We start from the raw sequence: 57,315 nt of genomic DNA, 5'->3' as shown, positions 1-57,315 counted from the left end.
TTTGTGGAGACATTGCAAAATTTTTCTCAGACCAAGCTCTAGACATTATAAATATGTTTGATAATTGATTTAAAAGTATAGGGTTTGGTTTATTTGTTGTGATTTTAACAGCATATTCACCAACTGCTGTCACATCAGATATCGTGCTGATATATTCTTTAAAATCAGATGTTCTTTGTTTGGCTCTTAATATACTAAATACAACATCAGCTGAAGTCATTTTAGAACCATCTGAAAACTTTACATCTTCTCTTAAATTAAAGATCCAAGTATTAGGATCTTTTGCTGTCCATTTTCTTGCTAACGCTGGTTCAATTTTCATGTCTACTGCTCTTTGAACAAGAGCTTCATAAACTTGTCTAGATACCTGAGTAGTCGGACCTTCGTTTTGTGCGTGTGGATCTAGTGTAAGACTGTCTCCTTGCATTGACCATTTGATAGTTTTTGCCCATGCTGAAGAAAATCCAAATACTAGAACTAATGATAGTAATATTCTTACTAAATTTTTAGCCTTCATAATTAACCTCTTTTTTAAATTTATAAAAAAATTATAAGTGAAAAAAAAAGATTATTACAGATATAAAATTCAATTAATAATTAACTTTTATCGCTATCTACTAATTTTTTCTTACTTATCCAAGGCATCATGGCTCTTAGCTCTGCTCCAACTTTTTCTACAGAATGTTCAGCCAATTTTGCTCTAGTTGCTAAGAAGTTTTTTTGACCAGTTTTGCACTCATCCATCCACTCTTTAGTAAATTTACCTGATTGAATATCTGCCAAAACTTCTTTCATTCTTTTCTTTGTTTCTTCCTTATTGATAATTCTTGGACCAGATTGATACTCACCATATTCAGCAGTATTTGAAATTGAATAATTCATATTTGCAATTCCACCTTCATAGATTAAATCAACAATTAATTTAACTTCATGAACTGTTTCAAAATATGCCATCTCTGGTTCATACCCGGCTTCAACTAAAGTTTCATATCCATTTTTAATTAGTTCAACTAAACCCCCACATAAAACAGTTTGTTCACCAAATAAATCTGTTTCAACTTCGTCTTTGAAAGTAGTTTCAATAATACCTGATCTTCCCCCACCTACTGCTGAAGCGTAGGAAAGAGCTAGATCTCTTGCTTTACCAGATCCATCCTGATGAACTGCAAACAAACATGGAACTCCACCACCTTTTTCATATTCACTTCTTACTAAATGACCAGGTCCTTTTGGAGCAACCATAAATACATCTAAATCTTTTCTTGCTTTAATTAAGTCATAGTGAACATTTAAACCATGGGCAAAAGCAATACTTGTTCCTTCTCTTACTCTTTGTTCAATATGATTTTTATAAATTTCAGCTTGTAATTCGTCTGGAGTTAATATCATAACAACATCTGCCCAAGCAGCTGCATCAGATAAATTCATCACTTTTAAACCTTTTGACTCAGCTTTAGCAACACTTGATGACCCCTCTCTTAAAGCAACAACAATTTCTTTAACTCCGCTATCCTTTAGGTTAAGTGCATGAGCGTGACCTTGGCTTCCATAACCAAAAATCGCAATTTTTTTATTTTTAATTAAATCTACATCTGCATCTTTTTCATAAAACATTTTCATAATTTATCTCCTATTAATTAGTTAAAAATTTTTGCACCTCTTGTCATTGCAACAGCCCCTGTTCTTGAAGTGCTTATAAGTCCCAAGGGTTTTAATTTTTTGCTCATTTTATCAATCTCTCTTCTAAGTGCTGTTATTTGAATAACTGCTGATGATTTTGTTTCATCCAATACTACTGGGTTAAATTTTTTACAAGCATTTAAACATTTTTCAATTTTATTTTTTTTACCTACAATTTTAAATAGAGCCATCTCTTTAAAAATAACGTCTTTATCGTCTCTTTTAAATTCAGCAACTTTGTGTACAGGAACTAATTTGGTTAATTGCAGTCTAATCTGGTCAATAACCTGAGGTGTTCCAGTTGTTACAATTGTTATTCTAGATATGTTTTTGATAGCATCAATTTCCGCTACTGCCAAAGACTCAATATTATAACCCCTACCAGAAAACAGCCCAACCACTCTTGCAAGAACACCCGCTTCATTATCTACCCAAACAACAAATATATAAGTATCTGATTTTTGTTTTATAGATGGAGAGCTGTAAGCTGACTTTGATTTTGGCATTTTGATTAAACTAAGGCTTTGCCTTTTCCTTTTATTTTATTCTCTTCTTGATCGTTTGGTCCTAAGATCATTTGATTATGAGGTTTACCTGAAGGTATCATTGGGAAACAGTTTTCATTTGGATCCACATGACAATCAAAAATAACAGGACCATTATGGTCAACCATTTCTTGAATTTTTTCATCTAGCTCTAATGGGTTATCAGCCTTAATTCCTTTACAGCCATAAGCATCAGCCATTTTCATAAAATCTGGTAATGCTTCTGAATAACTTTCAGAATAATTCTTTTCATGAAGCAGCTCTTGCCACTGTCTTACCATTCCCATGTATTGGTTGTTCAAAATAAATATTTTTATTGGCAAATTGTATTGAACAGCCGTGGACATCTCTTGCATTGTCATTAAAACTGATGCCTCTCCTGCAATATCAATAACTAATTTTTCTGGATGAGCTACTTGAACTCCAACAGCTGCTGGTAATCCATAACCCATAGTTCCTAATCCACCTGAAGTCATCCATCTATTGGGTTTGTTAAATTTATAATGTTGAGCAGCCCACATTTGATGCTGACCTACTTCTGTTGTTACATAAGTATCTTTATTTTTTGTTAACTCATAAAGTCTTTGAACAGCATGTTGAGGTTTTATGCTATCTTCACTATTAATAAAGTTTAAAGAGTCTTTATTTCTCCATTTTTGAATTTGTTCCCACCATTTTGCAATATTAGGTTTGTTTGATTTACCATTACCATTTTTCTTTTTAACAATTGTTTTATTTACTTTATTAATTACTTTCGTTACATCGCCTACGATTGCAAGATCTACTTTAATAATTTTATTAATTGATGATGGATCAATATCAATATGAACTTTTTTGGAATAGGGCGAGAACTCATCAATTTTTCCAGTAATACGATCATCAAATCTTGCACCAATATTAATTAATAAATCACAGTCATGCATTGCATTGTTTGCTTCATATGTTCCATGCATTCCTAGCATTCCTAAAAACTGATTATCGTCTCCAGGATAAGCACCTAGGCCTTGCAAAGTTGAAGTAATTGGAAATCCTGTTAGTTCAACAAATTTTCTAAGAGCTTCACTTGCTTTTGGTCCTGAATTAATTACGCCTCCACCACTATAAATTATTGGCTTCTTTGCTTTACTAATTAAATTAATTAATTGGTCAATTTCATCAGTTGAAAACTTATTGTGAGATTTGCCATTTAAACTTTTTTCTTTTTTTGGTTTTTTATATTTTGCTTTTGCAAATTGAATATCTTTTGGAATATCAATTAATACAGGACCTGGTCTTCCAGTTGTTGCAACTTTAAATGCTTCATGCATAACGTCAGAAAGGTCGTTGATATCTTTTACTAACCAGTTATGCTTTGTGCATGGTCTTGTAATTCCTGTTGTGTCACATTCTTGAAACGCATCCGTACCAATAAGGTGTGTTGGAACTTGACCCGAAATACAAACCATTGGAACTGAGTCCATGTATGCATCAGTTAAAGCTGTAACGACGTTAGTGGCACCAGGGCCTGAAGTAACTAAAACAACACCAGGTTTTCCAGATGATCTTGCATAACCTTCAGCTGCATGACCTGCACCTTGCTCGTGTCTTACAAGAATATGTTTAATAGATGGATGATTTTTTAACTCATCATATATTGGCAGTACAGCACCACCAGGATAACCAAAGATATGATTTACCTTTTGGTCTTCAAGACACTTAAATACGATTTCAGCTCCAGTTAATAATTTTGGCATTTCGCAATCTAGCTGAAGTTGTACTGATTGGTCAAGGTTAAGTATGGAAAAATTAAATTTTTTTTAAAAAATTATTAATCTCAGACGGCTTAAGCTTAACCCAATCACTCATGTTTCCTCGAGCCCATGTGCTTTGTCTTTTAGCGTATTGTCTAGTTTTTATTGATATTTTTTCTTTGATTTCATCAATTTTTTTTTCTTTTGCTAAATATTCATGAATTTCATTTATTCCAATTGCTTTATATGCAGTCATTTGTTCATTAATTTTTAGTTTTAAAAATCTTTTAACCTCATTCACGGCACCCATTTTAATCATTTTTCCGGTTCTTTGATGAATTCTTTCAACCAACTCATCACGTGGATAATCAATATAAATTTTTAAAAAATCTTCTTCTAAATAGTTTGATTTAGTATTTTTAAACCATTCATGAATAGATTTCTTTGTAAACTTTTTAACTTCAAAAGCTCTTATTGATCTTTGGGTATCCGTTGAATTAATTTTATTTTTTGAAAGAGGATCCAGTTTTAATAATTGCTTGTAAAATTTATTTTGGCCAATTTTTTTATTTAGATTTCTAATTTTATTTCTAAACCTCACTGGAATGTTTGGAATTTTAACCAAACCATCAGTTAATGCTTTGAAGTAAAGCCCAGTTCCTCCTACAAGAATTGGAACTTTTTTTCTATTTTTAACTTCAATTATTTTTTTATTTGCAATTTTAAGCCAATCACCGGTTGAAAAACTTTTCTTTGCATCTTGGAAACCATATAAATGATGTTTTATTGACTGATAATTTTTTGGGCTAGGTCTTGCTGACAAAATTTTAAGTTGCTTATAAACTTGCATACTATCTGCATTAATAATTTCTCCATTAATTTTTTTTGCAAGTTTAATTGCAAAACTTGATTTTCCAGATGCTGTAGGTCCTGAAATTAAAATTATCTTGGATTTCAAATCCATTACTAATCTAATTTAACACCAATATATCTTCGTTGATTTTGATTGTTATAAATTGCAATTAAAATAGTTTTTTGATTTGAGTTTATTGCTTTCTGAGTGATATCTCTTAAATCATCTGCTGATTTAATTTTTTTCTTCTGAGCTTCAATAATAATGCTATTGATCTCGATTGAGTTTACTAAAGGACTGTTATTAGCCATATTGGTAATTACTAATCCTGTAGTTTGGTTTGGTAATTTACGGTTTTTTATATCCTCTTTAGTTAAAGGTCTTACTGATATTCTTAAACTCTCTACAATTTCATCTAAATTATTTTCATCTTGTTTTGGATTTTCACTTACTTTGAAGTCATCAGAGGTTTCTAATCTTCCCAACAAAACCTTTTTAGTTATTTCTTTTTTATTTCTCCAAATTTTTACATCTACATTTTTTCCAACTTCTGTTCTTGCAACAATTGCTGGCAACTCTTTCATTTGCTTAATCTCAACTCCATTAAACTCTAAAATAATATCTCCAGCCTGAATTCCTGCTTTTTCAGAGGGACTATTTTCCGCAACACTTGCAACTAAAGCACCTCTTGGTTTATCTAGTTCTTCAACTTCAGCAATTTCTTTTGTTACATCTTGAATTCTTACACCTAGCCAACCTCTTTTTGTTTCACCAAACTCAATTAATTGTTTAATTACTTGTTGAGCACTATTGGATGGAATTGAAAATCCTATACCAATAGAACCATTTCTTCCTAAGATGGCTGTATTAATTCCAATTACATTTCCTTCCATGTCAAATAAAGGTCCACCTGAATTTCCTGAATTTATTGATGCATCTGTTTGAATAAAATCTTCATATCTTGATAACCCAATAGATCTGTTCCTTGCTGAAATAATTCCAGCAGTTACTGTCCCACCAAGACCAAATGGATTTCCAATTGCTAAAACCCAATCACCAATTCTTGCTTTATCAGAGTCTCCAAAGCCAACTGGTTTAAATTTATCTTCTGTATCTAATTGTAACACTGCTATATCCATCAAAGGATCGGCACCAAGCACTTTTGCTTTATATTCTTGGTCTCCGTTTACTCTAACAATAATATCATCAGCATCCTGAATTACGTGATTATTTGTAACTACTACTCCCTTCTCATCAATAATAAATCCAGAACCCAAAGCTGCTGATTTTCTCTCCTGGGGAGTTCCAAATTCTTTAAACATGTCTTCAAATGGAGAACCTGGAGGGAATTGAAATGGAAAAGAGTTATTGTTTGTAACTACAGTAGTTGATGTAGAAATATTTACCACAGAAGGCATTAATTTTTCTGCAAGGTCTGCAAATGACGCTGGAACAGGCCTAGAGTTTGATTGTAATGAAAAACTTAAAGAAAATATAATTGTTAAAATAATAAATTTTAATTTTTTCATATTAACTTTTAATAAAATAAATAATCACAAAACCTATAACTGCAAAAATAAGTCCACCTGATCTTAATTGACTATCTTTAACAAGTTCAAGTTTTTTAAGGATACTTTTCATTTTTGCTGGAAATAAGGCAAATAAAATTCCCTCTATAAATAAAAAAAGACCAAAAGCTATGACTAGCTCATTCATCTAAAAATTATTGTTTAATATCGGGAGTTGTATTTCCAAAAAATTTAAAAAATTCACTATCTGGAGACAAGATCATTGAGGTTTCACCTGCAGTAAACGCTTTACTATAAGATTGCATTGATCTGTAGAAAGAAAAGAATTCAGGGTCTTGTCCGAAAGCATCTGCAAAGATTTTATTTCTTTCACCATCACCTTCTCCCTTCATAATTTCTGACTGTTTTTGAGCATCAGCTAATATTACAGTCACTTCTTTGTCAGCAGTTGACGTAATTGTTACAGCCATTTCAGCACCTTTTGCTCTAAATTCCTTTGCTTCTCTTTCTCTCTCAGTCTGCATTCTTCTATAAATTGCATCACTGTTTGCTGTAGGAAGATCAGCTCTTTTTATTCTCACATCGACAATATTAATTCCAAAATTTTGAGCTTCATTATTAACGCCGTCTTTAATCAAAGACATTTGTTTTGATCTATCTTGTGATAGCAAGGTTTGTAATTCTTCTTGACCTAAAACATTTCTAATTCTTGAGTTTATAATTGTAGATAATCTTGATCTTGCAACTCTTTCATCTCCAACTGAAATATAAAATTTTAAGGGATCAACTATTTGAAATCTTGCAAACGCATCAACAATCAATCTTTTTTGGTCAGATGCAATTACTTCCTCTGGTGGGGTATCTAAATTTAAAATCCTTTTATCTAAATAAACAACGTTTTGAATAAATGGAATCTTAAAGTTTAAGCCTGGTTTCATTATAATTCTTTTTGGATCACCAAATTGAAGAATTATCGCTTGATTAACTTCTTTGACTATAATTACTGATAGGAACGCTACAACACCAATCAAAACCAATATTCCAGCTACTATTTTCCCAGCTTTCATTTAATTTGTCTCTTTCTTTTTAAGCTCTGGCAATGGTAGATATGGCACAACACCTGAACCAGACTCTTTATCTATGATAATTTTATTTATATCTGCTAAAACCGTTTCCATTGTCTCTAAAAACATTCTTTCTTGTGTAACTTGTTTTGCTTTAGCATACTCATTGTAAATTGCTAAAAATCTACTGGCTTCACCTTCAGCTTTAGCAACAACCTCTTTTTTATAAGCTTCTGCCGCTTGTAAAATTTTCTGCGCTTCCCCTCTTGCTCTTGGGATCACATCGTTTGCATAAGCTTCAGCTTCGTTTTTAGATCTTTCCATATCCGCTCTTGCAGCCTGAACATCTCTAAATGCATCAATTACTTGATCAGGTGGATCAGCTTTTTGAGTTTGTACCTGAGTAATTTGTACTCCACTTTCATAATCATCTAAAATGCTTTGAATAATTTCTTGAGTTTCAATCTCAATACTTGATCTACCTTCTGTTAATATTGGTTGAATATCACTTTTAGCAATTACTTCTCTCATTGCTGTTTCTGCGGCTGCTTTAACAGTTCCTACAGGGTCCTGAATTTTAAACAAAAAATTACCAGCATCTTTGATAACCCAAAATACCGAAAAATCGATATTTACAATGTTTTCATCACCTGTAAGCATTAAACTTTCTTGAGGAACATCTGCAACTCCTCCACCTGTAGAAAAACCACTATCTCTTTCAGACCTAAATCCAATATCGATTCTATTTACTTTAGTTACTTTTGGAGTTTGAACAGTCTCAACTGGAAAAGGAATATGATAGTTCAATCCAGGTTGAGTAGTTTTAACAAATTTTCCAAATCTTAGAACAACCCCTTGTTCATCAGGTAATACTCTATAAAGCCCACTTGCAAGCCATACAAAGGCTAAGACTAATAAAATTAATCCAATAGACTTTCCACCTGAAGATTTTCCACCAGGTAAAAACTTTCTTATTTTATCTTGAAACTCTCTTATGATTTCATCTACGTTTGGTGGTGTTGGTCCTCTTCCTGAACCATTACCTCCGCTACCACCTCCTGGAGGTGTTCCCCATGGGCTTCCGCCTCTTCCTCTGAAATCATCTGACATATGTCAAAGTATATAGTGTCTTTATGGCAAAAAACAAGTAAGGATAGTTTTATGCCAGATAAAAAGACAGAACTAAGTGACGCAATGAAAAGGAAGGTGGAGCCTAGAGTTTTTACAAAAAATCCAATTCTAGGAACTAAGTTTACTATTGCAATCTCAAGTGCAAAAGGCGGTGTAGGTAAATCTACATTTGCAACGAATCTTGCCTTGGCTTTAAAAAAAGTTGGATGCAAAGTTGGATTGTTAGATGCTGATATTTATGGCCCTTCAGTTCCAAAAATGTTTGATATTAATGAAAAGCCAAAAAGTGACGGTCAAAAATTAGACCCCATAACAAAATATGACATCCAATGTATGTCAATTGGATTTTTAGCGGATCAGCAAACTCCGATGATTTGGCGTGGTCCAATGGTGACGAGTGCAATTAAAACTTTTACTCAGAAGGTTAATTGGAAAGATTTAGATTTTATAATTGTTGACATGCCTCCAGGAACTGGTGACACTCAATTAACTTTTTCACAAGAAATTAAAATGGATGGTGCAATCATAGTATCAACTCCACAAGAAGTTGCTCTATTGGATGTAAAAAGAGGAATTAAAATGTTTGATAAGCTTGGAGTTAAAATTTTAGGATTAGTTGATAACATGAGTTTTTTTGTTGGAGATGATGGAAAGAAGTACAAAATTTTTGGAGAAGGCGGAGTAAAAAAAACAGCAGAAGAATTTCAAAAAGATTTTTTAGGTGAAATACCAATAAATCCTGATGTTGGAAATTCTGGTGATCAAGGAAAACCAATAGTCGAGTCAAACCCAGACCATGAAATTTCAAAAATATATCTAGATTTTGCTGAGAAGATTAAATCAACTTATCTTTAAGATCAAAAGCATCCATTAATTCATTCCATTCTCTTTTAGATAGACCTGAGCTTTCAACATCTACATTTTCACCTTTAATAAGTTTTTGAATTATAACTTTTCCCTTAGCAGAAACCTCTGTTCCTCCTACTCTGTAATCCATAAATGCATCATAAGTTATCGGTACCCATTTTTTAACTGTATCTAACATTATGTCTGCATAAACTCTAATTTCATACTGAGCGTGGCTATCAGCTCTTAACCTTAAAAAGTTCATTAAATTTAATAAATCAGTTTTCCAATACCACTGGGTATAAGTATTTAATGTTAGGTTCATTCTTGCAAGTTCTCTTGCTAATCCTTTTTTATTCTCATCAATTGTTGAACCATCATATCTTTCATTAAGCATTGTTTCATAATTATCATAAGTTCTCTCTGCATCGCTTTTTAAAAGTTGTAATACTTCTTCTGCTTGTTTTCCTTCAAGGACATCTCCTCTTCCTTGTCTGTTGCTAGTCGATTGCGCTGCTAAATTTTCTTTAGTTGGTAAATAAAATTCTTTATCTAGAATTGAATATCTTGCAGAGTATTCATTTACGTTGGCAGTTCTATGTCTAATCCACTGCCTTGCAATAAATATTGGAAGTTTAATATGATATTTTATTTCACACATTTCAAATGGCGTGCTGTGCCAATGTCTCATCAAGTATTTTATTAAACCTTTATCTGTTGAAACTTGCTTTGTCCCTTTCCCGTAAGATACTCTCGCTGACTGAACTATAGAGGTGTCATCACCCATATAATCAACTACTCTGACAAATCCGTGATCTAATGCTGGCAGCGCTTCATAGAGTATTTTTTCAAGCTCTGGAGCGGTAACTCTTTTAGTTTGATTGCTTTGGGATTGCTGGTTTTTTATTTCTTCTGATTGTTCTTTTGTTAATTTCATGATTGTTATTGAATCTGTTGTAATTACTTTTATATTAATAATGTTGGATTTCCAACTACGACGATAAACGAATTTCGTAATAACCATTGCGGACGTGGGGGCAGTACCCACCACCTCCACCATTACAACTTACGGGGGTGAACTAGAATCGACGGGTGACTAAAGGCTATTCTTTCGTTCGGGATTGTTCCACCGTAACGGGCTAATTTATAATTGCTAACGAAAGTTACGCACTTGCTGCATAATTAACTTAGTTAATTAAGCACGGGGTCCGGGGCACCTGGCAACAGAACGCCCCTACTTCAAATTGATGATAAATTAATTTTTTTTGAGTATTTTTTTTTAGGTGAATTTTTTATTACTGCTTGTCCACAACGCATAATACCTCTCTTTTTATCAAATGTCATTTTTGGCTCACCATATAAAGTCCAACCATTTGACAAAGCTTCTGTAACACGGTGACAAAATTTTGATGTGTCATCATCTGTAATAAATCTATATCCCTTCATAAAATTCTCACTTATTTATCATTTAATTCGGCTTGTGCTGCAGCCAACCTTGCTACAGGAACTCTGTACGGAGAACAAGAAACGTAATTTAGTCCTGCTTTTGAGCAAAATAAAATACTGTTAGGGTCACCCCCATGTTCACCACAAATTCCAAGTTTTATATTTTTATTTTGACTTTTTCCCTTTTCTACAGCTATTTTTATTAAATCTCCAACTCCATCATCTATCGAAATAAATGGATCAATTGAAAAAATTTTATTATCTAAATAATCATTTAAAAATTTTCCACTATCATCTCTGCTTATTCCAAATGTAGTTTGAGTTAAATCATTAGTTCCAAAGCTAAAAAATTCAGCATGTTTTGCAATATCTTTAGCTTTTATAGCCGCTCTAGGAAGCTCAATCATCGTACCAACCATAAATTCAATTTTTAATTTGTGCTCTTTTTGAACTTCACTTGCAATTCTAATTACTAAATCTTTCATAATTTTTATTTCTGCTTCAGTAGACACTAGTGGGATCATAATTTCTGGAAAAGCAGATTTAATTTTTTCTTTTTTGAGCTCCGCTAAAGCTTCAAATATTGCTCTACATTGCATCTCATATATTTCAGGAAAAGAGATTCCAAGTCTACATCCCCTATGACCTAACATGGGATTTTGTTCATGCAATTCATCAATTCTAGATTCTACTTCTTTTACTGGAAGATTAACAATATTTGATACTTCATTAATCTCTTTAGCTGTTCGAGGCAAAAACTCATGAAGAGGTGGATCTAACAGTCTTACAGTAACTGGTAATCCACTCATAATTTTAAATATTTCAATAAAATCCTTTTTTTGATGAGGTAAAAGTTTTTTTAATGCAATTGATCTATCTTCTTTAGTTTTCGATAAAATCATTTCTCTTACTGATAAAATTCTTTCTTCATCAAAAAACATGTGCTCTGTTCTGCAAAGACCAATTCCCTCGGCTCCAAAATCTTTTGCTGTTTTAGTATCCTTAGGTGTTTCAGAATTTGTTCTTATATTTAATTTTCTAAAACTATCTGCCCAAGTCATTATTTTGGAAAAATCTCCAGATATCTCAGGTTTAACTGTTGCCACACTACCTGATATGATTCTACCAGTTGATCCATCTATAGTAATAACGTCCCCTTCTTTAATTTCCATTGAAGATGTTTTAAATGTCTTCGTCTCATAATTAATGTCAATTTCACTTGAACCAGATACGCATGGTCTTCCCATTCCCCTTGCAACTACTGCAGCATGACTCGTCATTCCTCCTCTAGCAGTCAAAATTCCTTTTGCAGCATGCATTCCTTGTATATCTTCAGGTGACGTTTCTACTCTTACTAAGATAGTATCTTGCATCATCGAAGTTAATCTTTCAGCTTCCTCTGAAGTAAATACCACTTTTCCACTTGCTGCTCCTGGCGAAGCAGGTAAACCATTTGCTATCACATTGATTGTGCTCTTTTCATCAAGTGTAGGATGCAAAAGTGTATCTAAAGAATTTGGATCAATTCTTAATACCGCTTCTTTTTTTGATATTAATTTTTCCTTAACCATATCAACTGCAATCTTTACCGCAGATTTTGCAGTTCTTTTTCCTGATCTAGTTTGAAGCATCCACAGTTTATTATTCTCAACCGTAAATTCTACATCTTGCATATCTTTGTAATGTTTTTCCAATTTTTTTAAAATTTTTTTTAATTCATTGAAAACTTTTGGCAAAGACTCTTCCATTGACAGTTCTTCAACTTTAGCATTTTTTCTTGCCTTCTTAGTTATGTATTGAGGTGTTCTTGTACCAGCAACAACATCCTCTCCTTGTGCATTAATTAAGTACTCACCATATATTTCATTTGATCCATCTGATGGATTTCTTGTAAATACAACTCCGGTAGCACAATCATCACCCATATTACCAAAAACCATTGATTGAACGTTGACTGCTGTTCCCCATTCTGCTGGTATTTGATTTAACTTTCTATAGACTTTTGCTCTATTACTTTCCCATGATAAAAATACAGCGCTAATTGCTCCAAATAGTTGTTGATACACATCTTGAGGAAATTCTTTTTTTGTTTTTTCTTTTACTGTTCTTTTAAAATCTTCGATTAAACCATCCCAATCATTTTCATCTAAGTCTGTATCTAACAAAACACCTTTTGTTAATTTATAATTTTCAATTAACTCTTCAAAATGATAGCTCTCTACACCCATCACAACGTTTCCATACATTTGTATAAATCGTCTGTAACTATCTTTGGCAAATCGCCCATTAGAAGTTTTCAAAGCTAACGCCTTTACTGTTTTATCGTTTAAACCTAAATTGAGAATTGTATCCATCATTCCTGGCATAGATACTCTAGCACCCGATCTGACAGATAATAACAAAGGATTTTTTAGGTCTCCAAATTTTTTAGAAACATCTTTTTCAATAATTTTTAATTCTTTTTTAATTTGAGAAATTAAATTGTTATTTAATTTTTTCTTATCTTTATAAAAAATCTCACAGACTTTAGTAGATATTGTAAAACCAGGAGGAACTGGCAACCCCATCCTCCCCATTTCAGAAAGGTTAGCACCTTTCCCGCCTAAAAAATTTTTTGGATTTTTAATACTTTTAGATTGTTTCGAATTAAAGTTTAATATGAGTTTCTTCATTAGCTAGACTCGATTAAAGAAAAATTAACGTAATTGTCGAATGTTTTACACATCATTTGAATTAGTTCTAGCCTATTTTTCTTAATTACCATATCATCTTCATTCACTATTACATTATCAAAAAAATCAAATACCTCTCTTTTAATGCTTGCTAAATTGTCCAATGTTTGAACAAAATTTTCATCATTATTAATACTAGAAAAATATTTCCTCAATTCATTAATTTTTTTAAATAAATTTTTTTCAAGCTCAGTTTTAAAAATACCAGGGTCGGTTGTATTAGATAATTCGATTTTATCTTTTTTAAGCTCACTCTCTAAAATATTAGATGCTCTTTTATAGCTTGAAATAATATCAATTCCGTTTTGTTTATTTATTATTTTATTTAAATTTTTTGCTTTATTAAAAATAATTACAGATTGATCTAAGTTAGAAGAACTTATTGAAGCTTGTATTATATCGTTTCGGATATTTTCCTCCTTCATATAATATTTCAATCTCTCTAATAGAAAATCTAGTAATTCTTTTTGCAAAGATTTATTCTCAAATTCAAATCCTTGATCATGATACAAACTTGAAGAATAATTTATTAAATCTCTAATTTTAAAATCTTTTTTATTTTCTATCATAATTCTAACAATCCCTAATGCTAATCTTCTTAAGGCAAAAGGATCCTTGGAACTTGTTGGTTTTTGGTTTACACCAAAAAATCCAACTAAAGTATCAATCTTGTCAGCTAAGGATAAAGCAATGCTGTAAGGTTTTTTTGGAATTTTTGTTCCAGATCCAATGGGTAAATATTGCTCGCTAACAGCAAATGATATTTCTTTATCAAAACCTTGCGCATTTGCAAAATAACCTCCCATAATTCCCTGAAGTTCTGGAAATTCACCAACCATTTCAGATAACAAGTCTACTTTGCTTATCGATGCTGATAATTCTACTTTTTCTTTGCTAATTAATAACTCATCAGAAATAATAGCACCAAGCTTTCTCATTCTTTGAGCTTTATCAAAATAATTTCCAAGACCTTTGAAATAATTCATTAATTTTAAATCAGAAATTTTTTTGACCATGTTTTGAGCCTTATCTTTCTGCCAGAAAAATTCTGCATCACTTAATCTTGCTTCAACTACTCTTTCATTTCCTAATTTAATTAATCCTTTTTTATCTTTATTGTTTGCTACTACCAAAAATTGATTTGTAATGTTTCCTTTTTTATCAAAAGTAGGAAAATACTTTTGATGGTGTTGCATGGTTAATATTAAAATCTCTTTAGGTATATTTAAAAATTTTTTATCAAATTCACAAAAAATTACGTTTGGTTGGTCAGTTAAATCGACTACTTCCTGAAGAAGCTTTGGATTACTGTCAATATTAATATTTCTTTTTTTTAAAATAATGTCGAATTTTTTTTCTATTAAGTCTTTTCTCTCAGTGTGATCGATAAGTATATCCATTTTTTTAAAAAAATTTTTATAAGATTTAAAGTCTGAAAATAGCTTTTTCTTTTCTTCAAATTCTTGATCTATAAATGTCGAATTAGATGAAATGAAATGATGAAATTTAAAATTTAGTTTTTTTTTATCAAAGATGGATAAGACAGATTTTAATGGCCTACCCCATAATAGTTCATAATTTGACCATTTCATTGACTTTTTCCATTGAATTTTATTCAGTATTTGAGGTATGGCTCCTTCTAATAATGTATGAGTATCTAATTTTTTTGATCTAGTTTTATAAAAATAGAATTCACCTTTATCTGTTTTTTTTATAAACAATTCTTTTTTTGAAACACCATTTGATCTCACAAATCCCTCCAACGCAGCATCTGGAGACTTTGTACTCGGACCTTTTATTTCCTCAGATTTTAAAACTATCTTCTTTTCAACTCCCTCAAACAAAATTAATAACCTATTGGGTGTTGAGTAAGACGAACTTTTTTTAAATTTAATTGATTTTTCTAAAAAAAATTCATTAAAACTTTTTAGTAAATTTTCTCTTAAGTTTTTTTGTAAATTTGAAGGTATTTCCTCACTAAACAATTCTAAGAAAAATTCAGACATTATTTTTGACTATCTAACCAAATACTAGCAGCTGATTTTGTAATATCTCTTATTCTTGCAATATATCCTGCTCTTTGAGCAACGCTAATTGCTCCACGTGCATCTAATATATTAAATACATGACTTGCTTTTAAACATTGATCATAAGCTGGTAGTGAAATTTTTTTTTCAACTAACGACTTTGCTTCCAACTCGTGCATATCAAACATTTTAAAAAGTGACTCTACATTTGCATGTTCAAAATTATATGCCGAAAATTCTCTTTCAGCTTGATGAAATACTTCTTTATATTTTACACCATCATCATTCCATAACAGATCGTAGACATTTTTTTGCTGCTGAATAAACATGCATATTCTTTCTAATCCATATGTAATTTCTACAGAAACAGGTTTGCACTCAAATCCTGCCATCTGTTGAAAATAAGTAAATTGAGTAATTTCCATACCATCACACCATACTTCCCAACCAAGACCAGCAGCACCCAATGTTGGACTTTCCCAGTCGTCTTCTACAAATCTAATGTCATGATCCGAATGATCAATTCCTATAGATGATAAACTATTGAGGTAAAGTTTTTTAATATTTTCAGGCGAAGGTTTTATAAGAACTTGAAATTGATAATAATGCTGAAGTCTATTTGGATTATCTCCATACCTTCCATCTGTGGGTCTTCTTGATGGCTGCACATATGCTGTCTTCCAAGGTTTAGCCCCTAATGACCTCAATGTCGTTGCTGGATGAAATGTGCCTGCTCCTACTTCCATGTCATAAGGTTGGAGAACTACACATCCTTTTTTACTCCAAAACTTTTGAAGATTTAAAATTGTATCTTGAAATGTAAGAATTTTCTCTTTTGATTTAGAAACCATATCTTTGCCAGATTGATCTTTCATCTAAAATATTTGCAAATTGGTCAATATGATTTGAAGATGAAAGTTTTTGACTTAACCACCCTTTTGTTTTTTCAAATTTTTTAATTACAACATCTTCACCATACTTTTCTTTTAAGATTTCATGCGCATCTCCTATGCCATCTATTAATCCTAATTTCTTAGCTCTTGAACCTGACCAAAATTCACCAGAAAATAATTCTACTTCTGTTTTATTTAATTTTGCTCCACGACTTTTTTCAACAACATTTATGAAATCTTGGTGTAAATCTAATTGAATATTTTTAAGTCTTTGAATATCTTCTTCCTTTTCTTCCATAAAAGGATCTAGTGTGCTCTTGTTCTTTCCAGCTGTATGAACCCTTCTCTCAACACCTATTTTCTTAATTAGTTCAGTAAAACCAAATGATGAATATATAACCCCTATAGACCCAATAATTGAACTTGAATTTGCATAAATTTCATCTCCAGCACATGAGATAAGATATCCCCCAGATGCAGCAACATCTTCTGCAAAAAAAATAACTTTCTTATTACTTTTTTTAGCTTGCTGACGAATAAAACTATAAATTAAATGTGACTGTACAGGTGAACCTCCTGGAGAATTGATTGATATTGCTACTGCAGCAGCTTTTTTTAGTGAAAAAGCTTTTTTAATAATTTCTTCCTGTCCTGCAAAATCAATACCTTGCTTAAATTTACCAGCATTACCAATGACGCCATTTAATTTAATATGTGAAACAATTTTTTTCTTTTTTAAAAAGGAGAACATATTTATCTCTTACAGAATATTTAGTTGATTATAAAGACTACTTATAATTGAAGAAATAGGTGCGTCAAATGATAAGTAATAAATATAGCTTATTTATATTAATTTAAAATTAATATGGGAACTGTAGTACAGCTTAAAAACCAGATAAATAATTCATATTTCCAATTGAAGGATTCTGTTGAAGAAAAACTAGCTTTGACTGAAGAAAGAATAAAATCCAAATTAACTAGTGATGTTCAATTAGTTCAAAAAATGACTAATTATCATATAGAGACTGGTGGCAAAAGACTAAGGGCTTTATTAACATTAGGAAGCGCTAAGTTATGTGGTTACTCAAAAGGTTCAAGAGACGTAAATTTAGCAGCTTGTGTAGAACTTATTCACAGTGCAACTTTGATGCATGATGATGTTATCGATGAAGGTGAGATTAGAAGAGGTAAAGAAACTTTAAATAAAATTTGGAGCAATCATTCCTCGGTTTTGATTGGAGATTATCTCTTAAGTAGATGTTTTGAGATGATGGTTGAAGATGGAAACTTAGAGGTATTAAAATTATTATCATCAACTTCATCTAAAATTGCCCAGGGAGAAGTATTACAACTACAACATAATAATGAAGTTGATATGCTTGAAGAAACATATCTAAAAATTATTTCTGCCAAAACTGCAGAACTATTTGCTGCTTCAACAAAAGTAGGTGCAATTTTAGCTGAAGTAGAAAATAAAGAAAAGGATGCGCTAGAATTTTATGGAAGGAATTTAGGGTTAACTTTTCAAATTGCAGATGACACATTAGATTATAATTCTGAATTAAAGTTGTTTGGAAAAAAAATAGGAAAAGATTTTTTTGAAGGAAAAGTGACTTTACCAGTAATCTTGCTTTACCAAAAATTAGAAAACAATGAAAAAAATAAGCTAAAAGAAGTATTTAATAAAAAAGAAAGAACAAAAGAAGATTTTAATAATATTATATCTTTGATTAATAAATATAAGATTATAAATGAGTGCTACCAAAAAGCTCAGCACTATATTAACTTAGCATCAAATTCTTTAAGTGTGTTCAGGGATACTAAAGAAAAAGAAATTCTTAAAAAACTTACATCTTTCAGTTTAGCGAGAAATTTTTAAGGACTTAATAAAGCTTTATTCCATAATCCATTCTGGCTTTTTGTATAGAGTAATCTTTCATGAATTCTATTTTCTCCATCTAGCCAAAACTCTATATTTTGTGGATTTAAATTCCACCCAGACCAGTGTTTTGGTCTAGGAACTTTTGTTTCATCAGAATATTTATTTTTATATACCTTAATTGAATTTATCAATTCATCTCTATTTTTTAATTCTTGGCTCTGATTTGATGCCCATGCACCAATTCTACTTTCATATGCTCTGGAAGAATAATATTCATCTGCAACATCATCAGAAACTAATGATACAGTTCCAGTAATTCTGACTTGTCTTAAAAGACTTTTCCAATGAAAACACATTGAAGCGTTAGGATTTTCCTTTAATTCATTACCTTTTCGACTATTTAAATTGGTGTAGAAAACAAATCCATCTTTATTAAAATCCTTAAGGAGCACCATTCTGACGGATGGAACATTATTTTTACTTGAAGTTGCTAACGCAACTGCATTTGGATCATTTGGTTCAGTCTGTTTAGCTTTTTCCATCCATATTTCAAATAACTTAATTGGGTCATCTAAATTTAAAAAGCAGCTGTTTATACCAAGTTGGTTTTTTTCATTCATAATTTAAACAAAATAATCTATATAATATAAATAATGTCATTTAACACTTTTGGAAAGCTATTTCGTTTCACAACTTGGGGTGAATCTCACGGACCTGCTATTGGCTGCGTAGTTGACGGTTGTCCTCCAAACATACATTTAGATGAAAAAGATATTCAATTAGAATTAGATAAAAGAAAACCTGGACAATCAAAATTTACCACACAAAGAAAGGAAGATGATAAAGTCCAAATACTTTCAGGTGTATTTGAAGGAAAAACTACTGGCACACCAATTTCTTTAATTATCTATAATAAAGACATGAGATCTAAAGATTATGGAAATATAAAAGATAAATTCAGACCAGGTCATGCGGACTTTACCTATTTCAAAAAATACGGAATTAGAGATTACAGAGGTGGAGGAAGATCTTCAGCTAGAGAGACGGCATCAAGAGTTGCGGCTGGTGCTATAGCTAAACTAGTACTCCAAAAAAAATTAGGAAAAAAATTTAAAGTTATAGGTGCTGTAACTCAATTAGGAATCTTAGGATGTGATACGTCACAGTGGAATGATAAAATTATTTCAAAAAATCCATTCTTTTGTCCAGATAAGTCTATGATTAAATTATGGGAAAAATATTTACTTGGTGTAAGAAAATCAGGGTCATCATGTGGTGCTGTAATAGAGGTTAGAGCAAGAGGTATTCCTGCAGGTGTTGGTGCGCCTATTTATTCAAAATTAGATTCTGATATCGCATCAGCGTTTATGAGTATTAATGCTGTTAAAGGAGTAAATATTGGTGCTGGAATGAATTCTGCACAACTAAGTGGCGAGCAAAATTCTGACGAAATATCATTAAAAAATAATAAATTAAAATTTAACTCTAATAATGCAGGCGGGATCTTAGGCGGAATTTCTTCTGGGCAAGAAATAATAGCATCATTTGCAGTTAAACCTACATCTTCAATTTTAACTACAAGAAAAACTATTAATAAATTCGGAAAAAATACCACAATATCAGTTAAAGGGAGACATGACCCTTGCGTAGGAATAAGAGCTGTTCCAGTTGGAGAAGCTATGATGAATTGTGTTTTATTAGACCACTACCTAATGAATCAGGCTCAGTGCGGATAAATAATTAGTTTTTTACTACTCTAATTGAATCCTTATTAAATAAAACTTCTAAAACTTTTTTTGTAATTTGTGGACTATTAAGTCCAGCAATATCATACATATTTTTTGGATTATCTTGCTCTATGAATTCATCTGGAAGAGTCATGGATCTAAATTTTAACCCTTTATCAAATATCCCTTTTTCAGCTAATAAATTTTTAACATGGGAACCAAATCCTCCTATAGAACCTTCCTCAATTGTAATCATTAATTCATGTTCTCTTGCAGATTTTAAAATTAAGTCTTCATCTAAAGGTTTTGCAAATCTGGCATCTATAATTGTTGTTGAAATACCCTTTGCTTTCAATTCTTCTGCAGCTACTTTACATTCTTCAAGTCTAGTTCCTAAGCTCAACAAACAAACTTGAGTTCCTTGCTGGATAATTTTTCCTTTACCTATCTTTATTTTTTCCTCTATTGAAGGAAGTTCAACTCCAATACCTGTTCCTCTTGGATATCTTATTGCACAGGGTTTATCATTAATATCAACCGAAGTATTAATCATTTTTATTAACTCAGCTTCATCACTAGCTGCCATCACGATAAAATTTGGTAAAGTTGACAAATAAGTAATATCAAAAGACCCTGCATGCGTTGATCCATCTGCGCCAACTAATCCAGCTCTATCAATTGCAAATCTTACAGGTAGACTCTGTATTGCTACATCATGCACTACTTGATCATAAGCTCTTTGAAGAAAGGTAGAATAGATAGCGGCATAGGGTTTATACCCTTCTGTTGCAAGACCTGCAGCAAAAGTAACTGCATGCTGTTCAGCTATACCAACGTCAAACATTCTTTTTGGAAATTCCTTACCAAAAATATCCATACCGGTTCCACCTGGCATTGCTGCGGTTATTCCAACAATCTTACTGTCTTTTTTTGCATGCTTAACAAGTGTATTTGCAAAAACTTTTGTATATGCAGGTAAATTAGAACCACTTTTTTGTTGCTCTCCAGTTTCAACATTAAATTTTGATACTCCATGATAGTGATCGCTAGCTTTCTCAGCATAAGAATATCCTTTTCCTTTTTGAGTTTTAATATGTATCATAATTGGACCCTCATGCTTTGAGTCTCTAGCATTTCTTAAAATAGGGACAAGTGTGGAAAGATCATGTCCATCTATTGGTCCTGCATAATAAAAACCAAGTGAGCTAAATAGTGTTCCACCGGTGACAGCAGAACGAAAAAAATCTTCTGCCTTACCAGCTTTAGCACTAAATCTTTTTGAAAAAGCTGAGGTGATTAATTTTAAAGTTTCTCTTAAGCTAAAATAGATTTTTCCAGTAAATAACTTTGCTAAATATGTTCTCATTGCTCCTACTGGTTTTGCTATAGACATGTCATTATCATTTAATATAACGATCATTTTAGTTTTTGATGCGCCAGCATTATTCATAGCTTCATATGCCATACCAGCACTAATTGCGCCATCTCCAATAACAGCTATTACATTTGAAGATTTATTTTCTAATTTATTTGCTTCAGCCATGCCAAGTGCAGATGATATAGATGTGGAACTATGAGCTGCACCAAATGGGTCATACTCACTCTCAGATCTTTTAGTAAAACCTGATAAACCGTTGCCTTGTCTTAAGGTTGTAATTTTTTGTTTTCTTCCTGTTAAAATTTTATGTGGGTATGCTTGGTGTCCTACATCCCAAATTAATCTATCATTAGGTGTGTCAAAAACATAGTGCAGAGCTACAGTCAGCTCAACAACCCCTAGACCTGCACCTAAATGTCCACCAGTTTTAGATACTGCACTGATCATCTCTTCTCTAACTTCATCAGCTACTTGTTGTAAATCATTTTCAGAAACTTTTCTTAAATCGGATGGAAAGTTAATATTATCTAAAAACTTGTAATTATTTTTCATTTATTTCTATTCAATATTAATTCTAATGTATCGTTTAAATTTTCTGATTTTGAACCATAAATTTTTAAATTTCTATTAATATCTGAAATAATCTTACCACAATATTTGATTGAAGCATCATAACCTAGCAAACTTATAAGCGTAGCTTTGCCTTTTTTTTGATCTTTTTTTGTTCTCTTCCCAGCAATTTTAGAATTACCTTTAAAATCTATTAAATCATCTGCTATTTGAAAAAGAAGACCAATATCAGAACCAAGACTCTCAAAAAATTTTATTTCCTTTAGACTTTTCTCCTTAATGATTGCTGGTACTGCACAACAAAAACTAAAAAGTTTTCCTGTTTTTTTAATTTCCATTTCTATAATTTGTTTTTTTGAAACTTTCTTTTTTTCAAAATCTAAATCTAAATATTGACCACCCGCTATACCCAAATGTCCTGAACACATAGAAAGTTTATCTACTAATTTAACTTTAATTTTGTCCCTCAACTTTATCTTGGAACTAGTTAAAATTTCAAAAGCCATTGTTAATAATGAATTTCCAGCGAGGACAGCTGTCGACTCACCAAATTTAATATGAGTTGATGGTTTACCTCTTCTCATATTATCATTATCCATGCATGGTAAATCATCATGAATAAGAGAATAAGCATGAATACATTCTACAGCAGCGCCTATAGCAATTAATGTGTGATAGTTAATTGAGAATAACGATCCAATATCAATTAATATTTTAGATCTAATTTTTTTTCCTCCAGGAAATAATCCATACTTCATTGCATAAATTAATTTGGAATTTTCTTGTTCCTGAATATATTTTTTCAAGAATAAATTGGTATCTTTTGCAATTTTATTAAGTTGATTTTTCACTTTCTCTTAATGATATCCTTAATTTTTTTATTTGTATTTTCACTAATAGATCTTAAATTTTTTTGAAATTTTTTTTCAATTAAATTATTTAATTTTAGTAACTCTTGATAGCTTTCTACAGAATTGTCTAGGTCATCTTTTTCTTCTAAAGACTTTATCATTTGATTTGCTTCATCTGTTAACTCTTCAAGCGTTCTATTATCATAATCGAGTGGTAAATTTTTATCTTTCATATATTAATCATTACTATTACATGAAAAATATTCAATCAAACATCAAAAAAGCGAAAAATTACTTAGATAAAAGTCATTGTGTAGCTGTTCCAACAGAAACTGTTTACGGACTCGCAGGCAACGCATACTCGGACACTGCTGTTAAAAAAATTTTTAACCTAAAAAGAAGACCTGCTAACAATCCACTAATTGTTCACTACTATAATTTAAAAAAAATTTCAGAAGACTGCGAGATAAATGATAATTTTATTAAACTTTATAAAAAATTTTCTCCAGGACCAATAACATATATATTGAAGCTCAAAAAAAATTCTAAAATATCTAAGTTTGTAACTAATAATAAAAAAACAGTTGCTATACGATTTCCAAAACATCCTCTATTTAGAAAATTACTCAAAAATTTAAAATATCCAGTTGCAGCACCAAGTGCTAATATTTCTTCAAGATTAAGTGCTGTAAAAGCAGAAGACGTCAAAGATGAATTTGGCAACAAAATAAAATTTATTTTGAATGGTGGTGTTTGTAAAATTGGTGTCGAGTCTACAATATTAAATATAACAAATAAACCTAGATTACTAAGATATGGAGGATTGAGTGTTTCAAAGATTAAAAAAACTTTGAATCAAAAAATAATAATTAATATAAATTCAAAAGATAAAATTTCTCCTGGTCTTTTTCCTTTACACTATTCTCCAGGATTACCTTTAAGAATGAATGCAAAAAAAAACAAAAAAAATGAAGCTTTTGTACTCTTAAAAAAAAGAGAAAATATATCTAAAGATATTTATTATTTAAGCAAAACAAGTAACTTAAATGAAGCTGCCAGAAACCTGTATAGTGTTTTAAGGAAAATAAAAAAAGATAAATATAAATCAATAGCTGTAGAAAAAATACCAAATGAAGGAATTGGAAAAACAATAAACGACAGACTCAAGAGAGCATCAAACTTCAAATGAAAAACTCAATAGAAGTCATAAATCTATCAAAATCATATAAGACTAAAAATGCAGTTAATAATATAAATTTTAAAATTAATGAAAATGAAATAGTAGGACTGTTAGGTCCAAATGGTTGCGGAAAAACAACAACAATCGGAATGATACTAGGATTATTAAAACCCACAAATGGCCAAGTATTAATTAACGGTAAAAATATTGAAAATAATAAGATTTCAATTCTACACAAAATGAATTTTATTTCTCCCTATATTGAATTGCCTAAAAAATTAACAGTAAACCAAAATTTAATTGTGTATGGGAAACTATATAATATTCAAAATTTGAATGAGAGAATTAATTTTCTCTCAGAAAAATTAAGATTGGGAGATCTTTTAGATAAAATTACAGGAGAGCTGTCATCAGGACAAAAAAATAGGGTCAGTCTTGCGAAAGCATTAATTAATGATCCTACTGTGCTATTGTTAGATGAGCCAACTGCTGCTCTAGACCCCGAAACAGCAGATTTTATTAGAACCTTTTTAGAAAAGTATAAAGAAGAAAAAAAAATATCTGTTTTGCTGGCTTCTCATAACATGGATGAAGTAAAAAGATTATGTAATTCTGTTATGATGATGAAAGATGGTACTATCGTAGACAGTGGTACTCCAGAAGATTTAATAAGAAAATATGGACAAAAAAACCTCGAAGAAGTTTTTTTAGAAATTGTTAGGAAAGATAAATGAATATTACAAGAATATATGGATTATTTTTAAGGCATTTTTATTTAATTACTAGATCGTTCCCAAGAATACTTGATTTAATATATTGGCCCTCCATACAGATAACTCTTTGGGGTTTCATTTCCAATTTTTTTGCAGCACACAGTTCATACTATAGTGGAGCTGTTGGAGTTATATTGTCTTGTGCAATTCTTTATGATTTTCTTTTTAGAACAAGCATTGGTTTTAATATGTTATTTTTAGAAGAAATTTGGAGTAGGAATTTTACTAATTTATTTATTGCTCCAATGAAAATTAGTGAAATAATTACTGCACTTGTAATCACCGCTTTAATAAGAGCTTTAATCGGATTAATTCCAGCGATACTTTTAACCTCACCATTATTTGGCATATCTATATTAAACTTGGGATTACCATTAGCTTTTCTTTTTTTAAGTTTGTACATTTTTGGAATTACTTTGGGGCTTTTTGTATCAGCTGGGTTGCTAAGATTTGGGCCATCTTTTGAGAATATTGCATGGTCTACAATGTTTTTATTGGCACCTTTTGGCTGTATCTATTATCCAGTTGAAATTTTACCTGAAATATTTCAATCAATAGCTTTCGCATTGCCATTAGTTTATATATTTGAAGAAACCAGAAATATCTTGGTCAATGGAATTGTTAGCTATGAAAATATTCGTATCGCACTTTCATTAAATGCATTTTATTTCACAGTTGCTATAGCAACTTTTTATTTTTCGTTTGATAAAGCTAGAGAAAAAGGGACATTAATTAATATTGGAGAGTAAATGGTGCGCCTGCAAGGAGTCGAACCCTGAACCTCCAGAGCCGAAATCTGGCGCTCTATCCAGTTGAGCTACAAGCGCATTTAGTATTAATATTATATTTTATGGAAAAAAGCATTAATTTTATAGTTGAAGAAGAAGAAAAGAATTTAAGAGTAGATGTATTAATTAACAAAAGAGACGAAATTATTAGTAGAACCAGAGTTAAAAATTTAATTTTAAAAGAAAAATTAAAACTAAATAATGAAATAATTAAAAGTCCATCTAAAAAAGTTTCGATTGGTGATGTTGTAAATCTTACGATTCCAGAACCAGAGATTGCATCTCTAAAGCCTTATGATTTTAAATTAAATATTGTTTATGAAGATTCTGATTTATTAGTCATCGATAAACCTTCAGGAATTATAATGCATCCTGGAGCAGGCAATTATGACAAAACAATTGTAAATGCATTGATGCATTACGATAAAGAATCTTTATCAACTATTGGGGATGAATTAAGACCAGGAATTGTCCATAGAATTGATAAAAATACTTCAGGTTTAGTTGTTGTGGCAAAAAATAATGAGACCCATGAAAATTTATCAAAACAATTCAGTAAGCACACAATTATTAGAGAATACCAACTTTTAATATGGGGAAAGCTAAGACCATCTTTTGGTAGGATAGAAACATTTATTACTCGTAGTTCAAAAAACAGACAACTTATGGAAGTGAGCAGTTCAAAGGGTAAGAAAGCTGTAACAAACTATAAAACAATTGAAATTTTCGAAAATAAAAAAATACCTACATTAAGTTTAGTCGAATGCAAATTAGAAACTGGCAGAACTCATCAAATCAGAGTGCACATGAACTATAAAGGAAATAGTTTAGTTGGTGATGACAAATATAAAAAAAAATATAAAAAATTAAAAAACGTAGATTTTGACATTCAAAATTCAATTACAAATTTAGACAGACAATTTCTACACGCAAAGACTTTAGGCTTTGTTCATCCTAGAACTCAGAAAGAGCTGATTTTTACCTCAATTTTGCCTCAAGAACTAAATAATATTTTAAAAATGCTTAGAAACACTGAAGAATAAATTATTGAAAATTAAGTATAATTAACTAAATAAACTCTGCTATGAACACAACTATGAGCAACAATCTTTCTACACTATCCAATGAGGGTGGTCTTTCTGCATATTTAGAACAGATTAAAAAATTCCCAATGTTGGCCGCAGAAGAAGAATATATGTTAGCCAAAAATTGGAAAACAACTGGAAATATTAAAGCTGCTGAAAAATTAGTAACTAGTCACTTAAGATTAGTTGCAAAAATTGCTATGGGATACAAAGGCTATGGTCTGCCAATTAATGAAATGATTTCAGAAGGAAATGTTGGTTTGATGCAGGCTGTTAAAAAATTTGAACCTGAAAAAGGTTTTAGATTAGCAACTTATGCTATGTGGTGGATTAAAGCATCCATCCAAGAATATATTTTAAGATCTTGGAGTCTTGTAAAAATTGGAACAACAACTGCTCAAAAAAAATTATTTTTTAATTTAAAAAAAATTAAAAACCAAATATCCCCTGAAACTGAAGGTGATTTAAGGGACGAACACGTAAACCATATTGCCAACAAACTTGATGTTAGTAAAGAAGAAGTTGTTTCAATGAACAGAAGACTTTCTGGAAAAGAGTTTTCATTGAATGCTCAAGTTGGAGAGGATGGTGATGAATGGCAAGACTGGTTAGTAGATAAAGAGCTTGATCATGATTTAAAATTTGCTCAACATGAGGAAATGGAGCAAAGAAAAGACTTATTAAAAGATTCTATTACAGTGCTTAATGATAGAGAAAGAGAGATATTGTATTCAAGAAGACTTAATGATGATCCAACTACCCTGGAAGATTTAAGTAAAAAATATAAAATTAGTAGAGAAAGAGTTAGACAAATAGAAAATAAAGCATTTGAAAAACTTCAAAAACAAATGCTACTTCTTGCTAAATCTAAAAATTTATTACCTGCAAATTAAGCTTCAAAAGGATTTTCAATTAAAATAGTATCATCTCTTTCAGGACTAGTAGAGACGCTTGATATTTTTGCACCTATAAAATCTTCTACTGCAAAAATATATTTTTTTGCATTATCAGGTAATGAGTCCATATTTTTAATTCCACTAGTAGATACTTTCCAGCCTGGAAAAGATTTGTAAATTGGTTTTATTTTAATTTGATCCTCTACAGCAGCAGGCAAATAATCTAATTTTTCTCCATCTAGTTCATAAGCAATGCACATTTTAATTTCATCTAATTCATCAAGAACGTCCAATTTTGTTAAAGCTATACCATCTATACCTGAAACTTTAATTGTTTGTCTTACTAGAACACCATCAAACCACCCACATCTCCTTTTTCTACTTGTAACAGTTCCAAATTCTTTTCCACGTGTGCCCAAAAGTTCACCTACTTCATCAGTTAGTTCTGTTGGAAAAGGCCCTTCCCCTACTCTTGTTGTATAAGCTTTTGTAATTCCTAAAACATAGTTTATTGAATTAGGACCACAGCCTGTTCCAGTAGCTGCGCTCGAAGCAACTGTATTAGATGAAGTTACAAAAGGATAAGTTCCATGATCTACATCAAGTAAAATACCTTGGGCACCTTCAAATAAAATTTTCTTTTTTTGCTTTTTAAATTGATCAATTTTAAGCCATACAGGCTGTGAAAATTTTAATATTTTAGGAGCAATTTTGAGTAAATCAGATTTAAGTTGATCTTTTTCAAAAATTTTTTTTCCAAGTCCTTTTCTGATTGCATTATGATGTATCAATACAGAATCTAATCTTTGATCTAAATTTTTTTCTGATCTTAAATCCATAACCCTTATTGATCTTCTTCCTACTTTATCCTCATAAGCAGGACCAATTCCTCTTCTAGTAGTTCCTATTTTACTTTTTCCTGCCGTATCTTCTCTAATTTCATCCATTTCTCTATGGAATGGCAAAATCAGATTTGCAGATTCTGATATTATGAAGTTATCTACATCTACTTCTACACCTTTAGATTTAATCTCTTCAATTTCTTCCAATAAGGCCCAAGGATCTACAACAACACCATTACCAATTATTGATATTTTACCTTTTCTAACAATGCCAGATGGAAGTAATCTTAGCTTATAAGTAACGCCATCAATAACAAGAGTGTGGCCCGCATTATGACCACCTTGAAATCTAATAACTACATCTGCCTGTTCAGATAACCAATCAACAATCTTACCTTTTCCTTCATCACCCCATTGAGATCCAACAACAACTATGTTTTTCATTAATTAAATTTTTTATTTACTTTTATAGAAGTGAGATGGTTAATTGGACCATGACCTCTTCCATAATTTGGGTTTGTTTTAATAGCTGAATTTACATACTTAATTCCAAGCTCACAAGATTTCTTTGCTGGTTTTCCACACGATACAAATGTAGTGACTGCACTTGATAAAGTACAACCTGTGCCATGAGTATTATTTGTTTTATAACGCGTACTATTAAAAATCTTAATATCTTTTTTATTAACAAAAACATCCTTAACTATTTTATTTTTTGAATGTCCACCTTTAATAAGAACATTTTTAGCTCCAAATTCCATAAGCTTATTTGCAGCGTAAATCATATCTTCAACAGATATGATTTTTGTTTCAGTCAAAATTTCAGCTTCAGGAATATTAGGGGTAACTAGTGAAACTTTTTTTATTAATTCCGATTTTAATAACTTAATTGCTTTATTATCTATTAATTTGGCACCACCTTTTGCAACCATGACAGGGTCTAAAATAATACTTTTAACTTTAATTAAATTTAATGCTTTAATTACCATCTTGATAACATTAGATGAGTGTAACATTCCTATTTTGATTGCATCAGGCTTAATATCTTTTGAAGTAAAAACTATTTGATTGAAAATTTCTTTTGGATTGATGCCTACTATTGATTTCACACCTGTAGTATTTTGAATTGTAACTGCAGTTATAGCTGTCATCGCATAAGAACCTAGAGCTGTAACAGTTTTAATATCAGCTTGTATACCAGCCCCACCAGATGAATCTGAACCCGCAATAATTAAAATTTTCGAATTTGGTTTCAATTTATTTTATTTTTTTGGATATCATGTTTACACATCTGGATAAAAGTATTTTATTATCACTTTCTGCCATCACTCTAATTTTAGCTTCTGTTCCCGATTTTCTAACTAAAACTCTTCCCTTACCATGAATTAATTTTTCTGCGAGTTTTATAACTTTTTTTATTTCAGGTTTATTAATAATATTTTTATCTTTAACAGTTATATTTTCTAATAATTGAGGAGTTTTCTTAAAACTCTGAAAAAATTCACTCGTTTTTTTACCTTTTTTCAGAGCAAAAAGAACTTCTAAAGCTACAAGCAACCCGTCTCCAGTTGTTGCAAATTTACCTAAAATAATATGTCCTGATTGTTCACCACCTAAATTAAATTTATATTTTTGCATTTTTTCTTTAACATATCTATCGCCTACATTAGCTCTTAAAAATTTTATTCTTTTAGATTTTAAATATTTTTCCAATCCATAATTCGACATTAGAGTTCCAACAACACCACCTTTTAGCATTTTTTTATTTTTCCATCTTGCAGCTAAAGCAGCTATTATTTGATCACCATCTACAATGTTACCTTTTTCATCGCACATTATAATTCTATCAGCATCTCCATCTAAAGAAATGCCAATATGAGCTTTATATTTTTTTACAGCTGTTCTAATTTTTCTTGGAAAAGTTGAGCCACAATCTTTATTAATGTTTAAACCATTTGGGTTTACACCTATTGCTATAACTTTAGCGCCTAATGATTTTAATAACTCAGGCCCTGCTTTATAACCAGCACCATTGGCACAATCTATAACAATTCTTAATCCTCTTAAATTGAACTCTTTTGTGAAATTTTTTTTTAATATTTTAATATATTGTTTAGTACCTGTTTCTAATCTTTTAACTCTTCCTAACTTTTCAGGACTGGAAAGGTTATTTGATATTTTTTTATCTATAAGAGCTTCTATTTTTTTTTCTATTTTATCTGATAATTTCATTCCATCAGGACCAAATAATTTTAATCCATTGTCATAATGAGGATTATGAGAAGCTGTGATCATAATACCCATATTAGCCTTCATTTCTTTTGTAAGCATAGCTAATCCATTGGTTGGTAAGGGACCCAATGTGTAAACATGCATGCCAGCAGAAGCCAAACCAGAAACAAGCGCAGGTTCAAGTGTATATCCTGACAATCTTGTATCTTTTGCTATTATTGCTGTTTGTTTTTTTTTCTTTTGGGATTTAAAATATGTACCACTAGCTAGTCCAAACTTAAAAAACATATCTCCATTAATATTTTTACTATTAATAGCTCCTCTTATTCCATCTGTTCCAAAATATTTTTTTGCCATTATTTATTTGTTATCTCTTTAAAAACTTTAATTGCTTGCATAACTTCATTAACATCATGAATTCTTAAAATCTGAACTCCTTGTGTCATCAAATATAATGATGACGATATTGTTCCTCCAATTCTAGTAAAGCTATCATTTTTTTTGGAAATATCTCTAATAAATCTTTTTCTAGAATTTCCTACAAGTATAGGAAATCCTAATGAATGAAAAATAGAAACACTTCTGATTAAATTCATATTATGTTTCAGTTTTTTTCCAAACCCGATTCCAGGGTCTAAAATTATATTGTTATGTTTAATACCTTTAGACCTTAGAAGTTTTATTTTCTCCTCAAAAAAATCATAAATATCTAGTAATTCATTATTATATTTTGGATTTTTTTGCATATTTTCTGGTGTTCCAAGCGTGTGCTGAATGACAAAAGGAACTTTATTTTTTTTTAATACGTTTATTGTTTCTGTATCAAAACTTAAGCCTGAAACATCATTAATTAGTTTTACACCTAATTTAATTCCATTTTTCATTATATCAGATTTTCTAGTATCCAAAGAAATCGGAATTTTTTTTACAATAGATTTTAAGATTTCATTAATTCTTTTCCATTCATCTTCTTTATTTACTGTCTTTGAACCTGGTCTTGTTGACTCTCCTCCAACATCGATTAAATCAGCGCCATCGTTATATAGTTTAAAAGCATGACTTATTCCTCTTTGTTTTGTATTAAATTTTCCTCCATCAGAAAAACTATCTGGGGTAAGATTTAAGACACCTAGTATATTTGGAACTTTTTTAAATTCTAAGTTAGAAAAATTTTTTTTTTTAGTTTTAATTTTTTTTAAATCTAAATTAACTTTTTTCTTTAAATTATTTGGTAAATATTTTATTTGATTAATTGAAATTTTTTTCTTTGATTTTCTAGTTATTATTTCAATATGATCAAACGATATTTCCTTAATTTGATGTAATGGTATGGCTTTTTTTTTACTTACTAAAATTTTTGATTGATTACCATAATAGAAATTACACGCTCTTGTGTAATATCCTTGCATTATAAATTAATGAACAATTTTTGGTTTTAGACCCATGGCTCCTAAAGCCGAGTCATGATCATCTTTTGAGTCTTGATTTTCTAAAATTTTATCTTTTGGATATAAGTTTTTGTTAATTATGTTCTCAATCTCTTCACCTGTTAAGGTTTCGTAAGTAATTAATGCTTTAGCAATTTTATGTAGATCGTCAATTTTGTCAGTCAAAATTTTCTTTGCTTGATTATATCCTTCGTCGACTAGTTTCCTAATTTCCTTATCAATTTTTTGAGCAACTTCTTCAGAAACTGATTGTGTTTGAGTAACAGATCTACCTAAGAAAACTTCCTCTTGATTTTCTCCATACTCAACTGGACCCATTTCCTCACTCATACCATATTTAGTTACCATCGCTCTTGCAAGTTGAGTAGCTTGATTAATATCTGAACCACTTCCTCCACCTGCTCCTGTAGAAATGTTATCTTTTCCAAAAATTAATTCTTCTGCAACTCTTCCTCCAAAACAAACTGCTAGTCTAGCTTTTAAATATTTGATTGAATATCCATGTTTATCTCTTTCTGGTAAATTCATAACCATTCCCAAAGCTCTTCCTCTTGGAATGATAGTGGCTTTGTGAATTGGATCATAACTAGGCATATTAAACGAGACTAAAGCATGGCCACCTTCGTGATATGCGGTAAGTTTTTTTTCATCCTCAGTCATTACCATTGATCTTCTTTCAGCACCCATTAATACTTTATCTTTTGCCTCTTCAAATTCTAATAAAGTTACAATTCTTTTATTTTTTCTAGCTGCTAATAAAGCAGCTTCATTGACTAAGTTAGCTAAATCTGCTCCTGAAAAACCGGGGGTCCCTCTTGCAATAGTTCTTAAATTTACATCGGGTGCCATCTTAATTTTTTTCACATGGACTTTTAAAATTTTTTCTCTTCCAATAATATCTGGGTTCGAAACAACTACTTGTCTGTCAAATCTTCCAGGTCTTAATAGTGCTGGATCAAGAACATCAGGTCTATTTGTTGCTGCAATTATGATAACTCCCTCATTAGTATCAAACCCATCCATCTCTACTAATAATTGGTTTAAAGTTTGCTCTCTTTCATCATTACCTCCACCTAAACCTGCACCTCTACTTCTTCCAACTGCATCTATTTCATCAATGAATATTATGCACGGAGAATTTTTTTTACCTTGTTCAAACATATCTCTTACTCTTGATGCTCCAACACCAACAAACATTTCAACAAAATCTGAACCAGAGATAGTAAAGAAAGGAACTCCTGCTTCACCTGCAATAGCTCTTGCTAACAAAGTTTTTCCCGTTCCTGGAGGTCCAACCAATAAAGCACCTCTAGGTATCTTTCCACCAAGTCTACTAAATTTTTTAGGGTCTTTTAAAAATTCAACAATTTCTTCTACTTCTTCTTTTGCCTCTTCTACTCCAGCAACATCATTAAATGTTACTTTGCCTTTAAGTTCATTCATCATCTTAGCTTTTGACTTACCAAATCCCATTGCTCCACCTTTTCCACCTTGCATCTGTCGCATAAAAAATATCCAAACAGCAATTAATAAAAGCATTGGGAACCAAGAAAGTAGTACGCCAAATAAAGATGGCATTTTTTCTTCTAACGGAGCTGCTGAAATACTTACTCCTTTGTCTGATAATTTTTCAATTAAATTTGGATCGTTTGGAGCATAAGTTGAAAATGAATTTCCATTTGAGTAAACACCCTTGATGTTGTTTCCCTGTATCTCAACTTTTAAAACTTCTCCATTTTCAACTGAAGTTAAAAAATCTGAAAAAATTATTTGATTTCCTCCTCTAATATTTGATTGAGGATTTTTAAACATGTTATAAAGACCAATAGTTAAAAAAACTATTATTCCCCACATAGCCAGATTTTTAAAATTCATGGTGTAAAGATAAGAATTATTGCAAATTAAACAAGTGACAAAATAACTATAAATTTAGTGATATTAACGCTCTTTATATACAATTACAGTTTTCTTGATTTTTTTAATTACACAATTCCCAAGTGTAGACTTAAAAGTAATTTTACTCTGTAGATTTTCTAAAATATTGGTAATTTTTTTACCTCTGGGCGGAAAATACTTTTTCCCAACTAACTGTAAGATCTTTGAAAATGACCTGAACAAAACTTCTTGAGGAAAATTAAAAAATTCTTCTTTTAATACAACTTTATTTTGAGAAATAATCGAATTTTCTTTTAAATTTTTTTCACAAAAAAACTGGATTGATTGGTCGACACTTTTTAAATTACTAATTGATAATTTAAATTTACTTTTATCCAAACCTTCACTTTCAAGATTTTTAATTAAATTTCTTACTCTCACTCTTGTAAAAATTTCATCTTCATTTGAAGGGTCTTCTACATATTTATTAAACACCTTTTTTGAGATGTAGATTAAATCTTTTTTTTCAACGTTTATTAAAGGTCTTAAGATATTTGCATTATTAATTAAAGTCGTTTTGTCTAAAGATACGATACCCTTTAAACCACTACCTCTTAAAAGCCTAATTAAAAAATTTTCATAAACATCATCTTCATGATGACCAAATAAAATATGATTAATTTTAAATTTTTTTGATTGGTTAATTAAGAGATTATATCTTTTTTTTCTTGCAAGAGATTGGATATTATTTTTGGGTTTTTTCCCATTCCATTTTAAAATATCTAAATCTATAGAAAAATCCTTCAAAAGATTTTTTACAAATAAAGCTTCTACAGATGAATTATTTCTCAATTTATGGTCAACTAGAAAGTATTTAATTTTTAAAGATTTTTTAATTGAATAAATTTTTGAAAAAAAAGCTAAAGCAAGACTATCAGGGCCACCTGACACAGCAACTGTAAAATCGTTATTTAAATTTAAATTATTTTCAAATTTACTATAGATTTTATAAATTCTTTTATCTCTTAGCTTATTAAGAAGTTGTTTATGAATCTTGCTTGACGCATTCAAATTTTTTAGACTCATATTTTGCTTTTTGTATTACAGACTGATTTGCGTTTGGATACTGCAACTCTACACCATTAATCATCTTACAGCCTTGATCTTTTTCACCAATTTGAACCATTGAAACTCCAAGTTTTAATAAATTTATTGGAGCTTTCTTTCCTTTTGGATATTTTTGATATCCTTCGAGATAAGCTGAAGCAGCATCAGTATAAAGTTGTCTTATTCTGAAAGTTTCTGCATACCAATATTGAGCACTACCTGCTAATTCATCTTCAGGATTTGATAACACAAATTCTCTAAAAGCTCTTTCTGCTGTACTGTAATCTCCAACTTTTAAGAAACTTGTTGCAAATTCATATTGTTCTTTTGGAGTTAAATCTATTGGTAAAATTTTATCTTCAGCTTGAAAAGTTTCTTCTACAATAGAAGCTGTAGTATCAACCGATTGAATCTGTTGATTCTCCTCTGAAGTTTCCATATCTTTATAAGAAATTGTACCTAAGTCCTGAGGCTGCGAGCTTCCAGGAAGAATTTGCTTCTCAATTTTAGGCGCAGAACTGAGTTGTTGACTGCTATCAATTACATTAACAGAACTTAAATCATTTTCTATATCTTGAAACCTTATCTGATTATCAGACTGTAGCTTGGATACTCTGTTCGAAAGTTTATCAAGCTTAAAATTAATTTCCTCAAATTTATTAGTAAGTTCTCTAAACTGCTCCTCTACCTCTGATAACTTTAACAAATGTCTAGTTAAGACATCCTCAGAATTATTATCAAGACTTGATACTGATTGATTATTTGTTGTACTTTCTATTTCTATTGATCCTGAGTAAACGGCTCTTTCAAGAGTTTTTAAATCTTTTTTAATTAAATCTAAAATTTCATAAATATTATGGTTATCTGAGTAAGCAATTCCCGAAAAAAAGAAATTTAATATTATTATTAAATTAAATAATGTTGATCTAAAAAGTGATCTCATTAAATTTTTATATGATTATAAAAAGGCAAAAAAAAGACCCTAAAAGTTTTTAATTTTAGGGTCTTTTTTAAAAATTCTTTAGTTTGCTTTAACAGTAACTGATCTTCTGTTTTTAGACCATGCTAAAGGATTTGATCCTGAGTCAACAGGTCTTTCTTTACCATAACTGATTACAGTAATTCTGTCTGATGAAACACCATAAGTCATTAGATAATCTTTTGCAGCGTTAGCTCTTCTTTCTCCAAGTGCTAAGTTATATTCTCTTGTTCCTCTTTCATCTGCATGACCTTCTAAAACTACAGTGATGTTAGAATTTTCTCTTAACCAAGCAGCTTGAGCTCTTAAAGTTTCTCTTGAAGCTGTAGTTAATATAGATTCGTTAGTTGCAAAGAACACTCTATCAGCAACACCATCTGCTAAATATTTTACGCTATCTGTTCCTACGTAAACGTCTCCTTGCATTTGACCTGCAATTTTTTCAATTTTAGTTACTTCTTCTTTTTTAGTTTCTTCTTTTGGCGCCTCTACAGCTACCTCTTTTTTTGTTGCACACGCTGTTAAGATTATTCCAGCAGAAATAACTAATAACGTGTTTTTGAAAATTTTGTTTAATCTCATTAATTTGCTCCTTGCTGCTTTTTCAAATACTATTTTTTTCACAACTAATTAGATGTTTCAACCCAAAAAATCAAGAAATTTCATCGTATTTAAAGATAAAATGATATTAATTACTTAATAAAGACGACCAAGATGGGTCAGATGCGTCCGTCTCAGTTGTTATCAATCTTTCATTATAACCAGTTAAATCAATAGACCATAATTTAGCAGAAAAACCTTCGCCTTTAGAATTAGTTTTTGTTTCTCTATAAAATATCAAAACTCTTCCATTGGGTGACCAAGATGGGGCCTCTTGATAATAGTTTTCTGTTAACAATCTTTCACCAGTTCCATCCGTTCTCATCACTCCAATATAAAATTTTCCTTTATGTAATTTTGTAAATGCAATTAAATCACCTCTAGGAGACCAAACTGGTGTTCCGTACAAACCATTACCAAAAGAAATTCTTTTCACGTCACTTCCATCATTTTTCATGACATAAATTTGTTGGTAACCACTTCTGTCAGAGTTAAAAGTTATATATTTTCCATCTGGAGAATAAGAAGGTGATGTATCAATTGAAGGATGATTTGTTATTCTCTCTACTAATCGAGTTTCTAAATTCATTGTATAAATATCTGATTTTCCATCTTTTGCGAAACTCATGATTATTTTTTTACCATCAGGTGAAAATCTAGGAGCAAATGTCATTCCAGGAAAATCTCCAACTACTTCCTGTGTTCCGGTTTCAATATCTAAAAGATAAACACGTGGCATATTTTTAAAATAAGATAGATAAGTAACCATTTGGCTAGCAGGGTTAAATCGTGGAGTAAGTACAAGCTCATTTCCTAAAGTTAGAAATTTGTTATTTGCACCATCTTGATCCATGATAGCTAATTTTTTTATTCTTTGTGTTTTTGGTCCTTCTTCAGCTACATAAATTATTCTTGTATCAAAATACCCTTTTTCTCCTGTTAACCTCTCATATACTTTATCTGATATTATATGGCCAACTCTTCTCCAATTTGTTGGTACAGTTGTAAATGCTAAAGCCATCATCTCTTTTGCAGCAAGCACATCCCAAAGTCTAAACTCAACTCTTAATTTATCATTAATAAAATTTACTTTACCGGTGATAAGAGCTTGAGCTTTAATTAAATTCCAATCCTCAAATCTTGGTTTTAAATTTGCTATATCTGGAGCTTGTAAAAATGCTTTTTTATCCAAAGGATTAAATAAACCTGAAGTTCTTAAATTATTTTCAACAATTAATGATATTTCAGATCCAATGTTCTCTTTATCTAAAATTTGCTCAAAATTTTTTCTAGACGTTTCATCTATTGATAGTGGTGAGACTGCAAGTGGAAGAGGGTTTAAATTTCCCCTTGTAATATCAACTTCAATTAACGCTAAAGCTTTTAATGGAAAAAAAACAAAAATGAAAATTATAAATTTTTTAATCATAAATTCTTTATACTAACCTCCTAACATCTCTCTTGCATCAAAATTTAATTGTAATTCTTTCCATCTCTCGTAACCAGAAGCTGGAACTCTCAAAGGTTGACATAATCTTACTGCTCTTAAGGCACTTTCTGCTAAGACTTTATAAAAACCTTGTCCAGGTTTATTCATTCTAGCATGATCTAAAATCTCAGTTTTGGTGACTGAACCATCTGGTTTAAGCTTTAACTTTATTCTAACTAGTAAATTTTCATCATAAGGCAAACCTAAAGGTATGCTCCAACAACCAAATATTTGGGCCTTTAAAGCATCTTCCTCACTTAAAGTTAGTTTAGAGTTTTCAATGTTTCTCACTTGATCTTGAGTAACATCATTATTGGTTTTCACTTTTTCTGCTGTTTCTTCTTTTGATTTATCTATTAATGCTGCAATATTGTTTGGATCAAATAAATCTTTTTTTTCAAACTCAGATACTTGCTTTACTTCATTATCCACTTTTTCTGGATTTTGTTTTTTTTCCTCTTTGGTCTTTAATTTTTTTACCTCTTTATCTGGCAAAGGGACAGCTTCAGGATTTTGTTTTTCTATCGTTTTGTTTTTTTTCTCTGAGACAACAGTCTTAGTTTTGGTTTTTTTTACTTTTTTCGGTGGAGCTTGTTCTGAAACCAGTTTTTTTTCTTTTTCTTTTACTTTTTCAATAATTTTTTTTGCTTTAGGCGCAAAAGGAATATTTGTTTCTTCTGTTATTTGAATTAATTCAACAGAGACTATGGGTGGAATATCAATGGGTTTTTTTGAGAGAAAAGGCAAACTTAAAGCTGTAAGAACAACTAATGATATATGTAAAGCTGAGGATATAGCGATACTACTACTCTTCACTGTAACTACCTTTGTTTAAGGGGCTCAGAGATTAGCGCAACCTTTGTAAAACCAGATCCAGATAATAAACCCATTATCTCTAAAACTCTTCCATAGTTTATCGTTTTATCACCTCTTACATAAATTCTTGTGTCAGTTCTATTTTTTGAAACAGCTAAAACTTTAGCAATTATATTGTCATACTCTACTTTTGATTCTTGAATAAAAATTTCACCTTTCGCATTAATAGAAAGTGTTAAAGGTTCTGTTTCCTCAGGCAAAGAATCTGCTGAACTCTCAGGTAGATCAACCTGAACACCTACTGTTAAAAGCGGTGCAGTGACCATGAATATAATTAATAGAACCAACATCACATCAACAAAAGGTGTTACGTTAATCTCACTCATTGGTTCTTTTGATGAGCGATTTAATTTAAAAGCCATTTAAATTATTGTTAAAAATCTTTTTGAAAAATTCTCTAATTTTTCTGAATATTTTTTTGCGTCTGTATTAAATTTATTGTAAGCAACTACAGCAGGTATCGCAGCTAACAGTCCTAATGCAGTTGCGAATAATGCTTCTGCAATACCAGGTGCAACTATTGCAAGACTAGTATTTCTTGAAATTGCAATTGATTGAAAAGAATTCATAATACCCCAAACAGTCCCAAATAATCCAATAAATGGAGCAGTTGAACCTACAGTTGCTAAAAATGTAAATCCCTTTTCAATTTTTGACATTTCCTTTTCTATTCCTCCCTCAAGGAACGCAGTCATTCTTTCACTTATATTTGTTTTTGATTTTTTCTTAAGTAAGTTTTCCATAGCATTTTGGAATACCAAAGACATTGGGTCTTCTAAATTATTTGGTAAACTGTTATAAAAATTTTCAGCAGATTTAGAGTTCCAAAATTTTTCTTCAAATTCTTCTGACGATTTATTTATTTTTTTAAAAAGTCTATATTTTTCTATAATCACCGCCCATGAGTATACTGAGCAAAATATTAAGCTAATCATTACTGCTTTAACAATTATGTCTGCTTTTAAAAATAAACTTAGAAGTGAAAAATCTGTATTTGTTCCTAAGTCTAATGCATTTGCGGCTATGTCTGCTTCCATAATCACTCATCACACTTAATTGTGTCATGAATTTGACTATATAATTTTAAAGATTAGTCATTTTTGTATGTTTCATGAAAATAACTAGCTATCAGAATTGCATCAGCTTTATTGGAGTCTTTTTTTTTAGATAAATTTGACGAAAAATAAGGAAATATTTCAATAGCTCTTGTCCTGCTAGCATCCTTTTCTGAATTAATTAAATTAAAATATTTTTTCCATTTTGCAGGTCTTACAAAATAAATTGGTAATTGCATTGCACTGCAAATACCTTTTAAAATTCCAAAAGATTGACCAAAATTAAACATACTAGTTACACCTTGACCTGGCATAGCTGAAACTTGTTCTATAACAACTTTAATATTTTTTTTTTCATATGTTTTTATTCTAAAAGAAATTTCATTATATATTTGAGATCCATTAACTTGCTTTTTATTTTTTTTCCCTTCAGTCATTGTTGGCATCTCAAGCACATCTTTAATTATTCCATCCTCTAAAAAACATATAGATCCTGATATTCCTGGATCAATTCCTATTATTAACATTAAATATTTCCCAAATTTACGTTTGAAAAAACGTTCTGGACATCATCGTCATCTTCTAGATTTTCTAAAAACTCAATCACACTCTCTTTTTCATCATTTTGAATATCAACACTATTGATTGGCACCCACTCAATCTCTGTGGAAATAAAATTTGCAATTGTATTTTCTAAATTTTTTTTAACATTATAAATTTCATTTGAAACACATTGAACTTCATGAAATTCATTGTGAGAAATACATTCCTCTGCACCAGCTTCTATAGCCAATTCAAAAATTTTGTCTTCTGATATTTCATTTTTATCAATCTTTATTATCCCAAGTTGTTTAAAGTTATGAGATGCTGATCCTTGCGTACCTAAACTTCCACCAGATTTTTGAAAAATGGTTCTCACATTGGAAGCTGTTCTATTTTTATTATCAGTTAAAGTTTCAACAATTACAGCAATTTTGTTTGGTCCAAATCCTTCATATCTCAAATTTTCAAAATTTGCACCAGATGCAGCAGAAGATTTATCAATTGCTCTTTCTATATTATCTTTTGGCATATTTGCTGTTCTTGCAGCTTGTACTGCTGATCTTAATCTTGGGTTCATTGCAGGATCTTTGTCTCCGAGCTTTGCAGCAACAGTAATTTCTTTAGACAACTTTGAAAAAATTTTTGAACGTTGCTTATCAGCTTTTCCTTTTTTATGTTTAATACCTGCCCAATGAGAATGACCTGCCATATATAAATTAAATATTTTTTAGTTTATCTCCAAATATATAACTATTAATGTTTTTAGCTAAACCAGTATTTATATCACAATCAACAATAACACCAGACAAAGTCCCTTCCCCAACTGCTGGAAAATGTTTGACCGAGTCTTTTTTTAGAAATCTGTTTAAGGAATTTTCCTTGTCCATCCCAATTACAGAGTCATAATCCCCACACATACCAGCGTCTGTCTGGTATCCAGTACCATTGTTTAGTATTCTTGCATCATTAGTTGGAATATGAGTGTGAGTTCCAACAACTAACGTTGCATGACCATCAAAAAAATGACCTATAGCATTTTTCTCACTAGTAATTTCACCATGAAAATCAACTACTAATAAATCGTAGTCATCTTTTAAATTGAATTCACTTAAAAATTTTTTTGAAGTTTCAAAAACATCTTCACACTTTTTCATAAAAACATTACCCATAAGGTTAAGTACACCGATTCTAATATTTTTATCAGTTTTGAAAATTTGAAATCCTCGGCCCGGTGCAGGTTCAAAAAGGTTTTTAGGACGTAACAATCTCTCTTCTTTTTCTATGTACTTCATGATTTCTTTTTGATCCCATACATGATTACCAGTTGTTATTACGTTAACACCACAGTTATAGAAATCTTTACAAATTTCCTCCGTCAAACCAACCCCTTGAGCTGCAGCATTTTCACCATTAGCAATAACAAAATCAATTTTTTTTGTTTTAATTTCACTAAGTAAGCTGCTTGTAAGTTTAGAGCACCCCGAAATACCAACAACATCGCCTAAAAATAAAATTCTCAAAATATTAAACCTCTTTCAGTAATTATTAAATCAAGCTTCTTATCATAATTATTAACTGGTACTTCTTTTAATTCTTGAAAAGAAAAGGCAAATCCTACTTTAAATACCTTTTTTTTAATTTCAATTTTTTCAATATAACGATCATAAAAACCACCTCCATAACCTAAACGGTTAAAATGTTTATCAAAAGCTAATAGTGGGACTAATAATATATCTGGATAAACTTTCTTTTGAGACAATGGTTCAATAATCCCGTATTTGTTTATCTTTAATGGATTATCTTTGGACCATTCATAAAAGTCCATTTGGTTATTTTTCTTGATTATCGGTAGAGAGGTAGTTTTTTTATTTTTACTAAATAAATTTAAAACCTCTAAATCATCTATTTCATGATTGCATGGATAATATCCTCCAACAATTTTTGTTTTAAGCTTATTATCCCTTAGAAATTTAATTAATTTTAAAGAATTGATTTTCAAATTTTCTTCAAAATTTTTTTTTCTAAGTAATGTTATCTTTCTTCTTAATTTAGATTTATTCACAAATTTATTGAGATAAATTTTCTTGTTTCGCTTTTTCAACAAAACTTGAAATTTTCTCTGCAGCAGTATCAATTAAATCTTCATATTTTTTTTGATTAGTTTCAATCTCGATTTTTAATTTGTCATGATTTAAATTTAACTCTTTTATTTCTTCTTCTTTTTTATCTTTATATTCATAAATTAGAGTTTTTAATTCTTTAAATTTATTTGATAAATCTTTTAATTCTTGTTTCTTTTGTTCAACTTTCTTTTTTGTTTCGTAGTATTCATCCATTATTTTAACTGCTGTAATTAATAAGAGTTTATTCTCTCCTAAATTGCCAAGATCGTTTTTTAAATGATTAAATTTTTGATTTATTTGAATTAACAATTCCTCTAAATGTTCTTCTTGTCCATCATCACAAGATAGTAAAAACTCTTTATTATTGAATTTGATACTTACATTTGCCATTTATCAACCTCTTCCAACAAAGTATCTGTTTCTTGATTTAATTCATCAATTTTTTCAGAGAACTCTATTTGTTTTCTTTCTTCTGCCTTTTCTTTACTTCTAAACTCGTCTAATCTTTTGGACAAAATTTCGTTCTGATCTATTAGCTCTTTATATTTTTTTTCTAACTCGTTTTTTTCAATCTCTAATTGATTTTTTTGTAAGTTGAGATTTTCAATATTATTTTCCAAAACCGGCTTAGTTAGATTTAAATTTTTTAATTTCTCTAAAGCTATATTAAGTTTTTTTTCTTTTTCGTTTATAGAATTCATATATATATACTTATAATATTAAATAGAATCTTCTTAGTCTAGTCAGGATAATTTTGAGTAAAATACATAACGATTTAGCAAATTGTATCAGATTTTTATCTATTGATGCAGTTCAAAAAGCTAATTCTGGTCACCCTGGGATGCCAATGGGTATGGCGGACGTTGCAACGGTACTTTTTAGGTATTTTTTAAAATTCAATCCGCAAAATCCAAATTGGATAAATAGAGATAGGTTTGTTTTATCAGCCGGACATGGCTCAATGCTTCTTTATTCTTTATTATACTTAACTGGTTATAAAAGTATTTCTTTAAATTCGATCAAAAAGTTTAGACAACTAAACTCTATTTGCGCAGGTCATCCAGAGTATCATCCAAAAACTGGAATTGAAACAACTACTGGGCCACTTGGACAAGGAATAGCTAATGCAGTTGGATTTGCAATAGCTGAAGAAATCCTCAAAAAAAAATTAGGTAAAAATCTAATTAATCACAAAACTTATGTTCTAGCTGGCGATGGTTGCTTGATGGAAGGTATTAGTCACGAAGCAATGAGTTTAGCTGGTCACTTAAAATTAAAAAATTTGGTGATGCTTTTCGATAATAATAATATTTCAATAGATGGTCCAACAAGTCTTGCTGTATCAGACAATTTTAAAAAAAGATTTGAAAGCTATGGATGGGATTACATATTAATTGATGGTCATAATGAAAATCAAATTTACAGAGCTTTAAAAAGAGTTCAAAATGCAAAAAAACCCACAGTAATTTCTTGTAAAACAAAAATTGGATATGGTTCTCCAAATAAGTCTGGCAAATCCTCTTCACATGGTAGTCCTTTGGGATTAGATGAAATTAAATTAGTAAGAAAAGCACTTAAATGGAAATATAAACCGTTTGAGATTCCAAATAAGTTATTAAACAAATGGAGAGCTATAGGAATCAAAGGTCAATTAAATGAAAAAAAATGGAACAAATTAATTAAAAAACAAAGTAAAAAATTAAATCTAATCAAAAATAATAATTTTAAAAATATTTTAAATTCAGAAAAGAAACTCGCAATTAAAGAACCTAAATCCTTAGCAACAAGAAAATGTTCTGAGTTAACTTTAAGCGCATTAACCAATTCAAATAATAACCTTATTGGGGGTTCTGCAGATTTGGCAGGATCTAACAATACAAAAACAAAAAAACATAAAATTATTACACCAGGAAATTTTGAGGGAAATTATATTCACTATGGTGTCAGGGAACATGCAATGAGTGGGGTCATGAATGGAATAGCACTCCATAGCAGTTTTATTCCTTATGGTGGAACTTTTTTAATTTTTTCTGATTACTGCAAACCATCGATAAGATTGTCAGCTCTAATGCAACAAAGAGTTATTTATGTGATGACACATGATTCAATTGGTTTAGGTGAAGATGGGCCAACACATCAACCAATTGAGCAATTATCTGGTTTAAGATCAATTCCAAACCTAAATGTCTTTAGACCTGCAGATAGAATTGAAACAATTGAATGCTGGGAGCATGCATTAAAAACTACAAATACTCCAAGTGTGCTGTCACTTACAAGACAAAATTTAGATCCAATCAGAAAGAAATATTATTCAAATAATAAATGTTCACTTGGTGCTTATGAGGTGCTTAGAACAAATAAGAAAATTAAATTAACAATTTTGGCAAGTGGTTCAGAAGTAAATCTTGCAATCGAGGCTAGCCATAAACTTGCTAAAGATAAAATTTATTCTAAAGTTATTTCAGTACCTTGTATGGAGCTTTTTGATAAACAAAGTAAAACTTATAGAAATAAAATACTAAATGAAACCAAAAATAAAATCTCTATAGAAGCTGGTTCAAGTGATTGTTGGAAAAAGTATGTTGGTGAAAATGGAAAAAATTTTGGAATTAATGAATTTGGTAAAAGTGCACCATTTAAAGAAATTTATAAATATTTTGGGCTAACAAAAGAAAATATAACTAACAAAATAAAAAATTTAATTAAAAATTAATTATGACAATTAAAGTTGGAATTAATGGAATGGGTAGAATTGGTCGAATGGTAGTTCGATCAATTATAGAAAGCCAAGATAAAAAAATAAAAATACAACACATAAACAATAGATCAAATTCTGAGATTACTTGTACTTTAATAAAATATGACTCAATTCATGGTAGATTTGACGCTGATTTAGATTTTGATGAAAATCACTTAATAATAAATAACGAAAAAATTACATTTTCACAGGAGTCTAGTATTGAAAACATAGACTGGAAAAAATTCGATGTTGATTATGTTTTTGAGTGTACAGGAAAATTTAATTCTAAAGAAAAACTTTTAGCTCATGTTAAAAATGGAGCAAAAAAAGTAATAGTATCTGCACCATGTAAAGACGCAGATAAAACAATTGTATTTGGTGTAAATGAAAAAGATATAACCAGTAAGGACCAAATAATCTCAGCTGCATCATGCACCACAAACTGTTTGGCTCCAGTTATACACACACTAAATGAAAATTTTGAAATTGAAAAAGGGTTTATGACCACTATCCATGCATTTACAAGTGATCAGAGAATTCTAGATAATTCTCATAAAGACCCAAGAAGAGCGAGATCAGCAAGTCAATCAATTGTCCCAACATCTACTGGTGCATCAAAAGCAATTGGTGAAATAATTCCTAGCTTGAAAGGTAAATTAGAGGGAGTTGCAATGAGAGTACCTACCCCAAATGTTTCACTTGTAGAATTAGTTTTCTGTACAAAAAAAAATATCAACAAAGAAAATATAAATAAATCATTTAAACTAGCATCAAAAAATAATCTTAAAAATGTATTAGAAATCACTCATGAAAAGTTAGTATCAATAGATTTTAATCATAACCCAGCATCTGCGATTGTTGATGGATCCCTTACCAATGTTGTTGGAGACAATATGGGTAAAATTTCAGCCTGGTATGATAATGAATGGGGTTTTTCAAATCGTATGTGTGATATTGCAGAATTTATTCATCAAAATTCTTAATGCAAAGTATTTCCAAACTAACCAACCTACAAGGTAAAATAGTAATTTTAAGATTGGATTTAAATGTCCCTCTTAACAATGGTGAGATAACTGATACAACTAGAATTGACAAAGTTCTTCCAACAATCGAATTTTTATTAAAGCAAAATTCAAAAATAGTTATCTTATCTCACGTTGGTCGACCTAAAGGAAAAGTAATTAAAGATCTTTCGTTAAAACCAATTCAAAAAGATATAGAAAAAAAATTAAATGAAAAAATAAAACTTATCGAAAAAAATATTTATGAAATAAAAAAAGATATGCTTGATAATTTTAATGAAAAAATTTTATTAATTGAAAATATTAGATTTTATCCAGAAGAGGAAAAAAATGATGCTAATTTTGCAAAACATTTGGCAAATTTAGGTAATATTTATGTAAATGATGCTTTTTCATGTTCTCATAGAGCGCATGCATCTGTTTGTGAAATTTCAAAATTTTTACCGTCTTTTTCAGGATTACAACTAGATTTAGAGATTGGTGCATTAAAAAAAATTACATCTAATATAATTAAACCTGTTACGTGCATAATTGGAGGATCTAAAATTTCTACTAAAATTAATATTATTAAAAATTTAATTCCAAAATTTAATAACATAGTAATTGTGGGTGCAATGGCGAATAACTTAATTGAACACAATGGATACAACATTGGAAAATCTCTTAAGGAAGAAAATGTTAATTCTATAGTTAATAAAATACTCTCATATTCAAAAGAAAAAAATTGTAATATAATTTTTCCAGAAGATGTAATCGTGGCAAATGATTTAAATGGTCAGCCTGAAATTAAAGAATTGAATCAAATTAAATTAGATGAAATGATTTTGGATATAGGTCCAAAAACTGTTGAAAGTATATGTAATATTATTGATAATACAAACACCATATTATGGAACGGTCCTGCTGGATATTTTGAAAATCCTAATTTTGCTAATGGAAGTACTGCTATTGCAAAAAAAATAGTTGAAAAAAATAAAGAAGATAAGATTTACTCTGTTGTAGGTGGTGGAGATACCGTTTCATTAATTAATTCTTTAAATGCTGCTAAAGAATTTAATTTTGTTTCAACTGCAGGTGGAGCATTTTTGGAATATCTTGAAGGAAAAGAACTGCCTGGTATAAGCGCCTTAAATTGATATGTCAGAACTAAATAAAATAGCTCTTAAAATACTTTCGAATGGCAAAGGAATACTTGCGGCAGATGAAAGTAACGGAACTATGACGAAAAGACTTGAGGCTGTTAATGTTGAATCTACACCAAAAAACAGACTCGCTTTTAGAGAAACTCTTTTTAGTTCAGAAAGTATGAAAGATTGTATCGGTGGTGTGATCTTATACGATGAAACAATAAACCAAATTTCAAGTTTAGGTAAATCAATTCCTGAATTAATCTCTGCTAGTGGAGCAATCCCAGGAATTAAAGTAGATACAGGTGCAAAAAATTTAGCAAATTCTCCAGAAGAAAAGATTACTGAGGGGCTAGATGGACTTCGAGAAAGATTAAAAAAATACTATGAACTTGGTGCAAGATTTACAAAATGGAGAGGTGTTTATTCGATAAGCAATAAATATCCTAGCAAGCTTGCAATTCATTCGAATGCTCATGCACTTGCAAGATATGCTGCATTAGTTCAAGAAAGTGGGATGGTTCCTATAGTAGAACCAGAGGTTTTGATGGATGGTGATCATTCAGCTGATGAGTGTTTGGAAAAAACTTCAGAAGTTATAAAAAAATGTTTTGAGGAATTAATTATGCATAAAATTGATTTATCAGGTATCATATTAAAACCAAATATGATTTTAGCTGGAAGTAATTCAAAAAACAAAATCTCTAATGAAGAAGTTTCAGACAAAACAATTGAATGTCTTAAAAATTCAGTACCTACAGAAGTACCAGGAATTGCTTTCTTGTCTGGAGGTCAATCCGAAGTAGAAGCAACAGAAAATCTCAATTTAATTAGCAAAAACAATAGTACAAATTTTATAATGACCTATTCATATGGTAGAGCTTTACAACAAAGTGCTCTTAAATTTTGGTCTAAAGATACAACTAAAATCACCGAAACACAGAATGTATTTAACCATAGAACAAGAATGTGTACTTTAGCTGCTCAAGGAAAATGGACAAACGATCTTGAGAATAAATAAAAAAAAATTTATTTATCTTATCTCTCCAAATAAAATAACTAAGAATTTTTACAAGATGCTGAATGAGGTATTGAAATCAAGTAAAATAAGTTTTTTTCAAATGAGATTTAAAAAATACTCATTTGAAAAAAAATTTTTGGTAGGAAAAAAGATCAGACAATTATGCAAAAAAAATAATGTAAAATTTATTGTTAATGATGACCCAATTCTTGCAAAAAAATTAGATGCTGATGGATGTCATTTAGGGCAAAAAGATATGAATATTAAAGAAGCCAAAAAAATAATTGGAAATAAAATTATTGGAATAACATGTCACAACTCAATTAAAATTGCAAAAGAAGCAATTAAAAATAGAGCTAATTACATTGCGTTTGGTGCTTTTTTTCCAACTAAAACAAAAAAAGCTAAATACAGGGCTAATATAAAAACTTTGAATAAAGTAAAAAAATTAACAAATATTCCCATCGTAGCTATAGGTGGAATAACAAATGAAAACTATAAAAAACTTTTATTGAACAATGCAAATTTTTTAGCTATCTCAGGCTACATTTGGAATAATAAAAAATACAAACCTAAAGAAGCTATAGAAAGTTTAATATGAAAATAAATGCAAGTGAAATTAGAGTTGGGATGCTTTTGGAATATAAAAATGATCTTTGGCAAGTTCTAAAAACACAACATGTAAAACCTGGAAAAGGTGGCGCGTTTGCACAAGTTGAAATGAAAAGTGTTGGTAAAAATACCAAGCTAAATGAAAGATTTAGATCTAGTGAAACTGTAGAAAAAGCATCACTAGATGAGAATAAATATAATTATATGTATGAAGATGATGCTAATTATTTTTTTATGGAACCAAAAACTTTTGAACAGATTGAAATTAAAAAAGAAATTATTGGAGAACAAGGTAAATTATTAACTGAAAATCTTGAAGTATCTGTAAGTTTTTATAATGAAAATCCAATTTCAGTTGAATTACCAAATCAGGTACAGTGTAAAATAGAAACCACTGATGCAGCATTAAAAGGTCAAACTGTATCTTCATCTTATAAACCTGCAACCTTAGATAATGGGTTAAATATTCAAGTTCCACCGTTTATAGAGGCAGGTGACGAGGTAATTGTTGATACTCGAAATTTAGAATACGTTAAAAAGATTTAAAATGATATCAATATCTTCAAATCTCAACTTGATGATAAAGGCTGCTGAAAAAGCTTCTAAATCTGTAATCAGAGATTTTGGCGAAGTGGAAAAATTACAAGTTTCTAAAAAGGGCCCTTATGATTTTGTTACAAAAACAGATAAAAATGTAGAAAAAATTTTAATAGAAGAGTTATCTAAATCAAAAAAAAATTACTCATTTATTACAGAGGAAACTGGCAAGATAAATAATAAAGACAAAGAAAATTTTTGGATTATAGATCCAATAGATGGAACAACTAATTTCCTTCACGGTATTCCTCACTTTGCAATTTGTATTGCGCACATGTCTAACAAAGAAGTTATAAGTGGATTAATTTTTGATCCAATAAAAGATGAGATGTTTTTTTCTGAAAGAAATAAGGGAGCATACTTGAACAATCAAAGACTAAGAGTGTCAAAAAAAAATTCTACTGAAGATTGTTTGTTCTCAAGTAATCATGAAGGTACAAAATTTAGTGATCTAAATATGAGATGTAGCGGATGTGCAGCGCTTGATCTTGCATATGTAGCCTCTGGAAGACTTGATGGTTTTTTTCATAATAAAATTAATATTTGGGATGTGGCAGCTGGTGCTTTAATGGTTGAAGAGGCTGGTGGAATAGTTAACGAAATTAACAAATTTGATATAAAAAATATTGATATCAGGGCCTCAAGTAGTGCAATTAACGATAAAATGCTTGAAAAATTAGTTAACTTTTAATTGTTTTAAAAATTTCTTTTGCTATAAGTCTCCGCATGAAAAAAAATATTCATCCAAACTATCATACTATTAAAGTAGAAATGACTGACGGTACTCAATTTGAAACAAAATCAACTTGGGGTGCTGAAGGAGATTTGCTTAAGCTTGAAATTGATCCAAAATCGCATGCTGCGTGGACGGGTGGCAAACAGAAATTAATGGATAAAGGTCGAATAAGTAAATTTAACAAAAAATTTCAAAATTTTAAATCAGAAAAGAAAAATTAAATGTCAAATGCGCCTCTAATGCCAATGGCTACTGCCGTTTGGTTAGTTGAAAATACAACTCTAACATTTAAACAGATTGCTGATTTCTGTAAGCTACACGAAGTAGAGATACAAGGTATTGCTGATGGAGAGGTTGCAAAAGGGATTAAAGCTTATAATCCAATTATTTCAGGACAACTTTCAAGAGAAGAAATAGAATTATCATCTAAAGATGAGAATAGACCGCTACAAATCAAAAGCAGTGATATTGAGATTTCAAATGATGAAAAGAAAATAAAAAAATATATCCCTCTTTCGAAAAGACAAGACAAGCCAGATTCTGCTTTATGGCTTATCAGACAACATAATATTTTAAAAGATTCACAAATTGCTAAATTGGTTGGAATTACAAAAAATTCTGTAACTTCTATAAGAAATAAAAGTTACTGGAATTACAATAATTTAAATCCTAAAGATCCTGTAGCATTAAATTTGTTTTCTCAAAAAGACCTAATGGATGCAATAGAAAAAGCTGAAAGAAGAATTAAAAGAGAGAAAAAAGAAAAAGAAAAACAAATTAAAGTTAATCAAACAAGCTTATAATGAACAAAACTAATAGACATAAATTAATAAAAGTGATAACAAACCACTTTTTTGGAGGTAGTTATTAAAATAGAAGTTAAAGATAATAATGTTGAACAAGCATTAAGAGTTTTAAAAAGAAAACTGCAAAGAGATGGTTTCTTTAAAGTTATTAAATTAAAAAATACTTACGAAAAACCTTCTGAAAAGAAAAAAAGAATTCTTCAAGAAAACATTAAAAGAGTTAAAAAGTTAAATAAACTCAAGAATAGAATTTAAATATATCGCGGGGTGGAGCAGTCTGGTAGCTCGTCAGGCTCATAACCTGAAGGTCGGCGGTTCAAATCCGTCCCCCGCAACCAATTTGGCTATAACTTAAAATTAGATTTTTTGCTATCGATTAAAAACGCTTTGACTGTTTCAACAGTTAGCTGATTAAAGGACTTACCGAACTTTTCAATTTTTTCAATTAGGGTTGGTGGGATAGTAATTATATGACATCCCAATTGTTTAGCTTGCAAAAAATTGTATGGTTCTCTCACACTAGCCCATAAAATTTCTACATTTTTAAATTTCTTTGCTAATTTTATACTTTTAACAAATTCTGGAATTGGATCTTTGCCGGTGTCACCTGCTCTTCCAGCAAAAATAGATATAATTACATTTGTTTTTTTGTTTATTACTTTAAGTATCTTTGAAGTTTGTTTGGCTGTGTATACAGCTGTTATATTCAACTTAATATTTTTACTATTTAGCTCTTTAATAACTTTTCCTGAAAATTTATTTTTTGAATTAACTACTGGAACTTTAACGTATACATTTTTTCCCCAAGTATTTATTTCGTTTCCTTGTTTAATCATAGATTTTTGATCATCAGCAAATACTTCAAATGAAATTGGTTTATTTTTACAAACTTGAAGTATTTGTTTAGAGTATGATTTGTAATCTTTTGCTCCAGCTTTTCTCATTAAGCTTGGATTTGTTGTAAATCCTTTTACAATTTGTTTCTTATTAAAATTTTTAATTGAAGATAAATCTGCAATATCACAAAAAATTTTTGTATTCATTAAATCTATAAATTCTTTGTAATATCTTCAGTCATTTTTTTTGCATCCGCAAATAACATCAATGTATTTTCTTTATAAAATAAATCATTATCGATTCCTGCATATCCAGGGGACAAACTTCTTTTAACAAACAATACTGACTTACATTTTTCTACATCTAAAACTGGCATTCCATAAATTGGGCTTTGTGGATCTGTTTTTGCTACAGGATTAGTAACGTCATTTGCACCAATTACAAATGCAACATCTGCATTTGCAAAATCGTTATTAATCTCCTCTAGTTCAAATACTTCATCATATGGCACATTTGCTTCTGCCAACAATACATTCATGTGTCCAGGCATTCGTCCTGCAACTGGGTGAATAGCATATGAAACTTTAATATCATTTTTTTTTAACGTATCTACCATTTCTCTAAGGGCATGTTGAGCTTGCGCAACTGCCATTCCATATCCTGGAACAATTATAACTGATGAAGCATTTTTCATTAAAAAGGCTGCATCATCTGCATTACCACTTTTTACTGGTCTTTGTTCTTTACTTTGACCTCCTGTTGTTTGGTCAGTTGCACCAAAACCACCTAATATAACATTAAAGAATGATCTATTCATTCCTTTACACATAATATATGAAAGTATTGCTCCTGATGATCCAACTAAAGCACCAGTGATAATCAGTGCTGTGTTTTCCAAAGTAAATCCAATTCCTGCTGCAGCCCAACCAGAGTAAGAATTCAGCATTGAGATTACAACAGGCATGTCTGCACCACCAATAGGAATAATGATTAAAAATCCAATTAAAAAAGATACCGCTATTAATATCCAAAATAAATTAGCTGATTGTGTTGAGCAAAGATAAATTGTTAAAATTACAATTAATACTAATAATAATGCATTTAATAAGTGTTGACCTTTAAATGTTATAGGCGCACCTGACATAATTCCTTGTAATTTTAAAAAAGCTATAACAGATCCAGAAAAAGTAATTGCACCAACCGCTGCTCCTATTGCCATCTCAATTAAACTTGCAAGTTTGATATTTCCAGGTGTTCCAAGATTAAAAGCTGCTGGGTTTATGAAAGCAGAGATTGCAACAAATACTGCTGCCAGACCTACTAAACTGTGAAAACCAGCAACCAATTCTGGCATTGCTGTCATTGGTATTCGATATGCTATGAAAGCACCGATAATTCCACCAATAGCCAAAAATATCAGAACATAAATAAATCCAGAACTAAAATTTCCAACTGAAAGAAATGTTACTGTCACAGCAATTACCATTCCAACTATTCCAAATAGATTTCCTTGTCTCGAAGTTTCAGGAGACGACAATCCTCTTAAAGCTAAAATAAACAATACCCCTGATACTAAATATAAAATTGCAGATAAATTTGCAGACATTAATTATTTATCCTTTTTCTTTTTTTTATACATTGCAAGCATTCTTTGAGTTACTAAAAAACCACCAAAAATATTTATTGCTGCTAAAATAATTGCTAAAAATCCGTAAATACTCGATGAAGAAAAAACTACCCCATGCCTTTCTGATAGTGCAGCAATGATTGCACCAACGATAATTACTGAAGATATTGCATTTGTAACTGACATCAATGGTGTATGTAAAGAAGGTGTTACACTCCACACAACATAATATCCAACAAATATTGACAAAATAAATATGCTTAATCTGAATATAAAAGGATCTATTTCCATATTACTACTTAATAAGTGTTTTCTCTATTATTTCATCCTCTAAATTAATATCTAATTTCTTATTTTCTTTATCATATAAATTTGAAATGAAATTAAACATATTTTTAGCATATAAATTGGAAGCTGATACGGGTAGTTTGTTTAGTATATTTGCCTCCCCTAAAATTTTAACACCATTTTTTTCTACAGTTTTGTCAACTTCAGTATAAGCAGTGTTTCCTCCTTGAACTGCTGCTAAATCATAAATCACAGAACCTCGTTGTAAATTTTTAAACATATCTTCTTTAATTATTTTTGGAGCTTCTCTGCCTGGGATTAAAGCTGTACAGATTATTATATCAATTTTTTTTAATGTTTCCGTGAGTAATTGCTCTTGTTTCTTTTTAAAATCATCTGATACTTCTTTTGCATAACCACCTTCAGTCTCTAGATCCTCAGATCCCTCAACTGTAAGAAATTTTCCACCTAAACTCTCAACTTGTTCTTTTGAGGCCATCCTTACGTCTGTTGCAAATACCACTGCCCCCATTCTTTTTGCAGTTGCGATAGCTTGCAATCCAGCAACTCCAGCCCCAACCACTAATACTTTTGCTGCGGGAATAGTTCCAGCTGCAGTCATCATCATTGGAATTGCTCTCTCATAAACTTGGAAGGCTTCTACTACTGCTTTATAACCAGCCAGGTTAGCTTGTGATGATAAAATATCCATTGATTGAGCTCTAGTTATTCTTGGTAGCAAGTCTAATGAAAAACAATTTATCTTTTTGGATTTTAAATTATCTAATTTTTCTTTGTTTAAAAAAGCATTTAATGATCCAATCAAAGTTTGTTTTTCTCTAAATAATGACAACTTTTCATCATCTGGTAATCCTAGTTGAATAACAATCTCAGAATTTTTAATTATTTCATGTTCATTATCTGAAAAATTAACTCCTAAATTTTTATAATCTTCATCATTAAAACCTAAATGATTTCCATAACTATTTTTTAACGTTAAATTAAATCCTAAACTAATATATTTTTTTGCAATTTCTGGGGTAATTGCTACTCTCTTCTCAATATTGTGGTTTTCAGAAATTGAAGCTAAATTCATAATTTTTAAGATAAAAATATTATAAAAGAAAGATTGCCATTAAAACTAAAACCGTAATTACTGCAACTGTTCCCCATAAAACAAACTTAGTAAAATTGTTCCAAGTATTTTTATGGTTCTCATTGTCCATAAAATTATTTCTGTCTTGCTTTAAATTTTGGGTTCGTTTTGTTTATTACGTAAACTCTTCCTCTTCTTCGTACGAGCTTAGAGTTTAAATCTCTTTTTTTAATTGATTTTAACGAACTTTTTATTTTCATAATTTAGTGGACCTTAATAAAGGAACTTACATAATGTTTCAATTGTAATTTTCCATATTTTTGAATTATTTTGTTATTTGAGGAGATTTTGGTCAATGCAGAGGCATATCTCTCTCCTTCTCTGGATTTTAACATCACAATTTTACTCTTAAACATTTTTGCAACCTCTAATATTGTATATGAATATTTGCTACTGATACTATAATATTTACACCTATTTTTTATAAAAGCTTCATAACAAGTTTTAACTGTATCATTTATATGAGTAAATCTTCTAGTCTGATTACCAGGTTTAACAACAGTTAAAGGTTTTTTGGTTAAGTATTGATGTTCGAATATTCCAATGACTGTCGCCATACTTCCAATTTTAATTTGTCTTGGGCCATAAACATTGTAAAAAAAAATTACTTCATATTTAAAATTAAACCATTTTTTTAAATTTTCTAATAATTCTAAGTTTTTTGATTTAGTAAATGCATATGGAGATAAATTTTTATCATTTCCATTATTTCCTAAACTTGCAGAAGTTGCTGAGTAGATAAGTTTGATATTATTATCCAAACAAAATTTAAAAACTGCCTTTGAACCAAGTGAGTTTGATTGATAACATTCATCAAATTTTTTAAAACTTTGAAAAATTCTCGCAAACTCTCCAAAATGAAATATTGCAATAATTTTTTTTCTATAATTTTTGAGAATTTTTTTTATGTCTGACGTATTACCAAAAATATATTTAACTCTGTTATTTTTAAAATGATTTTTTTTACTTCCAGAAGAATAATTATCTATACTAATAATTTTAAATTTTGTTTTAATTAACAAATATTCCACAAGGTTAGAACCAATAAAACCGGCTCCACCAGTGACAACAATGAAATTTTTCATTTTAGAATAGCCTGGCAATGACTTACTCTTCCATGTCTTAAGACAAAGTACCATCAGCGCTGAAAGTCTTGACTTCCGAGTTCGGAATGGGATCGGGTATTACACTTTCGCAATAATCACCAGGCGTAGCATTTATATACAAAGGGATAAAAATTGTAAACATTTATTTAAAATTTAATTAAAAAACCTATACTTAATTAAAGTATAAATTGCTCTAAAACCATCCTTTGTTTTAATTTTTTTTCCCTCTAAGTGAGATCTACCAGCATAGCTTACCGGCACTTCTACAATCTTTTCACCAATCTTTGCTATTTTACAAGTAAATTCAGGACAAAATGCAAAATCTTTTTCTTCTAAAGAAATGCTGTTAAATATTTTAGCACTAGAAACTTTGTAACAAGTATGAGCATCGGTTAAATTTTGTTTATTTAATATGTTTGAAAAAATTGTTAGAATATGATTAAAAAAAATTCTACTTAATGAAATAAAATTACTGTTGCTGTATCTTTTTTTATTAAGAACTCTAGAGCCATAAACTACGTTGCTCTGTTTATTTAATATTGGTGCAACTAATTTATGATAATCATTAGGATCATACTCTAAATCAGCGTCTTGAATTAACACTATATCTCCAGTTACAAATTTTTTTGCTGTTCTAATGCATTCTCCTTTACCAAAATTTTTTTTATGTTTTAAAATTTTATGATCACTTAAAAATTTAAAGTTACAAATTAAATCGTAAGAATTATCATTAGAACAATCATCTATTACAATTATTTGTTTTTTTAAGTTTACTTGATTTTCTACTTTCTCTAATAATTTTAGTATTGTTTTATTTTCATTAAAAACTGGTATTAATATTGTTAGTTTCATAAGTGAGATATGC

General features: G+C 30.2%; 63 protein-coding genes, 2 tRNA genes, 1 rRNA gene and 1 other RNA gene (1 of these 67 only partly in view). 20 read left to right on the top strand and 47 right to left on the bottom strand.

The window, feature by feature from the left end:
* The 9 genes from ACTTA5_RS01660 to hflK form a co-directional block, all read right to left on the bottom strand.
* Nucleotides 1-517: the 5' end (the start) of an ABC transporter substrate-binding protein gene (locus ACTTA5_RS01660; RefSeq protein ID WP_440647415.1), read on the bottom strand. The gene continues 1,046 nt to the left of window position 1, outside the view; the window shows 517 of its 1,563 coding nt (coding positions 1-517); its start codon is at nt 515-517; the stop codon falls past the left edge of the window.
* Nucleotides 518-597: 80 nt separating this feature from the next.
* Complete coding sequence (gene ilvC, locus ACTTA5_RS01655; RefSeq protein WP_075506263.1) at nt 598-1,620, bottom strand: ketol-acid reductoisomerase; 1,023 nt, start codon at nt 1,618-1,620, stop codon at nt 598-600.
* Between the two features lie 17 nt (nt 1,621-1,637).
* The gene (gene ilvN / locus ACTTA5_RS01650) at nt 1,638-2,186 is read right to left on the bottom strand and encodes an acetolactate synthase small subunit (RefSeq protein WP_262590315.1); all 549 of its coding nucleotides are present in this window, start codon (nt 2,184-2,186) and stop codon (nt 1,638-1,640) included.
* A gap of 5 nt (nt 2,187-2,191) precedes the next feature.
* Complete coding sequence (locus tag ACTTA5_RS01645) at nt 2,192-3,958, bottom strand: acetolactate synthase 3 large subunit (RefSeq protein WP_440647412.1); 1,767 nt, start codon at nt 3,956-3,958, stop codon at nt 2,192-2,194.
* 52 nt (nt 3,959-4,010) lie between these two features.
* Nucleotides 4,011-4,919: a tRNA (adenosine(37)-N6)-dimethylallyltransferase MiaA gene (gene miaA / locus ACTTA5_RS01640; protein WP_440647410.1), complete on the bottom strand. Its 909-nt coding sequence runs from the start codon at nt 4,917-4,919 to the stop codon at nt 4,011-4,013.
* 2 nt (nt 4,920-4,921) lie between these two features.
* Nucleotides 4,922-6,337 carry a Do family serine endopeptidase gene (locus ACTTA5_RS01635; RefSeq protein WP_440634262.1) on the bottom strand — a complete coding sequence of 472 codons (1,416 nt, stop codon included), beginning with the start codon at nt 6,335-6,337 and terminating at the stop codon, nt 4,922-4,924.
* A gap of 1 nt (nt 6,338) precedes the next feature.
* The gene (locus tag ACTTA5_RS01630) at nt 6,339-6,524 is read right to left on the bottom strand and encodes a DUF2065 domain-containing protein (RefSeq protein ID WP_440647408.1); all 186 of its coding nucleotides are present in this window, start codon (nt 6,522-6,524) and stop codon (nt 6,339-6,341) included.
* 7 nt (nt 6,525-6,531) lie between these two features.
* Entirely contained in the window at nt 6,532-7,404 is an 873-nt protein-coding gene (hflC, locus tag ACTTA5_RS01625; RefSeq protein ID WP_262590310.1) for a protease modulator HflC, read from the bottom strand.
* Nucleotides 7,405-8,511, bottom strand: a complete 1,107-nt coding sequence (gene hflK, locus ACTTA5_RS01620) for an FtsH protease activity modulator HflK (RefSeq protein WP_262590309.1) — start codon at nt 8,509-8,511, stop codon at nt 7,405-7,407.
* 51 nt (nt 8,512-8,562) lie between these two features.
* Here hflK and ACTTA5_RS01615 point away from each other — a divergent pair, with 51 nt between their 5' ends.
* On the top strand, nt 8,563-9,387 hold the full coding sequence (locus tag ACTTA5_RS01615) for an Mrp/NBP35 family ATP-binding protein (protein ID WP_440647406.1): 825 nt from the start codon (nt 8,563-8,565) through the stop codon (nt 9,385-9,387).
* Here ACTTA5_RS01615 and thyX read toward each other — a convergent pair.
* Complete coding sequence (gene thyX, locus ACTTA5_RS01610) at nt 9,368-10,315, bottom strand: FAD-dependent thymidylate synthase (protein ID WP_440647404.1); 948 nt, start codon at nt 10,313-10,315, stop codon at nt 9,368-9,370. The genes ACTTA5_RS01615 and thyX overlap by 20 nt on opposite strands.
* 4 nt (nt 10,316-10,319) lie before the next feature.
* On the opposite strand from thyX, the gene ssrA reads away from it, so the two are divergent.
* Nucleotides 10,320-10,617, top strand: a transfer-messenger RNA (tmRNA) gene (gene ssrA, locus ACTTA5_RS01605).
* Here ssrA and ACTTA5_RS01600 read toward each other — a convergent pair.
* Genes ACTTA5_RS01600 through ACTTA5_RS01580 form a run of 5 tightly spaced genes read right to left on the bottom strand, consistent with a single transcriptional unit; the run spans nt 10,618 to nt 17,227 of the window.
* Nucleotides 10,618-10,824 (bottom strand): DUF1737 domain-containing protein, encoded by a 207-nt coding sequence (locus tag ACTTA5_RS01600; RefSeq protein ID WP_440647402.1) that lies wholly within the window; start codon nt 10,822-10,824, stop codon nt 10,618-10,620.
* A gap of 11 nt (nt 10,825-10,835) precedes the next feature.
* Nucleotides 10,836-13,496, bottom strand: a complete 2,661-nt coding sequence (gene ppdK, locus ACTTA5_RS01595; protein ID WP_440647400.1) for a pyruvate, phosphate dikinase — start codon at nt 13,494-13,496, stop codon at nt 10,836-10,838.
* Entirely contained in the window at nt 13,496-15,562 is a 2,067-nt protein-coding gene (glyS, locus tag ACTTA5_RS01590; protein WP_440647398.1) for a glycine--tRNA ligase subunit beta, read from the bottom strand. Before glyS ends, ppdK begins: the two co-directional genes overlap by 1 nt.
* Nucleotides 15,562-16,458: a glycine--tRNA ligase subunit alpha gene (locus ACTTA5_RS01585; RefSeq protein WP_440618083.1), complete on the bottom strand. Its 897-nt coding sequence runs from the start codon at nt 16,456-16,458 to the stop codon at nt 15,562-15,564. The genes glyS and ACTTA5_RS01585 overlap by 1 nt, the downstream gene beginning before the upstream one ends.
* Nucleotides 16,424-17,227, bottom strand: a complete 804-nt coding sequence (locus ACTTA5_RS01580) for a S49 family peptidase (protein ID WP_440634243.1) — start codon at nt 17,225-17,227, stop codon at nt 16,424-16,426. Before ACTTA5_RS01580 ends, ACTTA5_RS01585 begins: the two co-directional genes overlap by 35 nt.
* A 114-nt stretch (nt 17,228-17,341) precedes the next feature.
* On the opposite strand from ACTTA5_RS01580, the gene ACTTA5_RS01575 reads away from it, so the two are divergent.
* Entirely contained in the window at nt 17,342-18,355 is a 1,014-nt protein-coding gene (locus tag ACTTA5_RS01575) for a polyprenyl synthetase family protein (protein WP_440647396.1), read from the top strand.
* Here ACTTA5_RS01575 and pdxH read toward each other — a convergent pair.
* Complete coding sequence (gene pdxH / locus ACTTA5_RS01570; RefSeq protein ID WP_262590300.1) at nt 18,352-18,978, bottom strand: pyridoxamine 5'-phosphate oxidase; 627 nt, start codon at nt 18,976-18,978, stop codon at nt 18,352-18,354. The genes ACTTA5_RS01575 and pdxH overlap by 4 nt on opposite strands.
* 33 nt (nt 18,979-19,011) lie before the next feature.
* On the opposite strand from pdxH, the gene aroC reads away from it, so the two are divergent.
* Nucleotides 19,012-20,094 (top strand): chorismate synthase, encoded by a 1,083-nt coding sequence (gene aroC, locus ACTTA5_RS01565; RefSeq protein ID WP_440647393.1) that lies wholly within the window; start codon nt 19,012-19,014, stop codon nt 20,092-20,094.
* 4 nt (nt 20,095-20,098) lie between these two features.
* Here the strand turns inward: aroC and dxs are convergent, their stop codons facing one another.
* From dxs to ACTTA5_RS01550, 3 genes are read right to left on the bottom strand one after another with little or no spacing between them, the layout of a single operon-like run.
* Entirely contained in the window at nt 20,099-22,015 is a 1,917-nt protein-coding gene (gene dxs, locus ACTTA5_RS01560; protein ID WP_440647391.1) for a 1-deoxy-D-xylulose-5-phosphate synthase, read from the bottom strand.
* Nucleotides 22,012-22,884 carry a polyprenyl synthetase family protein gene (locus tag ACTTA5_RS01555; protein WP_440647389.1) on the bottom strand — a complete coding sequence of 291 codons (873 nt, stop codon included), beginning with the start codon at nt 22,882-22,884 and terminating at the stop codon, nt 22,012-22,014. Before ACTTA5_RS01555 ends, dxs begins: the two co-directional genes overlap by 4 nt.
* Nucleotides 22,881-23,117 (bottom strand): exonuclease VII small subunit, encoded by a 237-nt coding sequence (locus ACTTA5_RS01550; RefSeq protein ID WP_262590296.1) that lies wholly within the window; start codon nt 23,115-23,117, stop codon nt 22,881-22,883. Before ACTTA5_RS01550 ends, ACTTA5_RS01555 begins: the two co-directional genes overlap by 4 nt.
* A gap of 20 nt (nt 23,118-23,137) precedes the next feature.
* On the opposite strand from ACTTA5_RS01550, the gene ACTTA5_RS01545 reads away from it, so the two are divergent.
* Genes ACTTA5_RS01545 through ACTTA5_RS01535 form a run of 3 tightly spaced genes read left to right on the top strand, consistent with a single transcriptional unit; the run spans nt 23,138 to nt 25,586 of the window.
* Nucleotides 23,138-24,073 (top strand): L-threonylcarbamoyladenylate synthase, encoded by a 936-nt coding sequence (locus ACTTA5_RS01545; RefSeq protein ID WP_440647387.1) that lies wholly within the window; start codon nt 23,138-23,140, stop codon nt 24,071-24,073.
* Nucleotides 24,070-24,798, top strand: a complete 729-nt coding sequence (locus ACTTA5_RS01540) for an ABC transporter ATP-binding protein (RefSeq protein ID WP_440614005.1) — start codon at nt 24,070-24,072, stop codon at nt 24,796-24,798. Before ACTTA5_RS01545 ends, ACTTA5_RS01540 begins: the two co-directional genes overlap by 4 nt.
* Nucleotides 24,795-25,586: an ABC transporter permease gene (locus ACTTA5_RS01535; protein ID WP_440614004.1), complete on the top strand. Its 792-nt coding sequence runs from the start codon at nt 24,795-24,797 to the stop codon at nt 25,584-25,586. The genes ACTTA5_RS01540 and ACTTA5_RS01535 overlap by 4 nt, the downstream gene beginning before the upstream one ends.
* Nucleotide 25,587: 1 nt before the next feature.
* On the opposite strand, the gene ACTTA5_RS01530 is transcribed toward ACTTA5_RS01535, so the two are convergent.
* Nucleotides 25,588-25,664 (bottom strand) — tRNA-Arg (locus ACTTA5_RS01530).
* Nucleotides 25,665-25,687: 23 nt separating this feature from the next.
* Here ACTTA5_RS01530 and ACTTA5_RS01525 point away from each other — a divergent pair.
* Together ACTTA5_RS01525 and rpoH are read left to right on the top strand one after the other, a co-directional pair.
* Nucleotides 25,688-26,668 (top strand): RluA family pseudouridine synthase, encoded by a 981-nt coding sequence (locus ACTTA5_RS01525; RefSeq protein ID WP_440647385.1) that lies wholly within the window; start codon nt 25,688-25,690, stop codon nt 26,666-26,668.
* A gap of 53 nt (nt 26,669-26,721) precedes the next feature.
* Nucleotides 26,722-27,603, top strand: coding sequence for an RNA polymerase sigma factor RpoH (gene rpoH / locus ACTTA5_RS01520; protein WP_440647383.1), 882 nt, complete (start codon nt 26,722-26,724; stop codon nt 27,601-27,603).
* On the opposite strand, the gene ACTTA5_RS01515 is transcribed toward rpoH, so the two are convergent.
* The 18 genes from ACTTA5_RS01515 to ACTTA5_RS01430 all read right to left on the bottom strand — a co-directional run bounded on the left by ACTTA5_RS01515 (nt 27,600) and on the right by ACTTA5_RS01430 (nt 43,476).
* The gene (locus ACTTA5_RS01515; RefSeq protein WP_440614002.1) at nt 27,600-28,892 is read right to left on the bottom strand and encodes an adenylosuccinate synthase; all 1,293 of its coding nucleotides are present in this window, start codon (nt 28,890-28,892) and stop codon (nt 27,600-27,602) included. The genes rpoH and ACTTA5_RS01515 overlap by 4 nt on opposite strands.
* Nucleotides 28,892-29,704, bottom strand: a complete 813-nt coding sequence (gene thiD / locus ACTTA5_RS01510; protein WP_440614001.1) for a bifunctional hydroxymethylpyrimidine kinase/phosphomethylpyrimidine kinase — start codon at nt 29,702-29,704, stop codon at nt 28,892-28,894. The genes ACTTA5_RS01515 and thiD overlap by 1 nt, the downstream gene beginning before the upstream one ends.
* Before the next feature lies 1 nt (nt 29,705).
* Nucleotides 29,706-31,037, bottom strand: a complete 1,332-nt coding sequence (gene glmM, locus ACTTA5_RS01505) for a phosphoglucosamine mutase (protein WP_440647381.1) — start codon at nt 31,035-31,037, stop codon at nt 29,706-29,708.
* The gene (folP, locus tag ACTTA5_RS01500) at nt 31,037-32,089 is read right to left on the bottom strand and encodes a dihydropteroate synthase (protein ID WP_440647379.1); all 1,053 of its coding nucleotides are present in this window, start codon (nt 32,087-32,089) and stop codon (nt 31,037-31,039) included. The genes glmM and folP overlap by 1 nt, the downstream gene beginning before the upstream one ends.
* Before the next feature lie 6 nt (nt 32,090-32,095).
* On the bottom strand, nt 32,096-34,003 hold the full coding sequence (gene ftsH, locus ACTTA5_RS01495; RefSeq protein WP_440647377.1) for an ATP-dependent zinc metalloprotease FtsH: 1,908 nt from the start codon (nt 34,001-34,003) through the stop codon (nt 32,096-32,098).
* Nucleotides 34,004-34,066: 63 nt separating this feature from the next.
* Nucleotides 34,067-35,089 carry a tRNA lysidine(34) synthetase TilS gene (gene tilS / locus ACTTA5_RS01490; protein ID WP_440647375.1) on the bottom strand — a complete coding sequence of 341 codons (1,023 nt, stop codon included), beginning with the start codon at nt 35,087-35,089 and terminating at the stop codon, nt 34,067-34,069.
* Nucleotides 35,049-36,053 carry a tol-pal system protein YbgF gene (gene ybgF, locus ACTTA5_RS01485; protein ID WP_262590284.1) on the bottom strand — a complete coding sequence of 335 codons (1,005 nt, stop codon included), beginning with the start codon at nt 36,051-36,053 and terminating at the stop codon, nt 35,049-35,051. Before ybgF ends, tilS begins: the two co-directional genes overlap by 41 nt.
* Before the next feature lie 78 nt (nt 36,054-36,131).
* Entirely contained in the window at nt 36,132-36,671 is a 540-nt protein-coding gene (gene pal, locus ACTTA5_RS01480; protein ID WP_440614677.1) for a peptidoglycan-associated lipoprotein Pal, read from the bottom strand.
* 106 nt (nt 36,672-36,777) lie between these two features.
* Nucleotides 36,778-38,118, bottom strand: coding sequence for a Tol-Pal system beta propeller repeat protein TolB (gene tolB, locus ACTTA5_RS01475; protein ID WP_075506060.1), 1,341 nt, complete (start codon nt 38,116-38,118; stop codon nt 36,778-36,780).
* A 12-nt stretch (nt 38,119-38,130) separates the two neighbouring features.
* Nucleotides 38,131-38,994, bottom strand: a complete 864-nt coding sequence (locus tag ACTTA5_RS01470; protein WP_075506059.1) for an energy transducer TonB — start codon at nt 38,992-38,994, stop codon at nt 38,131-38,133.
* A 5-nt stretch (nt 38,995-38,999) separates the two neighbouring features.
* Nucleotides 39,000-39,416 carry a protein TolR gene (gene tolR, locus ACTTA5_RS01465; protein ID WP_075506058.1) on the bottom strand — a complete coding sequence of 139 codons (417 nt, stop codon included), beginning with the start codon at nt 39,414-39,416 and terminating at the stop codon, nt 39,000-39,002.
* A complete protein-coding gene (tolQ, locus tag ACTTA5_RS01460) occupies nt 39,417-40,091 on the bottom strand; it encodes a protein TolQ (protein WP_440647373.1) in 675 nt (224 codons plus the stop codon).
* Between the two features lie 53 nt (nt 40,092-40,144).
* Entirely contained in the window at nt 40,145-40,636 is a 492-nt protein-coding gene (locus ACTTA5_RS01455; protein ID WP_440618068.1) for a crossover junction endodeoxyribonuclease, read from the bottom strand.
* Complete coding sequence (locus ACTTA5_RS01450) at nt 40,636-41,361, bottom strand: YebC/PmpR family DNA-binding transcriptional regulator (protein WP_440647371.1); 726 nt, start codon at nt 41,359-41,361, stop codon at nt 40,636-40,638. The genes ACTTA5_RS01455 and ACTTA5_RS01450 overlap by 1 nt, the downstream gene beginning before the upstream one ends.
* A gap of 7 nt (nt 41,362-41,368) precedes the next feature.
* Entirely contained in the window at nt 41,369-42,172 is an 804-nt protein-coding gene (locus tag ACTTA5_RS01445; protein ID WP_440647369.1) for a TIGR00282 family metallophosphoesterase, read from the bottom strand.
* Nucleotides 42,169-42,714 (bottom strand): 5-formyltetrahydrofolate cyclo-ligase, encoded by a 546-nt coding sequence (locus ACTTA5_RS01440; protein WP_440647367.1) that lies wholly within the window; start codon nt 42,712-42,714, stop codon nt 42,169-42,171. The genes ACTTA5_RS01445 and ACTTA5_RS01440 overlap by 4 nt, the downstream gene beginning before the upstream one ends.
* A gap of 4 nt (nt 42,715-42,718) precedes the next feature.
* Nucleotides 42,719-43,165: a cell division protein ZapA gene (locus tag ACTTA5_RS01435; RefSeq protein WP_428079504.1), complete on the bottom strand. Its 447-nt coding sequence runs from the start codon at nt 43,163-43,165 to the stop codon at nt 42,719-42,721.
* The gene (locus ACTTA5_RS01430; protein WP_440647365.1) at nt 43,153-43,476 is read right to left on the bottom strand and encodes a 5-formyltetrahydrofolate cyclo-ligase; all 324 of its coding nucleotides are present in this window, start codon (nt 43,474-43,476) and stop codon (nt 43,153-43,155) included. The genes ACTTA5_RS01435 and ACTTA5_RS01430 overlap by 13 nt, the downstream gene beginning before the upstream one ends.
* 53 nt (nt 43,477-43,529) lie before the next feature.
* Here ACTTA5_RS01430 and tkt point away from each other — a divergent pair, with 53 nt between their 5' ends.
* From tkt to ACTTA5_RS01375, 11 genes are all read left to right on the top strand, one after another.
* Nucleotides 43,530-45,488: a transketolase gene (tkt, locus tag ACTTA5_RS01425; RefSeq protein WP_440647363.1), complete on the top strand. Its 1,959-nt coding sequence runs from the start codon at nt 43,530-43,532 to the stop codon at nt 45,486-45,488.
* A gap of 2 nt (nt 45,489-45,490) precedes the next feature.
* Nucleotides 45,491-46,498, top strand: a complete 1,008-nt coding sequence (gene gap / locus ACTTA5_RS01420) for a type I glyceraldehyde-3-phosphate dehydrogenase (protein WP_440647361.1) — start codon at nt 45,491-45,493, stop codon at nt 46,496-46,498.
* Nucleotides 46,498-47,673, top strand: coding sequence for a phosphoglycerate kinase (locus tag ACTTA5_RS01415; RefSeq protein ID WP_440647359.1), 1,176 nt, complete (start codon nt 46,498-46,500; stop codon nt 47,671-47,673). Before gap ends, ACTTA5_RS01415 begins: the two co-directional genes overlap by 1 nt.
* Before the next feature lies 1 nt (nt 47,674).
* The gene (locus ACTTA5_RS01410; protein ID WP_440647357.1) at nt 47,675-48,685 is read left to right on the top strand and encodes a class I fructose-bisphosphate aldolase; all 1,011 of its coding nucleotides are present in this window, start codon (nt 47,675-47,677) and stop codon (nt 48,683-48,685) included.
* On the top strand, nt 48,672-49,286 hold the full coding sequence (gene thiE / locus ACTTA5_RS01405; protein ID WP_440647355.1) for a thiamine phosphate synthase: 615 nt from the start codon (nt 48,672-48,674) through the stop codon (nt 49,284-49,286). The genes ACTTA5_RS01410 and thiE overlap by 14 nt, the downstream gene beginning before the upstream one ends.
* Nucleotides 49,283-49,843, top strand: a complete 561-nt coding sequence (gene efp / locus ACTTA5_RS01400) for an elongation factor P (RefSeq protein ID WP_440618057.1) — start codon at nt 49,283-49,285, stop codon at nt 49,841-49,843. Before thiE ends, efp begins: the two co-directional genes overlap by 4 nt.
* Nucleotide 49,844: 1 nt before the next feature.
* A complete protein-coding gene (locus ACTTA5_RS01395; RefSeq protein ID WP_440647353.1) occupies nt 49,845-50,585 on the top strand; it encodes an inositol monophosphatase family protein in 741 nt (246 codons plus the stop codon).
* 35 nt (nt 50,586-50,620) lie between these two features.
* A complete protein-coding gene (rpmE, locus tag ACTTA5_RS01390) occupies nt 50,621-50,851 on the top strand; it encodes a 50S ribosomal protein L31 (RefSeq protein WP_075506043.1) in 231 nt (76 codons plus the stop codon).
* Nucleotides 50,852-51,433, top strand: a complete 582-nt coding sequence (locus ACTTA5_RS01385; protein ID WP_440647351.1) for a cell cycle transcriptional regulator TrcR — start codon at nt 50,852-50,854, stop codon at nt 51,431-51,433.
* Between the two features lie 63 nt (nt 51,434-51,496).
* Nucleotides 51,497-51,691, top strand: coding sequence for a 30S ribosomal protein S21 (gene rpsU / locus ACTTA5_RS01380; RefSeq protein WP_075484443.1), 195 nt, complete (start codon nt 51,497-51,499; stop codon nt 51,689-51,691).
* Nucleotides 51,692-51,697: 6 nt separating this feature from the next.
* A tRNA-Met gene (locus tag ACTTA5_RS01375) sits at nt 51,698-51,774 on the top strand.
* Nucleotides 51,775-51,780: 6 nt separating this feature from the next.
* Here the strand turns inward: ACTTA5_RS01375 and ACTTA5_RS01370 are convergent.
* From ACTTA5_RS01370 to ACTTA5_RS01330, 9 genes are all read right to left on the bottom strand, one after another.
* Nucleotides 51,781-52,479, bottom strand: a complete 699-nt coding sequence (locus ACTTA5_RS01370) for a transaldolase family protein (protein WP_440647349.1) — start codon at nt 52,477-52,479, stop codon at nt 51,781-51,783.
* Nucleotides 52,480-52,484: 5 nt separating this feature from the next.
* Nucleotides 52,485-53,879: an NAD(P)(+) transhydrogenase (Re/Si-specific) subunit beta gene (locus ACTTA5_RS01365; RefSeq protein WP_440647347.1), complete on the bottom strand. Its 1,395-nt coding sequence runs from the start codon at nt 53,877-53,879 to the stop codon at nt 52,485-52,487.
* A 3-nt stretch (nt 53,880-53,882) separates the two neighbouring features.
* The gene (locus ACTTA5_RS01360) at nt 53,883-54,191 is read right to left on the bottom strand and encodes a proton-translocating transhydrogenase family protein (RefSeq protein ID WP_440647345.1); all 309 of its coding nucleotides are present in this window, start codon (nt 54,189-54,191) and stop codon (nt 53,883-53,885) included.
* A gap of 4 nt (nt 54,192-54,195) precedes the next feature.
* Complete coding sequence (locus ACTTA5_RS01355; RefSeq protein WP_440647343.1) at nt 54,196-55,284, bottom strand: Re/Si-specific NAD(P)(+) transhydrogenase subunit alpha; 1,089 nt, start codon at nt 55,282-55,284, stop codon at nt 54,196-54,198.
* Nucleotides 55,285-55,303: 19 nt separating this feature from the next.
* Nucleotides 55,304-55,414 carry an aa3-type cytochrome c oxidase subunit IV gene (locus ACTTA5_RS01350; RefSeq protein ID WP_075506037.1) on the bottom strand — a complete coding sequence of 37 codons (111 nt, stop codon included), beginning with the start codon at nt 55,412-55,414 and terminating at the stop codon, nt 55,304-55,306.
* 4 nt (nt 55,415-55,418) lie between these two features.
* Nucleotides 55,419-55,544 carry a type B 50S ribosomal protein L36 gene (gene ykgO, locus ACTTA5_RS01345; RefSeq protein WP_008545413.1) on the bottom strand — a complete coding sequence of 42 codons (126 nt, stop codon included), beginning with the start codon at nt 55,542-55,544 and terminating at the stop codon, nt 55,419-55,421.
* A 3-nt stretch (nt 55,545-55,547) separates the two neighbouring features.
* Nucleotides 55,548-56,429, bottom strand: a complete 882-nt coding sequence (locus tag ACTTA5_RS01340) for an NAD-dependent epimerase/dehydratase family protein (RefSeq protein WP_440647341.1) — start codon at nt 56,427-56,429, stop codon at nt 55,548-55,550.
* A 9-nt stretch (nt 56,430-56,438) separates the two neighbouring features.
* A 5S ribosomal RNA gene (gene rrf / locus ACTTA5_RS01335) occupies nt 56,439-56,553 on the bottom strand.
* A gap of 50 nt (nt 56,554-56,603) precedes the next feature.
* Nucleotides 56,604-57,315, bottom strand: a 712-nt coding sequence (locus tag ACTTA5_RS01330) for a glycosyltransferase family 2 protein (protein ID WP_440647339.1), incomplete at its 5' end; no start/stop codon positions are given.

Origin of the sequence: Candidatus Pelagibacter sp. HIMB1521 (genome assembly GCF_052047875.1) — a bacterium.
In the GTDB taxonomy this organism is placed as follows: domain Bacteria; phylum Pseudomonadota; class Alphaproteobacteria; order Pelagibacterales; family Pelagibacteraceae; genus Pelagibacter.
This window is presented reverse-complemented; position numbering and strand designations above follow the sequence as displayed.

Excerpts from the sequence above, each read along its gene's own strand:
- ilvC (WP_075506263.1), bottom strand. The coding sequence starts at position 1,620 with ATGAAAATGTTTTATGAAAAAGATGCAGATGTAGATTTAATTAAAAAT.
- ilvN (WP_262590315.1), bottom strand. The coding sequence starts at position 2,186 with ATGCCAAAATCAAAGTCAGCTTACAGCTCTCCATCTATAAAACAAAAA.
- ACTTA5_RS01645 (WP_440647412.1), bottom strand. The coding sequence starts at position 3,958 with ATGCCAAAATTATTAACTGGAGCTGAAATCGTATTTAAGTGTCTTGAA.
- miaA (WP_440647410.1), bottom strand. The coding sequence starts at position 4,919 with ATGGATTTGAAATCCAAGATAATTTTAATTTCAGGACCTACAGCATCT.
- ACTTA5_RS01635 (WP_440634262.1), bottom strand. The coding sequence starts at position 6,337 with ATGAAAAAATTAAAATTTATTATTTTAACAATTATATTTTCTTTAAGT.
- ACTTA5_RS01630 (WP_440647408.1), bottom strand. The coding sequence starts at position 6,524 with ATGAATGAGCTAGTCATAGCTTTTGGTCTTTTTTTATTTATAGAGGGA.
- hflC (WP_262590310.1), bottom strand. The coding sequence starts at position 7,404 with ATGAAAGCTGGGAAAATAGTAGCTGGAATATTGGTTTTGATTGGTGTT.
- hflK (WP_262590309.1), bottom strand. The coding sequence starts at position 8,511 with ATGTCAGATGATTTCAGAGGAAGAGGCGGAAGCCCATGGGGAACACCT.
- ACTTA5_RS01615 (WP_440647406.1), top strand. The coding sequence starts at position 8,563 with ATGCCAGATAAAAAGACAGAACTAAGTGACGCAATGAAAAGGAAGGTG.
- thyX (WP_440647404.1), bottom strand. The coding sequence starts at position 10,315 with ATGAAATTAACAAAAGAACAATCAGAAGAAATAAAAAACCAGCAATCC.
- ACTTA5_RS01600 (WP_440647402.1), bottom strand. The coding sequence starts at position 10,824 with ATGAAGGGATATAGATTTATTACAGATGATGACACATCAAAATTTTGT.
- ppdK (WP_440647400.1), bottom strand. The coding sequence starts at position 13,496 with ATGAAGAAACTCATATTAAACTTTAATTCGAAACAATCTAAAAGTATT.
- glyS (WP_440647398.1), bottom strand. The coding sequence starts at position 15,562 with ATGTCTGAATTTTTCTTAGAATTGTTTAGTGAGGAAATACCTTCAAAT.
- ACTTA5_RS01585 (WP_440618083.1), bottom strand. The coding sequence starts at position 16,458 with ATGAAAGATCAATCTGGCAAAGATATGGTTTCTAAATCAAAAGAGAAA.
- ACTTA5_RS01580 (WP_440634243.1), bottom strand. The coding sequence starts at position 17,227 with ATGTTCTCCTTTTTAAAAAAGAAAAAAATTGTTTCACATATTAAATTA.
- ACTTA5_RS01575 (WP_440647396.1), top strand. The coding sequence starts at position 17,342 with ATGGGAACTGTAGTACAGCTTAAAAACCAGATAAATAATTCATATTTC.
- pdxH (WP_262590300.1), bottom strand. The coding sequence starts at position 18,978 with ATGAATGAAAAAAACCAACTTGGTATAAACAGCTGCTTTTTAAATTTA.
- aroC (WP_440647393.1), top strand. The coding sequence starts at position 19,012 with ATGTCATTTAACACTTTTGGAAAGCTATTTCGTTTCACAACTTGGGGT.
- dxs (WP_440647391.1), bottom strand. The coding sequence starts at position 22,015 with ATGAAAAATAATTACAAGTTTTTAGATAATATTAACTTTCCATCCGAT.
- ACTTA5_RS01550 (WP_262590296.1), bottom strand. The coding sequence starts at position 23,117 with ATGAAAGATAAAAATTTACCACTCGATTATGATAATAGAACGCTTGAA.
- ACTTA5_RS01545 (WP_440647387.1), top strand. The coding sequence starts at position 23,138 with ATGAAAAATATTCAATCAAACATCAAAAAAGCGAAAAATTACTTAGAT.
- ACTTA5_RS01540 (WP_440614005.1), top strand. The coding sequence starts at position 24,070 with ATGAAAAACTCAATAGAAGTCATAAATCTATCAAAATCATATAAGACT.
- ACTTA5_RS01535 (WP_440614004.1), top strand. The coding sequence starts at position 24,795 with ATGAATATTACAAGAATATATGGATTATTTTTAAGGCATTTTTATTTA.
- ACTTA5_RS01525 (WP_440647385.1), top strand. The coding sequence starts at position 25,688 with ATGGAAAAAAGCATTAATTTTATAGTTGAAGAAGAAGAAAAGAATTTA.
- rpoH (WP_440647383.1), top strand. The coding sequence starts at position 26,722 with ATGAGCAACAATCTTTCTACACTATCCAATGAGGGTGGTCTTTCTGCA.
- ACTTA5_RS01515 (WP_440614002.1), bottom strand. The coding sequence starts at position 28,892 with ATGAAAAACATAGTTGTTGTTGGATCTCAATGGGGTGATGAAGGAAAA.
- glmM (WP_440647381.1), bottom strand. The coding sequence starts at position 31,037 with ATGGCAAAAAAATATTTTGGAACAGATGGAATAAGAGGAGCTATTAAT.
- folP (WP_440647379.1), bottom strand. The coding sequence starts at position 32,089 with ATGCAAGGATATTACACAAGAGCGTGTAATTTCTATTATGGTAATCAA.
- ftsH (WP_440647377.1), bottom strand. The coding sequence starts at position 34,003 with ATGAATTTTAAAAATCTGGCTATGTGGGGAATAATAGTTTTTTTAACT.
- tilS (WP_440647375.1), bottom strand. The coding sequence starts at position 35,089 with ATGAGTCTAAAAAATTTGAATGCGTCAAGCAAGATTCATAAACAACTT.
- ybgF (WP_262590284.1), bottom strand. The coding sequence starts at position 36,053 with ATGAGATCACTTTTTAGATCAACATTATTTAATTTAATAATAATATTA.
- pal (WP_440614677.1), bottom strand. The coding sequence starts at position 36,671 with ATGAGATTAAACAAAATTTTCAAAAACACGTTATTAGTTATTTCTGCT.
- tolB (WP_075506060.1), bottom strand. The coding sequence starts at position 38,118 with ATGATTAAAAAATTTATAATTTTCATTTTTGTTTTTTTTCCATTAAAA.
- tolR (WP_075506058.1), bottom strand. The coding sequence starts at position 39,416 with ATGGCTTTTAAATTAAATCGCTCATCAAAAGAACCAATGAGTGAGATT.
- tolQ (WP_440647373.1), bottom strand. The coding sequence starts at position 40,091 with ATGGAAGCAGACATAGCCGCAAATGCATTAGACTTAGGAACAAATACA.
- ACTTA5_RS01455 (WP_440618068.1), bottom strand. The coding sequence starts at position 40,636 with ATGTTAATAATAGGAATTGATCCAGGAATATCAGGATCTATATGTTTT.
- ACTTA5_RS01450 (WP_440647371.1), bottom strand. The coding sequence starts at position 41,361 with ATGGCAGGTCATTCTCATTGGGCAGGTATTAAACATAAAAAAGGAAAA.
- ACTTA5_RS01435 (WP_428079504.1), bottom strand. The coding sequence starts at position 43,165 with ATGGCAAATGTAAGTATCAAATTCAATAATAAAGAGTTTTTACTATCT.
- ACTTA5_RS01430 (WP_440647365.1), bottom strand. The coding sequence starts at position 43,476 with ATGAATTCTATAAACGAAAAAGAAAAAAAACTTAATATAGCTTTAGAG.
- gap (WP_440647361.1), top strand. The coding sequence starts at position 45,491 with ATGACAATTAAAGTTGGAATTAATGGAATGGGTAGAATTGGTCGAATG.
- ACTTA5_RS01415 (WP_440647359.1), top strand. The coding sequence starts at position 46,498 with ATGCAAAGTATTTCCAAACTAACCAACCTACAAGGTAAAATAGTAATT.
- ACTTA5_RS01410 (WP_440647357.1), top strand. The coding sequence starts at position 47,675 with ATGTCAGAACTAAATAAAATAGCTCTTAAAATACTTTCGAATGGCAAA.
- efp (WP_440618057.1), top strand. The coding sequence starts at position 49,283 with ATGAAAATAAATGCAAGTGAAATTAGAGTTGGGATGCTTTTGGAATAT.
- ACTTA5_RS01395 (WP_440647353.1), top strand. The coding sequence starts at position 49,845 with ATGATATCAATATCTTCAAATCTCAACTTGATGATAAAGGCTGCTGAA.
- rpmE (WP_075506043.1), top strand. The coding sequence starts at position 50,621 with ATGAAAAAAAATATTCATCCAAACTATCATACTATTAAAGTAGAAATG.
- ACTTA5_RS01385 (WP_440647351.1), top strand. The coding sequence starts at position 50,852 with ATGTCAAATGCGCCTCTAATGCCAATGGCTACTGCCGTTTGGTTAGTT.
- ACTTA5_RS01370 (WP_440647349.1), bottom strand. The coding sequence starts at position 52,479 with ATGAATACAAAAATTTTTTGTGATATTGCAGATTTATCTTCAATTAAA.
- ACTTA5_RS01365 (WP_440647347.1), bottom strand. The coding sequence starts at position 53,879 with ATGTCTGCAAATTTATCTGCAATTTTATATTTAGTATCAGGGGTATTG.
- ACTTA5_RS01360 (WP_440647345.1), bottom strand. The coding sequence starts at position 54,191 with ATGGAAATAGATCCTTTTATATTCAGATTAAGCATATTTATTTTGTCA.
- ACTTA5_RS01355 (WP_440647343.1), bottom strand. The coding sequence starts at position 55,284 with ATGAATTTAGCTTCAATTTCTGAAAACCACAATATTGAGAAGAGAGTA.
- ACTTA5_RS01350 (WP_075506037.1), bottom strand. The coding sequence starts at position 55,414 with ATGGACAATGAGAACCATAAAAATACTTGGAACAATTTTACTAAGTTT.
- ykgO (WP_008545413.1), bottom strand. The coding sequence starts at position 55,544 with ATGAAAATAAAAAGTTCGTTAAAATCAATTAAAAAAAGAGATTTAAAC.
- ACTTA5_RS01340 (WP_440647341.1), bottom strand. The coding sequence starts at position 56,429 with ATGAAAAATTTCATTGTTGTCACTGGTGGAGCCGGTTTTATTGGTTCT.